General features: G+C 71.1%; 51 protein-coding genes, 1 pseudogene and 1 riboswitch (2 of these 53 running past the window's edge). Of the genes and pseudogenes, 33 read left to right on the forward strand and 19 right to left on the reverse strand.

Going from position 1 to position 56,828, the window contains the following annotated elements:
- Nucleotides 1-568, forward strand: partial view of a demethylmenaquinone methyltransferase gene (locus ACYQ8Q_RS27085; protein ID WP_460068465.1) — the 3' portion only. The gene continues 128 nt to the left of window position 1, outside the view; the window shows 568 of its 696 coding nt (coding positions 129-696); its start codon lies beyond the left edge, outside the window; it ends in the stop codon at nt 566-568.
- A 20-nt stretch (nt 569-588) separates the two neighbouring features.
- On the opposite strand, the gene ACYQ8Q_RS27090 is transcribed toward ACYQ8Q_RS27085, so the two are convergent.
- Together ACYQ8Q_RS27090 and ACYQ8Q_RS27095 are read right to left on the reverse strand one after the other, a co-directional pair.
- Nucleotides 589-903 (reverse strand): PASTA domain-containing protein, encoded by a 315-nt coding sequence (locus tag ACYQ8Q_RS27090; RefSeq protein ID WP_460068466.1) that lies wholly within the window; start codon nt 901-903, stop codon nt 589-591.
- 145 nt (nt 904-1,048) lie between these two features.
- Complete coding sequence (locus tag ACYQ8Q_RS27095) at nt 1,049-1,564, reverse strand: GNAT family N-acetyltransferase (RefSeq protein WP_460068468.1); 516 nt, start codon at nt 1,562-1,564, stop codon at nt 1,049-1,051.
- Between the two features lie 97 nt (nt 1,565-1,661).
- Between ACYQ8Q_RS27095 and ACYQ8Q_RS27100 the strand changes: the two genes are divergently transcribed.
- Entirely contained in the window at nt 1,662-2,972 is a 1,311-nt protein-coding gene (locus tag ACYQ8Q_RS27100; protein ID WP_460068470.1) for a geranylgeranyl reductase family protein, read from the forward strand.
- A gap of 83 nt (nt 2,973-3,055) precedes the next feature.
- Here ACYQ8Q_RS27100 and ACYQ8Q_RS27105 read toward each other — a convergent pair whose 3' ends face one another.
- Complete coding sequence (locus tag ACYQ8Q_RS27105; RefSeq protein WP_460068472.1) at nt 3,056-3,874, reverse strand: C40 family peptidase; 819 nt, start codon at nt 3,872-3,874, stop codon at nt 3,056-3,058.
- 713 nt (nt 3,875-4,587) lie between these two features.
- Here ACYQ8Q_RS27105 and ACYQ8Q_RS27110 point away from each other — a divergent pair.
- From ACYQ8Q_RS27110 to recQ, 15 genes are all read left to right on the forward strand, one after another.
- Complete coding sequence (locus ACYQ8Q_RS27110; protein ID WP_007383963.1) at nt 4,588-4,947, forward strand: NADH-quinone oxidoreductase subunit A; 360 nt, start codon at nt 4,588-4,590, stop codon at nt 4,945-4,947.
- 13 nt (nt 4,948-4,960) lie between these two features.
- Nucleotides 4,961-5,515 carry a NuoB/complex I 20 kDa subunit family protein gene (locus ACYQ8Q_RS27115; protein ID WP_055635348.1) on the forward strand — a complete coding sequence of 185 codons (555 nt, stop codon included), beginning with the start codon at nt 4,961-4,963 and terminating at the stop codon, nt 5,513-5,515.
- A complete protein-coding gene (locus ACYQ8Q_RS27120) occupies nt 5,512-6,267 on the forward strand; it encodes an NADH-quinone oxidoreductase subunit C (protein ID WP_460068474.1) in 756 nt (251 codons plus the stop codon). Before ACYQ8Q_RS27115 ends, ACYQ8Q_RS27120 begins: the two co-directional genes overlap by 4 nt.
- A complete protein-coding gene (locus ACYQ8Q_RS27125) occupies nt 6,264-7,586 on the forward strand; it encodes an NADH-quinone oxidoreductase subunit D (protein ID WP_460068476.1) in 1,323 nt (440 codons plus the stop codon). The genes ACYQ8Q_RS27120 and ACYQ8Q_RS27125 overlap by 4 nt, the downstream gene beginning before the upstream one ends.
- Nucleotides 7,583-8,365 carry an NADH-quinone oxidoreductase subunit NuoE gene (gene nuoE / locus ACYQ8Q_RS27130; protein ID WP_460068478.1) on the forward strand — a complete coding sequence of 261 codons (783 nt, stop codon included), beginning with the start codon at nt 7,583-7,585 and terminating at the stop codon, nt 8,363-8,365. The genes ACYQ8Q_RS27125 and nuoE overlap by 4 nt, the downstream gene beginning before the upstream one ends.
- The gene (nuoF, locus tag ACYQ8Q_RS27135; protein WP_460068480.1) at nt 8,362-9,708 is read left to right on the forward strand and encodes an NADH-quinone oxidoreductase subunit NuoF; all 1,347 of its coding nucleotides are present in this window, start codon (nt 8,362-8,364) and stop codon (nt 9,706-9,708) included. The genes nuoE and nuoF overlap by 4 nt, the downstream gene beginning before the upstream one ends.
- Nucleotides 9,705-12,209 (forward strand): NADH-quinone oxidoreductase subunit G, encoded by a 2,505-nt coding sequence (locus ACYQ8Q_RS27140; protein WP_460068481.1) that lies wholly within the window; start codon nt 9,705-9,707, stop codon nt 12,207-12,209. The genes nuoF and ACYQ8Q_RS27140 overlap by 4 nt, the downstream gene beginning before the upstream one ends.
- Nucleotides 12,206-13,567, forward strand: a complete 1,362-nt coding sequence (gene nuoH / locus ACYQ8Q_RS27145; RefSeq protein WP_460068483.1) for an NADH-quinone oxidoreductase subunit NuoH — start codon at nt 12,206-12,208, stop codon at nt 13,565-13,567. The genes ACYQ8Q_RS27140 and nuoH overlap by 4 nt, the downstream gene beginning before the upstream one ends.
- Nucleotides 13,560-14,171, forward strand: coding sequence for an NADH-quinone oxidoreductase subunit NuoI (gene nuoI / locus ACYQ8Q_RS27150; protein ID WP_460068485.1), 612 nt, complete (start codon nt 13,560-13,562; stop codon nt 14,169-14,171). Before nuoH ends, nuoI begins: the two co-directional genes overlap by 8 nt.
- Entirely contained in the window at nt 14,168-15,019 is an 852-nt protein-coding gene (locus tag ACYQ8Q_RS27155) for an NADH-quinone oxidoreductase subunit J (protein ID WP_460068486.1), read from the forward strand. Before nuoI ends, ACYQ8Q_RS27155 begins: the two co-directional genes overlap by 4 nt.
- Nucleotides 15,016-15,315 (forward strand): NADH-quinone oxidoreductase subunit NuoK, encoded by a 300-nt coding sequence (gene nuoK / locus ACYQ8Q_RS27160; RefSeq protein ID WP_067249406.1) that lies wholly within the window; start codon nt 15,016-15,018, stop codon nt 15,313-15,315. Before ACYQ8Q_RS27155 ends, nuoK (ACYQ8Q_RS27160) begins: the two co-directional genes overlap by 4 nt.
- Nucleotides 15,316-15,330: 15 nt before the next feature.
- Nucleotides 15,331-17,244: an NADH-quinone oxidoreductase subunit L gene (gene nuoL / locus ACYQ8Q_RS27165; RefSeq protein ID WP_460068488.1), complete on the forward strand. Its 1,914-nt coding sequence runs from the start codon at nt 15,331-15,333 to the stop codon at nt 17,242-17,244.
- Between the two features lie 5 nt (nt 17,245-17,249).
- Nucleotides 17,250-18,821, forward strand: a complete 1,572-nt coding sequence (locus tag ACYQ8Q_RS27170) for an NADH-quinone oxidoreductase subunit M (protein WP_460068489.1) — start codon at nt 17,250-17,252, stop codon at nt 18,819-18,821.
- Nucleotides 18,818-20,467, forward strand: coding sequence for an NADH-quinone oxidoreductase subunit NuoN (nuoN, locus tag ACYQ8Q_RS27175; RefSeq protein WP_460068491.1), 1,650 nt, complete (start codon nt 18,818-18,820; stop codon nt 20,465-20,467). The genes ACYQ8Q_RS27170 and nuoN overlap by 4 nt, the downstream gene beginning before the upstream one ends.
- 192 nt (nt 20,468-20,659) lie before the next feature.
- On the forward strand, nt 20,660-22,711 hold the full coding sequence (gene recQ / locus ACYQ8Q_RS27180; protein WP_460073500.1) for a DNA helicase RecQ: 2,052 nt from the start codon (nt 20,660-20,662) through the stop codon (nt 22,709-22,711).
- A gap of 34 nt (nt 22,712-22,745) precedes the next feature.
- Here recQ and ACYQ8Q_RS27185 read toward each other — a convergent pair.
- The 3 genes and pseudogenes from ACYQ8Q_RS27185 to fahA all read right to left on the reverse strand — a co-directional run.
- Nucleotides 22,746-23,079 (reverse strand): annotated as a pseudogene (locus ACYQ8Q_RS27185) (HEAT repeat domain-containing protein); the annotation flags it as partial.
- A 242-nt stretch (nt 23,080-23,321) separates the two neighbouring features.
- Entirely contained in the window at nt 23,322-24,260 is a 939-nt protein-coding gene (locus ACYQ8Q_RS27190) for a M56 family metallopeptidase (RefSeq protein ID WP_460073502.1), read from the reverse strand.
- A 199-nt stretch (nt 24,261-24,459) separates the two neighbouring features.
- Nucleotides 24,460-25,671: a fumarylacetoacetase gene (fahA, locus tag ACYQ8Q_RS27195; protein WP_460068492.1), complete on the reverse strand. Its 1,212-nt coding sequence runs from the start codon at nt 25,669-25,671 to the stop codon at nt 24,460-24,462.
- A 282-nt stretch (nt 25,672-25,953) separates the two neighbouring features.
- On the opposite strand from fahA, the gene ACYQ8Q_RS27200 reads away from it, so the two are divergent.
- Nucleotides 25,954-26,778 carry an HAD family hydrolase gene (locus tag ACYQ8Q_RS27200; RefSeq protein WP_460068493.1) on the forward strand — a complete coding sequence of 275 codons (825 nt, stop codon included), beginning with the start codon at nt 25,954-25,956 and terminating at the stop codon, nt 26,776-26,778.
- Between the two features lie 54 nt (nt 26,779-26,832).
- Here ACYQ8Q_RS27200 and ACYQ8Q_RS27205 read toward each other — a convergent pair whose 3' ends face one another.
- Nucleotides 26,833-27,303 carry a transglycosylase SLT domain-containing protein gene (locus ACYQ8Q_RS27205; protein WP_358992240.1) on the reverse strand — a complete coding sequence of 157 codons (471 nt, stop codon included), beginning with the start codon at nt 27,301-27,303 and terminating at the stop codon, nt 26,833-26,835.
- 3 nt (nt 27,304-27,306) lie between these two features.
- A riboswitch (cyclic di-AMP (ydaO/yuaA leader) is annotated at nt 27,307-27,505 on the reverse strand.
- A gap of 436 nt (nt 27,506-27,941) precedes the next feature.
- On the opposite strand from ACYQ8Q_RS27205, the gene ACYQ8Q_RS27210 reads away from it, so the two are divergent.
- From ACYQ8Q_RS27210 to ACYQ8Q_RS27225, 4 genes are all read left to right on the forward strand, one after another.
- Entirely contained in the window at nt 27,942-28,952 is a 1,011-nt protein-coding gene (locus ACYQ8Q_RS27210; protein WP_460068494.1) for a polyprenyl synthetase family protein, read from the forward strand.
- 260 nt (nt 28,953-29,212) lie between these two features.
- The gene (locus ACYQ8Q_RS27215; RefSeq protein ID WP_460068495.1) at nt 29,213-30,502 is read left to right on the forward strand and encodes a LolA family protein; all 1,290 of its coding nucleotides are present in this window, start codon (nt 29,213-29,215) and stop codon (nt 30,500-30,502) included.
- A 100-nt stretch (nt 30,503-30,602) separates the two neighbouring features.
- On the forward strand, nt 30,603-31,541 hold the full coding sequence (locus ACYQ8Q_RS27220) for an ABC transporter ATP-binding protein (protein WP_460068496.1): 939 nt from the start codon (nt 30,603-30,605) through the stop codon (nt 31,539-31,541).
- On the forward strand, nt 31,528-32,478 hold the full coding sequence (locus ACYQ8Q_RS27225) for an ABC transporter permease (protein ID WP_460068497.1): 951 nt from the start codon (nt 31,528-31,530) through the stop codon (nt 32,476-32,478). The genes ACYQ8Q_RS27220 and ACYQ8Q_RS27225 overlap by 14 nt, the downstream gene beginning before the upstream one ends.
- A gap of 16 nt (nt 32,479-32,494) precedes the next feature.
- Here the strand turns inward: ACYQ8Q_RS27225 and ACYQ8Q_RS27230 are convergent, their stop codons facing one another.
- The 3 genes from ACYQ8Q_RS27230 to ACYQ8Q_RS27240 form a co-directional block, all read right to left on the reverse strand.
- Complete coding sequence (locus ACYQ8Q_RS27230; protein WP_460068498.1) at nt 32,495-33,079, reverse strand: flavodoxin family protein; 585 nt, start codon at nt 33,077-33,079, stop codon at nt 32,495-32,497.
- Between the two features lie 44 nt (nt 33,080-33,123).
- A complete protein-coding gene (locus ACYQ8Q_RS27235) occupies nt 33,124-34,272 on the reverse strand; it encodes an amidase family protein (protein WP_460068499.1) in 1,149 nt (382 codons plus the stop codon).
- Nucleotides 34,273-34,343: 71 nt separating this feature from the next.
- Entirely contained in the window at nt 34,344-34,868 is a 525-nt protein-coding gene (locus ACYQ8Q_RS27240) for a DUF6668 family protein (protein ID WP_460068500.1), read from the reverse strand.
- A 179-nt stretch (nt 34,869-35,047) separates the two neighbouring features.
- Here ACYQ8Q_RS27240 and ACYQ8Q_RS27245 point away from each other — a divergent pair, with 179 nt between their 5' ends.
- Nucleotides 35,048-36,691 carry a tetratricopeptide repeat protein gene (locus ACYQ8Q_RS27245; RefSeq protein WP_460068501.1) on the forward strand — a complete coding sequence of 548 codons (1,644 nt, stop codon included), beginning with the start codon at nt 35,048-35,050 and terminating at the stop codon, nt 36,689-36,691.
- Between the two features lie 39 nt (nt 36,692-36,730).
- On the opposite strand, the gene ACYQ8Q_RS27250 is transcribed toward ACYQ8Q_RS27245, so the two are convergent.
- From ACYQ8Q_RS27250 to ACYQ8Q_RS27290, 9 genes are all read right to left on the reverse strand, one after another.
- Nucleotides 36,731-37,672 (reverse strand): M28 family metallopeptidase, encoded by a 942-nt coding sequence (locus ACYQ8Q_RS27250; protein WP_460068502.1) that lies wholly within the window; start codon nt 37,670-37,672, stop codon nt 36,731-36,733.
- Between the two features lie 132 nt (nt 37,673-37,804).
- Nucleotides 37,805-38,269, reverse strand: a complete 465-nt coding sequence (locus ACYQ8Q_RS27255) for a VOC family protein (protein WP_460068503.1) — start codon at nt 38,267-38,269, stop codon at nt 37,805-37,807.
- A gap of 131 nt (nt 38,270-38,400) precedes the next feature.
- Nucleotides 38,401-39,351 (reverse strand): EamA family transporter RarD, encoded by a 951-nt coding sequence (gene rarD / locus ACYQ8Q_RS27260; protein ID WP_460068504.1) that lies wholly within the window; start codon nt 39,349-39,351, stop codon nt 38,401-38,403.
- A 145-nt stretch (nt 39,352-39,496) separates the two neighbouring features.
- A complete protein-coding gene (locus ACYQ8Q_RS27265; RefSeq protein WP_460068505.1) occupies nt 39,497-40,351 on the reverse strand; it encodes an SDR family oxidoreductase in 855 nt (284 codons plus the stop codon).
- Nucleotides 40,352-40,491: 140 nt separating this feature from the next.
- Nucleotides 40,492-41,544 (reverse strand): 2-oxoacid:ferredoxin oxidoreductase subunit beta, encoded by a 1,053-nt coding sequence (locus ACYQ8Q_RS27270; RefSeq protein ID WP_460068506.1) that lies wholly within the window; start codon nt 41,542-41,544, stop codon nt 40,492-40,494.
- Nucleotides 41,534-43,486 carry a 2-oxoacid:acceptor oxidoreductase subunit alpha gene (locus ACYQ8Q_RS27275; protein ID WP_460068507.1) on the reverse strand — a complete coding sequence of 651 codons (1,953 nt, stop codon included), beginning with the start codon at nt 43,484-43,486 and terminating at the stop codon, nt 41,534-41,536. Before ACYQ8Q_RS27275 ends, ACYQ8Q_RS27270 begins: the two co-directional genes overlap by 11 nt.
- Before the next feature lie 274 nt (nt 43,487-43,760).
- A complete protein-coding gene (locus ACYQ8Q_RS27280) occupies nt 43,761-44,432 on the reverse strand; it encodes a response regulator transcription factor (RefSeq protein WP_358992212.1) in 672 nt (223 codons plus the stop codon).
- Nucleotides 44,433-44,630: 198 nt separating this feature from the next.
- Entirely contained in the window at nt 44,631-46,034 is a 1,404-nt protein-coding gene (locus ACYQ8Q_RS27285) for a sensor histidine kinase (protein ID WP_460068508.1), read from the reverse strand.
- A 111-nt stretch (nt 46,035-46,145) separates the two neighbouring features.
- Nucleotides 46,146-47,264, reverse strand: coding sequence for a sensor histidine kinase (locus tag ACYQ8Q_RS27290; protein WP_460073504.1), 1,119 nt, complete (start codon nt 47,262-47,264; stop codon nt 46,146-46,148).
- A gap of 311 nt (nt 47,265-47,575) precedes the next feature.
- Here ACYQ8Q_RS27290 and ACYQ8Q_RS27295 point away from each other — a divergent pair, with 311 nt between their 5' ends.
- The 10 genes in view from ACYQ8Q_RS27295 to ACYQ8Q_RS27340 are tightly spaced (at most 6 nt apart) and all read left to right on the forward strand, a layout consistent with a single transcriptional unit that may run on beyond the window.
- Nucleotides 47,576-47,971, forward strand: a complete 396-nt coding sequence (locus tag ACYQ8Q_RS27295) for an NADH-quinone oxidoreductase subunit A (RefSeq protein WP_055637671.1) — start codon at nt 47,576-47,578, stop codon at nt 47,969-47,971.
- Nucleotides 47,962-48,552 carry an NADH-quinone oxidoreductase subunit B gene (locus ACYQ8Q_RS27300; protein ID WP_460068509.1) on the forward strand — a complete coding sequence of 197 codons (591 nt, stop codon included), beginning with the start codon at nt 47,962-47,964 and terminating at the stop codon, nt 48,550-48,552. Before ACYQ8Q_RS27295 ends, ACYQ8Q_RS27300 begins: the two co-directional genes overlap by 10 nt.
- Nucleotides 48,549-49,727, forward strand: coding sequence for an NADH-quinone oxidoreductase subunit C (locus ACYQ8Q_RS27305; RefSeq protein WP_460068510.1), 1,179 nt, complete (start codon nt 48,549-48,551; stop codon nt 49,725-49,727). The genes ACYQ8Q_RS27300 and ACYQ8Q_RS27305 overlap by 4 nt, the downstream gene beginning before the upstream one ends.
- On the forward strand, nt 49,724-50,692 hold the full coding sequence (locus ACYQ8Q_RS27310) for a complex I subunit 1/NuoH family protein (RefSeq protein WP_460068511.1): 969 nt from the start codon (nt 49,724-49,726) through the stop codon (nt 50,690-50,692). The genes ACYQ8Q_RS27305 and ACYQ8Q_RS27310 overlap by 4 nt, the downstream gene beginning before the upstream one ends.
- Complete coding sequence (locus tag ACYQ8Q_RS27315) at nt 50,692-51,297, forward strand: NuoI/complex I 23 kDa subunit family protein (RefSeq protein WP_460068512.1); 606 nt, start codon at nt 50,692-50,694, stop codon at nt 51,295-51,297. The genes ACYQ8Q_RS27310 and ACYQ8Q_RS27315 overlap by 1 nt, the downstream gene beginning before the upstream one ends.
- A complete protein-coding gene (locus tag ACYQ8Q_RS27320) occupies nt 51,294-51,995 on the forward strand; it encodes an NADH-quinone oxidoreductase subunit J family protein (protein WP_460068513.1) in 702 nt (233 codons plus the stop codon). The genes ACYQ8Q_RS27315 and ACYQ8Q_RS27320 overlap by 4 nt, the downstream gene beginning before the upstream one ends.
- Nucleotides 51,995-52,387, forward strand: a complete 393-nt coding sequence (gene nuoK, locus ACYQ8Q_RS27325; protein ID WP_460068514.1) for an NADH-quinone oxidoreductase subunit NuoK — start codon at nt 51,995-51,997, stop codon at nt 52,385-52,387. The genes ACYQ8Q_RS27320 and nuoK (ACYQ8Q_RS27325) overlap by 1 nt, the downstream gene beginning before the upstream one ends.
- Nucleotides 52,384-54,378, forward strand: a complete 1,995-nt coding sequence (locus ACYQ8Q_RS27330; RefSeq protein ID WP_460068515.1) for an NADH-quinone oxidoreductase subunit 5 family protein — start codon at nt 52,384-52,386, stop codon at nt 54,376-54,378. Before nuoK (ACYQ8Q_RS27325) ends, ACYQ8Q_RS27330 begins: the two co-directional genes overlap by 4 nt.
- Nucleotides 54,379-54,384: 6 nt before the next feature.
- Complete coding sequence (locus ACYQ8Q_RS27335; protein ID WP_460068516.1) at nt 54,385-55,959, forward strand: complex I subunit 4 family protein; 1,575 nt, start codon at nt 54,385-54,387, stop codon at nt 55,957-55,959.
- On the forward strand, nt 55,956-56,828 hold the 5' portion of the coding sequence (locus ACYQ8Q_RS27340; protein WP_460068517.1) for an NADH-quinone oxidoreductase subunit N. 693 nt of this gene lie beyond the right edge of the window; only the first 873 of its 1,566 coding nucleotides appear in the window; it begins with the start codon at nt 55,956-55,958; its stop codon lies off the right edge, out of view. Before ACYQ8Q_RS27335 ends, ACYQ8Q_RS27340 begins: the two co-directional genes overlap by 4 nt.

The following is a 56,828-nucleotide window of genomic DNA, read 5'->3' on the forward strand; positions in this document are numbered from 1 at the left end:
CGCGAAGGCGGTCGACGCCCGCCCGGCGCAGAAGGTCCTGGACCTCGCCGCGGGCACGGCCACCTCCTCCCTGCCGTTCGCGGCGACGGGGGCGTACGTCGTCCCCTGCGACTTCTCCCTCGGCATGCTCCAGGTCGGCAAGAAGAAGCACACCTGGCTGCCGTTCACGGCCGGGGACGCGACCAGGCTGCCGTTCAAGGACGACACCTTCGACGCCGTCACCATCTCCTTCGGCCTGCGCAACGTGCAGGACACCGACGCGGCCCTGCGTGAGATGCACCGGGTGACCCGGCCCGGCGGACGGGTCGTGATCTGCGAGTTCTCGCACCCGACCTGGGCGCCCTTCCGCACCGTCTACACCGAGTACCTGATGCGCGCCCTGCCCCCGGTGGCCCGCGCGGTCTCCTCGAACCCGGACGCCTACGTCTATCTCGCCGAGTCCATCCGGGCCTGGCCCGACCAGCCCGCGCTCGCCGAGCTGCTGCGCAAGGCCGGCTGGTCCCGGGTGGCCTGGCGCAACCTCACGGGCGGCGTGGTGACCCTCCACCGGGGCTTCAAGCAGGCCTGAGCGCTCTCAGGACCGGGCCATCAGAGCGCGACGGGCTCGAAGGGGTCCCTGGGGCGGTCCAGTTCGCGCTCCAGACCGCCTCCGCCCGGTCTCGGCACGCGCGGCTCCCGTACGCCCGCGCCACCACCGCCCTCGCCCTCGGCGAAGTCGAACCACACGGTGACGACCGCCCCGCGCGGCACCTCCACCCCGGGCGGCGGGTACTGCCGTACGACGTAGTCGACGACGGCCCGGTGGAAGTCGGGCCGGTCCGGTGCGGCCAGCAGCACGCCTTGCGCCGTGGCCGTCTCGCGCGCGTCCACGGCCATCAGGCCGACGAACCGTGGCACACGCACTTCGGGTGTCTTGGGCGGTATGAGCACAGATGTCACCCCCAGCGATACTGGAAGGGTAACCGCACAGGTGTGCCGTCCGGAAGCGCTGAGTGTCCATCCGTGACTTCTCGCTACCCAGCGTCACCGGCGCCGGGGCGGCGGGGCGTCAGCGGGGCTGGAGGTCCAGCCGGTAGCAGTGCCCCTTCCGCTTCCCCTCCGGCGAGGTGAAGACCTCCGCGAGCCGCATCCCGAGGCGCTGGGTGACGGCGATCGAGCGGGCGTTCTGCGCGTCGACCATGGCCACCACCGTCGGCACGCCGGCCGCCCGCACCCGCTCCAGCGTCATCTGCGCGGCCGCCGTCACGTACCCCTGCCCCCAGTGCTCCCGCCCGAGCCGCCACCCGATCTCGATCTCGCCCCGGGGGCCCCAGTCCGCCGGCCACGGCTGCGCCCCCGTGAAGCCGATGACCCGGTCCTCGCGGTCCAGCATGGTCCACAGACAGAAGCCGTGCTCGGCGTCGTGCCGGCGCTGGCGGGCGGTGAGTTCCTCGTAGGCGGAGAGCTCGGCGGACCGGTGGCCCTGGAACTCCATGACGTCCGGATGATCGAAGATCCGGTGCCACGCGACCGCGTCCTCGTCCGTGGGGACACGCAGCCGTACTACGGGGAGAGCTCGGTTCACGGGGCAGCCCTTCAGCCGGGTGATCAATTCTGCTGAATAGACTGCCCATGTCCAGTGCCGGCCGGCACGCAGATTACGAACTTGGGGAGATCCCGCCGTGACCGAGCCCCACTCCGAGTCCGCCTCCGAGTCGCTCTCCGCGAACACCGCCGACGTCATCGTCGTCGGCGCGGGGCCGGCCGGCTCCACGACCGCGTACTACCTCGCCAAGGCCGGACTCGACGTACTCCTGCTGGAGAAGACCGAGTTCCCGCGCGAGAAGGTCTGCGGCGACGGTCTCACCCCGCGCGCCACCAAGCAGCTCGTGTCGATGGGCATCGACATCTCCGAGGAGGCCGGCTGGCTGCGCAACAAGGGCCTGCGCATCATCGGCGGCGGGGTGCGGCTCCAGCTCGACTGGCCGGATCTCGCCTCCTTCCCGGACTACGGACTCGTCCGCAAGCGCGACGACTTCGACGAGCAGCTCGCCCGCCAGGCCCAGAAGGCCGGGGCCCGGCTGTACGAGCGCTGCAACGTCGGCGCCCCGATCGTCGACGACCGCACCGGCCGGATCATCGGCGTGCACGCCAAGCTGGGCGAGGAGAAGCGCGAAGTCACCTTCCGCGCCCCGCTGGTGGTCGCCGCCGACGGCAACTCCACCCGGCTGTCGCTGGCGATGGGCCTGCACCGCCGCGAGGACCGCCCGATGGGCGTCGCGGTCCGCACCTACTTCACCTCCCCGCGCCACGACGACGACTACCTGGAGTCCTGGCTGGAGCTGTGGGACCGCCGCGGCCCCGGCGAGGACCGTCTCCTGCCCGGCTACGGCTGGATCTTCGGCATGGGCGACGGCACGTCGAACGTCGGTCTCGGCGTCCTGAACACCTCCGACTCCTTCAAGGAACTCGACTGGCGCGAGGTCCTCAAGGCCTGGTGCGCGTCGATGCCGCAGGACTGGGGCTACACCCCCGAAAACATGACCGGCCCGATCCGCGGCGCCGCCCTCCCCATGGCCTTCAACCGCAAGCCCCACTACACCAAGGGCCTGTTGCTCGTCGGCGACGCCGGCGGTCTGGTGAACCCCTTCAACGGGGAGGGCATCGCGTACGCCATGGAGTCCGGGCAGATCGCCGCCGAGGTCATCGTCCAGGCCCACGCCCGCGCCACCCCCGCCCAGCGCGAGCTCGCCCTGCGGCGGTACCCGCAGATCCTCGCCGACACCTACGGCGGCTACTACACGCTCGGCCGCGCCTTCGTGAAGCTCATCGGCAACCCGAAGGTCATGAAGATCGCCACGCAGCGCGGGCTGACCCACCCGATGCTGATGAAGTTCACGCTGAAGATGCTCGCCAACCTGACCGACCCCACGGGCGGCGACGCGATGGACCGCATCATCAACGGTCTGAGCAAGGTGGCCCCGAAGGCCTGACAGCTCCTACGGACGACGCGTAGGGCCGCAGCCCCCGAGCGGCTGCGGCCCTTACGTGTGTGTGGGTGCTGTGGTGGCGGGTCTCAGAGGACGCGCACCGCACCCGTCGCCGGGTATCCGGAGAGTTCCTGGATGACGACGCCCTTGGAGGGGTTCGCCGCGTCCAGGTACTGGCCGTTCCCGATGTAGACGCCCACGTGGTAGGCGGAACCCTTGGCGCCCCAGTAGAGGATGTCGCCGACCTGAAGGTTCGACAGGGAGACGTCGGTGCCGGACATCGACTGGTCCTGGGAGACGCGCGGCAGGTCGACGCCGACCTGCTTGAAGGCGGCCTGGACCAGGCCCGAGCAGTCCCACGCGTTGGGGCCGGTGCCGCCCAGGACGTAGGCGTCGCCCACCTGTGCCTTGAGGAAGGCGATGACCGTGGCCACACTGCCGCTGGCGGGCGCCGAGGCGGTCGTGGTGGACGTGGAGAGGGTGGAACGTCCCGCGGAGCGGGAGGCGGCCTCCGCGGCGGCCACACGGGCCTCCTCCGCCTTCTTCTTCGCCTCCGCCTTCTTGGCGGCGGCGAGGTCCTTCGCGGCCTCCTTGGCCGCGGCGGCGGCGGCCGCGTCGCGCTCGGCCTCGAGCTGGTAGTTCGCGGCGGCCTGCTGCGTCGCCTGGGCGGACTGCGCCACCTGGGCGGCCAGGTCGCCCGTGAACACGGGCAGTTCGAGCGTCTGGGTCACCGGCTCGGCGGCGCTGGCCGATCCGGCCGCCGTGGCGACCGCCAGCGTGCCGAGGACACCACTGGCGACTCCGGCCCGCATCGCGATGTTCGACGCGCTGCGGCGGGGCTTCCGGTGGCTGCGTATGTGAGCGGTGTGGGACATGAGTCCAACCGGTATCAGGGGCTCCTCCATACCTTCAAGAAACGTGTCCTGCGCCACATTTGTTCAACGCGAGCCCCAAATACCCTTCGCGCCACTCTTTATTGACGCCGTAACGGACATTGTGGACAAGGGTGTTCAGGCCTGTGATCATGGCCTTTCGCTGTTACGTCCGAATTGCCCTCGGCCTACCATCGGCGGGGATCGTTGGCCAAGCCCGGTTCTCATGGGCCTCTCATGGATGTGGCGGAGGTCACGGAACGGTCACCGGAATGACCGCGTCACGCGCGTAGATCACCTTCGTCCCGCTCGTGAACGCGTGCACGCGTCCACATCTCGCCCCGGGCCTCCCTCCGGGGTGTGAACGCGTCCCTCTATCAAGCCGGGATGTCCAACACCAATTTGCATGCAAGGGAAGCCTCTTGATATGGAGACGCCCCTCGCGGCCTGCGGTGACGAGCGCAAATGTCACTTCTTGTGATCACTCTGGCGCTTCCCGTACGAAGATCGCCGCCGATATGACTTCATGATCCTTCGTCAGGTGGTGGAGATCACAAAGCTTGTGCAATACCCCGTGTCGCAGATCACAGAGCGGCGGGCATAGGATGCGAGGCAGTTGGGCTTGTGACCTGCTTCACATGTTCGCGATCTTCGTTGGGACACGCGGGGTTCGTGGGATGCGTGGGGCGGATGTGAGCCCAGTGCCATCGCCAGCAGTCAGTGCCGACTGAGAGGAGCGAGGAGCGGTGAACGCCTATGCGCCCATCCTCGTACTGGGAGCCCTCGGGGCAGGCTTTGCGATCTTCTCCGTGGTCATGGCCACGCTGATCGGGCCGAAGCGGTACAACCGCGCCAAGCTCGAGGCCTACGAGTGCGGAATCGAGCCGACCCCCACGCCGGCCGGCGGCGGGCGCTTCCCCATCAAGTACTACCTGACGGCGATGCTCTTCATCGTCTTCGACATCGAGATCGTCTTCCTCTACCCCTGGGCCGTCACCTTCGACGCCCTGGGTGTCTTCGGGCTCGTGGAGATGCTGCTCTTCGTGCTCACCGTCTTCGTCGCCTACGCGTACGTCTGGCGGCGCGGCGGCCTGGAATGGGACTGAGGGGCCTTTAGCCATGGGACTCGAAGAAAAGCTGCCGAGCGGTTTTCTGCTGACCACCGTCGAACAGGCCGCGGGCTGGGTGCGCAAGGCATCCGTCTTCCCCGCCACCTTCGGCCTCGCCTGCTGTGCCATCGAGATGATGACCACCGGCGCGGGGCGCTACGACCTGGCCCGCTTCGGCATGGAGGTCTTCCGCGGCTCACCCCGCCAGGCGGACCTCATGATCGTCGCCGGCCGGGTGAGCCAGAAGATGGCGCCGGTGCTGCGACAGGTCTACGACCAGATGCCGAACCCGAAGTGGGTCATCTCCATGGGCGTGTGCGCGTCCTCGGGCGGCATGTTCAACAACTACGCGATCGTCCAGGGCGTCGACCACATCGTCCCCGTCGACATCTATCTCCCCGGCTGCCCGCCACGCCCCGAGATGCTGATGGACGCGATCCTCAAGCTCCATCACAAGATCCAGAACTCCAAGCTGGGCGTGAACGCGGAGGAAGCGGCCCGCGAGGCGGAGGAGGCGGCGCTCAAGGCCCTGCCCACGATCGAGATGAAGGGGCTGCTGCGGTGAGCGACGCGAACGGCACCGGCGGTGCGCCGAACGGCGTGAACCCCGAGAAGGACCTCTCCGCCTCCAACCTCCCCGGCCAGCGCGGCCAGGGCGGCGAGGAGATCCGCGTCCAGCGCGGAATGTTCGGCGCCAACAACGGCGGCGACACCTCCGGCTACGGCGGCCTGGTCCGCTCCGTCCGCCTGCCGGGCGCCGCCGCCCGGCCCTACGGCGGCTGGTTCGACGAGGTCGCCGACGAACTCGAGGGCGCCCTGGAGGAACAGGGACTGGTCCCCGAGAACGCGATCGAGAAGACGGTCGTCGACCGCGGCGAGCTCACCTTCCACATCGAGCGCGAACACCTGCTGCGCGTCGCCCGCACCCTGCGCGACGACCCGGCCCTGCGCTTCGAGCTCTGCACCGGGGTGAGCGGCGTCCACTACCCGAACGACAAGGGCCGCGAGCTGCACGCCGTCTACCACCTGCGCTCGATCACCCACAACCGGCTGATCCGCCTGGAGGTCAGCGCTCCCGACGCCGAGCCGCGCATCCCGTCCCTGGTCCCGGTCTATCCGACCAACGACTGGCACGAGCGCGAGACCTACGACTTCTTCGGGATCGTCTTCGACGGTCACCCGGCCCTGACGCGGATCATGATGCCGGACGACTGGCAGGGCCATCCGCAGCGCAAGGACTACCCCCTCGGCGGCATCCCCGTCGAGTACAAGGGCGCCCAGATCCCGGCTCCGGACCAGCGGAGGTCGTACTCGTGAGCACGTCACACGCTTCTCCCCGCGAGACCACCGAGGGCACCGTCTACACGGTCACCGGTGGCGACTGGGACGAGGTCGTCCAGTCCGCGGCCCGCGCCGACGACGAGCGCATCGTCGTCAACATGGGCCCCCAGCACCCCTCCACCCACGGAGTGCTCCGTCTGATCCTGGAGATCGAGGGCGAGACGGTCACCGAGGCCCGCTGCGGCATCGGCTACCTCCACACCGGCATCGAGAAGAACCTCGAGTACCGCACGTGGACCCAGGGCACCACGTTCGTGACGCGCATGGACTACCTGACGTCCTTCTTCAACGAGACCGCCTACTGTCTCGGCGTCGAGAAGCTCCTCGGCATCGAGGACCAGATCACCGAACGCGCCAAGATCATCCGGGTGCTCCTGATGGAGCTGAACCGGATGTCCTCCCACCTGGTGTGCATCGCCACCGGCGGCATGGAGCTCGGCGCCACCACGATCATGATCTACGGGTTCCGCGACCGGGAGATGATCCTCGACATCTACGAGCTCATCACCGGCCTCCGGATGAACCACGCGTACATCCGCCCCGGCGGACTCGCCCAGGACCTGCCGCCCGGCGCGGTGGACCAGATCCGCGAGTTCGTGAAGAAGATGAAGAAGAACCTCCCCGAGTACGACAAGCTCGCCACCGGGAACCCCATCTTCAAGGCCCGTATGCAGGACGTCGGCTACCTCGACCTGGCCGGCTGCATGGCCCTCGGCGCCACCGGCCCGATCCTGCGCTCCACCGGCCTGCCCCACGACCTGCGCAAGACCCAGCCGTACTGCGACTACGAGACGTACGACTTCGACGTCCCGACCGCGGACTCCTGCGACTCCTACGGCCGCTTCCTCATCCGCCTGGAGGAGATGCGCCAGTCGCTGAGGATCGTCGAGCAGTGCCTGGACCGGCTCCAGCCCGGCCCGGTCATGGTCGGCGACAAGAAGATCGCCTGGCCCGCCCAGCTCGCCCTGGGACCGGACGGCCTCGGTAACTCCCTCGACCACATCAAGAAGATCATGGGCACCTCCATGGAGGCCCTGATCCACCACTTCAAGCTGGTGACCGAGGGCTTCCGCGTCCCGCCCGGACAGGCGTACGCGGCGGTCGAGTCACCCAAGGGCGAACTCGGGGTGCACGTCGTCTCCGACGGAGGCACCCGCCCCTACCGGGTCCACTTCCGCGACCCGTCCTTCACCAATCTGCAGGCCATGGCGGCGATGTGCGAGGGCGGCCAGGTCGCCGACGTCATCGTCGCCGTCGCGTCCATCGACCCCGTGATGGGAGGCGTCGACCGGTGACCACCTCTTCTTCCGAGCGGGGCGTCAGCCTGGGCATGCCCGAACTGCCCGCGCCCGCCTACCCGGACGACGTCCGGGCCCGGCTGGAGGCGGACGCGCGCGAGATCGTCGCCCGCTACCCCGACTCCCGGTCCGCGCTCCTGCCGTTGCTGCATCTCGTGCAGTCGCAGGAGGGACACGTCACGCGTACCGGGATGCGGTTCTGCGCGGACGTCCTCGGCCTGACCACGGCCGAGGTCACCGCGGTCGCCACCTTCTACACCATGTACCGCCGCCGCGAGAGCGGCGACTACCAGGTGGGCGTGTGCACCAACACCCTCTGCGCGGTGATGGGCGGCGACGCGATCTTCGAGGCGCTCCAGGAGCACCTCGGCGTCGGCAACGGTGAGACCACCGGCGACGGAAAGATCACCCTGGAGCACATCGAGTGCAACGCGGCCTGCGACTTCGCGCCGGTCGTGATGGTCAACTGGGAGTTCTTCGACAACCAGACCGTGCAGAGCGCCAAGCGCCTGGTGGACGACCTGCGGGGCGGAGCCACCGTGTCGCCCACGCGCGGGGCGCCGCTGTGCACCTTCAAGGACACCGCGCGGATCCTGGCCGGCTTCCCCGACGAGCGGCCAGGGGCCGTCGAGGCGAGCGGCAGTGCGGGACCGGCGTCGCTGGTGGGCCTTCGCCTGGCAAGGGGAGAGGCCGCACCCGCACGCGTGGTCCATCCGCGCGACGAACCCGAGGACGCGCGCCCCACGGACACGGTCACCGAGGAGGGGGAGGGATGACCTTGGCACCCGAGCTGAAAGGCAGCAGCCCCGAGAAGCTGCTCGCACCCGTGCTGTCGGCCTTCTGGGACGAGGAGAGGTCCTGGTCACTGGACGTCTACGGAAGGCACGAGGGGTACGAGGGACTCCGCAAGGCGCTCGCCATGTCCCCCGACGAAGTGATCGCGTACGTCAAGGAATCCGGTCTGCGCGGCCGCGGCGGCGCGGGATTCCCGACGGGGATGAAATGGCAGTTCATTCCCCAGGGTGATGGAAAGCCGCACTATCTAGTTGTCAACGCCGACGAATCGGAGCCGGGTACCTGCAAGGACATCCCGCTCCTCTTCGCGAACCCGCATAGCCTCATCGAGGGCATGGTGATCGCGTGTTATGCCATTCGGTCTTCGCATGCCTTCATCTATCTGCGTGGTGAAGTCGTCCCCGTCCTGCGGCGGTTGCACGAGGCCGTGCGCGAGGCCTACGCGGCGGGTTACCTCGGCGAGAACATCCTGGGCAGCGGACTCGACCTCGACATCACCGTGCACGCCGGCGCCGGCGCGTACATCTGCGGTGAGGAGACCGCGCTGCTCGACTCGCTCGAAGGCCGCCGTGGTCAACCGCGGCTGCGTCCCCCTTTCCCTGCCGTCGCGGGCCTCTACGCGTGCCCGACTGTGGTGAACAACGTGGAGTCGATCGCGTCAGTTCCCGCGATCCTGAAAAACGGGAAAGAATGGTTCAGGTCGATGGGCAGCGAGAAGTCCCCGGGCTTCACGCTCTACTCGCTCAGCGGCCATGTCGCCCGCCCCGGCCAGTACGAGGCCCCGCTCGGCATCACCCTCCGTCAGCTCCTGGAGATGAGCGGCGGCATGCGACCGGGCCACCGCCTGAAGTTCTGGACGCCGGGCGGCTCCTCGACCCCGATGTTCACCGACGAGCACCTCGACGTCCCTCTGGACTACGAAGGAGTGGGTGCCGCGGGTTCCATGCTCGGCACGAAAGCACTCCAGTGCTTCGACGAGACGACGTGCGTGGTGCGCGCCGTCACCCGCTGGACCGAGTTCTACGCCCACGAGTCCTGCGGCAAGTGCACCCCCTGCCGCGAAGGCACGTACTGGCTCGTGCAGTTGCTCCGTGACATCGAGGCCGGCAAGGGCGCGCTCTCCGACCTCGACAAGCTCAACGACATCGCCGACAACATCAACGGCAAGTCGTTCTGCGCCCTCGGCGACGGCGCCGCCTCGCCGATCTTCTCCTCGCTCAAGTACTTCCGCGAGGAGTACGAGCAGCACATCACCGGCCGGGGCTGCCCCTTCGACCCGGCGAAGTCGACGGCCTGGGCCGACCGCCCGGAGGTGAACGCATGACCGTGACCACCAGCGCTCCCACGGGAGGGGGAGAGGCGGCGGTCCCGCCGGAGGATCTCGTCACGCTGACGATCGACGGAGCGGAGATCAGCGTGCCCAAGGGCACCCTGGTCATCCGGGCCGCCGAGGAACTCGGCATCGAGATCCCCCGCTTCTGCGACCACCCCCTCCTCGACCCGGCCGGCGCCTGCCGCCAGTGCATCGTCGAGGTCGAGGGCCAGCGCAAGCCGATGGCGTCCTGCACCATCACCTGCACGGACGGGATGGTGGTGAAGACCCACCTCACCTCGCCCGTGGCGGAGAAGGCGCAGCACGGCGTGATGGAGCTGCTCCTCATCAACCACCCGCTGGACTGCCCGGTCTGCGACAAGGGCGGCGAGTGCCCCCTGCAGAACCAGGCGATGTCCCACGGCCAGGCCGAGTCCCGGTTCGAGGGCCGCAAGCGGACGTACGAGAAGCCGGTCCCGATCTCGACCCAGGTGCTGCTCGACCGCGAGCGGTGCGTGCTGTGCGCCCGCTGCACCCGGTTCTCCAACCAGGTCGCGGGCGACCCGATGATCGAGCTGATCGAGCGGGGCGCGCTCCAGCAGGTCGGCACCGGCGAGGGCGACCCGTTCGAGTCGTACTTCTCCGGCAACACCATCCAGATCTGCCCGGTCGGCGCGCTGACCTCGGCGGCGTACCGATTCCGCTCCCGCCCCTTCGACCTGGTCTCCTCGCACTCGGTGTGCGAGCACTGCTCCGGCGGCTGCGCCACCCGCACCGACCACCGGCGCGGCAAGGTCATGCGGCGCCTCGCGGCCCCGGACCCCGAGGTCAACGAGGAGTGGATCTGCGACAAGGGGCGCTTCGGGTTCCGGTACGCGCAGCAGCGCGACCGCCTGGAGACGCCCCTGGTGCGCAACGCCGAGGGCGACCTGGAACCGGCGTCCTGGCCGGAGGCGCTCCAGATCGCCGCGCAGGGGCTGCTCGCCTCGCGCGGCAGGACCGGCGTCCTGACCGGCGGCCGGCTCACCGTCGAGGACGCGTACGCGTACAGCAAGTTCGCGCGCGTGGCGCTCGACACCAACGACATCGACTTCCGCGCGCGCGTGCACAGCGCCGAGGAGGCCGACTTCCTCGCGGCCCGGGTCGCCGGCCGTGGCCGTGACCTCGACGGTACGGGCGTCACGTACACCTCGCTGGAGAAGGCGCCCGCCGTCCTGCTGGTCGGCTTCGAGTCGGAGGAGGAGGCGCCCGGCGTCTTCCTGCGGCTGCGCAAGGCCTGGCGCAAGCACGGCCAGAAGGTGTTCTCGCTGGCCACGCACGCCACGCGCGGCCTGGAGAAGGCGGGCGGCACCCTGCTGCCGGCCGCTCCGGGCACCGAGACCGAGTGGCTGGACGCCCTGGCCGGCGGGGTCGGTCTGGACGAGGAGGGCGGCAGGGCCGCCGAGGCGCTCCGCGGCGAGGGCGCGGTGATCGTCGTGGGGGAGCGGCTGGCGAGTGTGGCCGGCGGTCTGACGGCCGCCGTACGCGCGGCCAACGCGACCGGGGCCTCGCTGGTGTGGATCCCGCGCAGGGCGGGGGAGCGGGGCGCGATCGAGGCGGGCGCGCTGCCCTCGCTGCTTCCGGGCGGTCGTCCGGCGACCGACCCGCGTGCGCGCGAGGAGGTCGCGGCGGCCTGGGGGCTTGCCGAACTCCCGCACCGGCACGGCCGGGACACCGGCCAGATCGTCGAGGACGCCGTGTCCGGCGCGCTGCAGGCGCTGCTCGTCGCGGGGGTGGAGGTCGCCGACCTGCCCGATCCGCCGCGCGCGCGTGAGGCGCTCGCCGAGGCCGGGTTCGTGGTGTCGCTGGAGCTGCGGCCCAGCGAGGTCACCCGGCTCGCGGACGTCGTGCTGCCGGTGGCCGCGGTTGCCGAGAAGCCGGGCGCGTTCCTCAACTGGGAGGGCCGGGTCCGCTTCTTCGAGGCCGCGCTCAAGCCCGACCAGATGACCCGGCGGTCGGCGCCGTCCGACGCGCGCGTGCTCCAGATGCTCGCCGACGCCATGGACGTCCATCTGGGCCTGCCGGACCTGCGCACCACGCGCGCGGAGCTGGACCGGCTCGGCGGCTGGGACGGGCCGCGCGCCACCGAACCCCTGGAGACCTCCGGCGTCCTGCCGAGGCCCGCCGCGGGCGAGGCCGTGCTCGCCGGACACCGGCTGCTGCTGGACCAGGGGCGGCTGCAGGACGGCGACGAGGCGCTCGCCGGCACGCGGCACGCGGCACGCGCACGCGTGTCGGCGGCGACCGCCGCCGAGGCCGGGGTGAAGGACGGCGACGTCCTCGCCGTGACCGGCCCGCAGGGTGTCGTCGAGCTGCCGCTCCAGGTCACCGAGATGCCCGACCGGGTGGTGTGGCTCCCGCTGAACTCCACGGGCGGCGGCGTCGCCTCCGACACCGGGGCCCGGCCCGGCTCCCTCGTCCGCATCGGTCCGGCGACGCCCGCCGCCGAGGCCCCCCAGGAGGTGGAGGCATGAGCCCGTACTTCGCCGCTGAAGACCTCTCGATGTTCGGCCGCGACCCCTGGTGGCTGGTCGTCGTCAAGGCGGTGTTCTGCTTCGCCTTCCTGATGGTGACGGTGCTGTTCTCCATCGTCTGGGAGCGCAAGGTCGTCGCCTGGATGCAGCTGCGCATCGGCCCCAACCGGCACGGCCCCTGGGGCATGCTCCAGTCGCTGGCCGACGGCATCAAGCTGATGCTGAAGGAAGACCTCATCGTCAAGCGCGCCGACAAGGTGGTCTACGTCCTCGCGCCGATCGTCGCGGCCATCCCGGCCTTCATGGCGATCGCGGTGATCCCCTTCGGCCCCGCCGACAACGAGATCTCGATCTTCGGCCAGCGCACCACGATGCAGCTCACCGACCTGCCGATCGCGATGCTGTACGTCCTCGCGGTCGCCTCGGTCGGCATCTACGGCATCGTCCTGGCGGGCTGGAGTTCCGGATCCACCTATCCGCTCCTGGGCGGCCTGCGTTCGTGCGCGCAGATGATCTCGTACGAGATCGCCATGGGCGCCGCGTTCGCCTCGGTGTTTCTCTACTCCGGGTCGATGTCGACGTCGACGATCGTGGAGCAGCAGACGGACCGCTGGTACATCATCCTGCTGCCCGTCTCGTTCATCCTCTACATCGTCACCATGGTCGGCGAGACGAACCGCGCCCCCTTCGACATGCCGGAGTCCGAGGGCGACCTGGTCGGCGGCTTCAACACCGAGTACTCGTCGATCAAGTTCGCGATGTTCATGCTCGCCGAGTACGTCAACATGGTGACCGTCTCGGCGGTGGCCACCACGCTCTTCCTGGGCGGCTGGCGGGCCCCCTGGCCGATCAGCGGCTTCTGGGAGGGCGCGAACCACGGCTGGTGGCCGATGCTCTGGTTCGTCGTCAAGGTCCAGCTGCTGCTGTTCTTCTTCATCTGGCTGCGCGGCACGCTCCCGCGCGTGCGCTACGACCAGCTGATGAAGCTCGGCTGGAAGGTCCTCATCCCGGTGTCGGTGACGTGGCTGATGCTCGTCGCGACCGTACGGACCCTGCGCAACGAGAACTACGACTTCGCCCAGATCGCCCTCTACGTCGGCGGCGGTGTCCTGGCCCTGCTGCTGCTCTCCTTCGTCGTGGACATGTTCCGCGGCGGCGCGAAGGCGGCCCAGGCTCCCGCCGAGCCCGCCGGCTTCGACCCGATGGCGGGCGGGTTCCCCGTACCGCCACTGCCCGGACAGGAGCTTCCCGCGGTGCCCAGGCGCCGTCCGCGCCGGGAGCGGGAGCTGATTGTCAGTGGTGGGTCGGACACTGTCAGTGACGGATCGCTGGATGGAAAGGAGGCGTCCGATGGCTGAGGAGCCGAAGGAGACCGGGCAGACCAATCCCGGCTTCCAGAACCCCGTGGCCGGCTTCGGCGTGACCTTCAAGGCCATGTTCAAGAAGCGGCTGACCGAGCAGTACCCGGAGCAGAAGAAGACCACCGCCCCGCGGTTCCACGGACGGCACCAGCTCAACCGCCATCCGGACGGCCTGGAGAAGTGCGTCGGCTGCGAGCTGTGCGCCTGGGCCTGCCCGGCCGACGCGATCTACGTCGAGGGCGCGGACAACACCGACGAGGAGCGCTACTCGCCGGGCGAGCGGTACGGGCGCGTGTACCAGATCAACTACGCCCGCTGCATCCTGTGCGGCCTGTGCATCGAGGCCTGCCCCACCCGCGCGCTCACGATGACGAACGAGTTCGAGCTCGCCGACTCCAGCCGCGCCAACCTGATCTACACCAAGGAGCAGCTGCTGGCCGGCCTCGAGGACGGCATGGTCGACTCCCCGCACGCGATCTACCCGGGGACCGACGAGCAGGACTACTACCGCGGCCTGGTGACCGAGGCCGCGCCCGGCACGGAGCGCCAGGTGGCCGTCTCCCAGGGCGAGCAGCCCTCCGCGGAGGAGGTGCAGGCATGAGCCAGCTCGCCGCCTACTCCACCTCCACCGGAGAGGCCTTCCAGTTCTGGGTCCTCGGCACCGTCGCGGTGATCGGCGCCCTGTGCACCGTCTTCATGAGGAGGGCCGTCCACAGCGCGCTCTGCCTCGCCGGCACCATGATCATCCTGGCGATCTTCTACCTCGCCAACGGCGCCTACTTCCTGGGCATCGTGCAGATCGTCGTCTACACCGGCGCGATCATGATGCTGTTCCTGTTCGTGGTGATGCTCGTCGGCGTCACCGCGGCGGACTCCCTGAAGGAGACCATCAAGGGCCAGCGCTGGCTGGCCCTGGTGTGCGGCCTCGGCTTCGGCGTCCTGCTGGTCGCCGGCATCGGCAACGCCTCCCTGACGGAGTTCGCCGGCCTCTCCCAGGCCAACGCGAACGGCAATGTGGAGGGCCTCGCCGCCCTCATCTTCACCAAGTACGTCTTCGCCTTCGAGATCACCGGCGCCCTGCTGATCACGGCAGCCGTCGGTGCCATGGTGCTCACCCACCGCGAGCGCACCGAGCGCGCGAAGACCCAGCGCGAGCTGGCCGAACAGCGCGTGCGCGAAGGCAAGCACGTCCCGCCGCTGCCCGCGCCCGGTGTGTACGCCCGGCACAACGCCGTGGACGTCGCGGGCCTGCTGCCCGACGGCACGCCGTCGGAGCTCACGGTCAGCAGCACCCTGCGTGAACGCGGCCAGATCCGTGATGTGTCCACCCAGGCGCTGAGCGACCTCAAGGCGCTGGAACAGCGCGCGGAGGACCGTCTGGAGCGCGGCGGGAGCGAGCCGCCGCACCGGGAGCACAACTCCCGGCGGACCGAGGAGGCGTCGAAGTGAACCCCGTCAACTACCTCTACCTCGCCGCTCTGTTGTTCACGATCGGCGCGACCGGCGTGCTGATCAGGCGCAACGCGATCGTCGTGTTCATGTGCATCGAGCTGATGCTCAACGCCTGCAACCTCGCGTTCGTCACCTTCTCCCGGATGCACGGCAACCTCGACGGCCAGATCATCGCCTTCTTCACGATGGTCGTCGCCGCAGCGGAGGTCGTGGTGGGACTCGCGATCATCGTGTCGCTGTTCCGTTCCCGCCACACGGCCTCGGTCGACGACGCCAGCCTGATGAAGCTGTAAGGGGTCGGAAGAATCGTGGAGAACCTGATCGCGCTGCTGATCGCGGCGCCCCTGCTCGGAGCGGCCGTCCTCCTGGTCGGCGGCCGCCGGCTCGACGCCGTCGGCCACTGGATCGGCACGCTCCTCGCGGCCGTCTCCTTCGTGTTCGGCCTCGTCCTCTTCGGCGACCTGCTCAGCAGGAGCGCCGACGACCGGACGCTCACCCAGCACCTGTTCACCTGGATCCCGGTCGAGGGCTTCCAGGCGGACGTCGCCTTCCGCCTCGACCAGCTGTCGATGACGTTCGTGCTGCTGATCACGGGCGTCGGCTCGCTGATCCACCTGTACTCGGTCGGGTACATGGAGCACGACGAGCGGCGCCGCCGCTTCTTCGGCTACCTCAACCTGTTCCTCGCGGCGATGCTGCTGCTCGTCCTCGCCGACAACTACCTGCTGCTGTACGTCGGCTGGGAGGGCGTCGGTCTCGCCTCCTACCTGCTCATCGGCTTCTGGCAGCACAAGCCCAGCGCGGCCACCGCGGCGAAGAAGGCCTTCCTGGTCAACCGCGTCGGCGACATGGGCCTGTCGATCGCCATCATGCTGATGTTCACCACCTTCGGCACCTTCGCCTTCGGCCCGCTGCTCGGCAGTGAGGGAGAGCCGGGGATCGCGGGCGACGCGAGCGAGGGCAGGCTGACCGCCATCGCCCTGATGCTGCTCCTCGCGGCCTGCGGCAAGTCGGCCCAGGTACCGCTGCAGTCCTGGCTCGGGGACGCCATGGAGGGCCCGACCCCGGTCTCCGCCCTCATCCACGCGGCGACGATGGTGACCGCGGGCGTCTATCTGATCGTCCGCTCCGCCGCCATCTTCAACGGCGCTCCCGACGCCCAGCTCGTCGTCACCGTCGTCGGAGCGGTCACGCTCCTGTTCGGTGCGATCGTCGGTTGCGCGAAGGACGACATCAAGAAGGCCCTGGCCGGCTCCACCATGTCGCAGATCGGCTACATGGTGCTGGCCGCCGGCCTCGGCCCGATCGGCTATGTCTTCGCGATCATGCACCTGGTGACGCACGGCTTCTTCAAGGCCGGGCTGTTCCTCGGCGCCGGCTCCGTGATGCACGGCATGAACGACGAGGTCGACATGCGCAGGTACGGCGGCCTGAGGAAGTACATGCCGGTCACCTTCATCACCTTCGGCCTCGGCTACCTCGCCATCATCGGCTTCCCGGGCCTGTCCGGCTTCTTCTCCAAGGACAAGATCATCGAGGCGGCCTTCGCCAAGGGCGGCACCGAGGGCTGGATCCTCGGCGGCTGCGCCCTGCTCGGCGCGGCCCTCACGGCGTTCTACATGACGCGCGTGATGCTGATGACGTTCTTCGGCGAGAAGCGCTGGCAGCCCGACGCGGACGGCCACGAGCCGCACCCGCACGAGTCGCCCAGGATCATGACGATCCCCATGATCGTCCTGGCCTTCGGATCGGTCTTCGCGGGCGGGTTCTTCAGCATCGGCGACCGCTTCCTGCACTGGCTCGAACCCGTCACCGGGCACAGCGAGGGCGACTCCCCGCTCAGCGCGGCGACGGTCACCGGCGCGACCATGGTCTGCCTGGTCATCGGCGTCGCCATCGCCTGGGCCCAGTACGGCCGCCGCCCGGTCCCGGCCGTCGCCCCGCGCGGGTCGCTGCTCACCCGGGCCGCCCGCCGCGACCTGCTGCAGGACGACTTCAACCACGTCGTCCTGGTCCGCGGCGGCGAGCACCTCACCCGCTCCCTGGTCTACGTCGACCACACCCTGGTCGACGGAGTCGTCAACGGCACGGCGGCCTCGGTCGGCGGCCTCTCCGGACGGCTGCGCCGGCTGCAGAACGGCTTCGCGCGGTCGTACGCGGTCTCGATGTTCGGCGGTGCGGCGCTCCTCGTCGCCGCGACCCTGCTGATGAGGGCGGTCTGATACCGATGTCCTTTCCTCTGCTGACAGCGACGGCCGCGCTCCCGGCGATCGGGGCGGTGGCCACGGCCGCCGTCCCGGCCGCCCGGCGCAACGCCGCCAAAACGCTGGCCCTGCTCGTCTCCCTCGGCACCCTCGCCCTGGCGATCGCCGTCCTGGTGCGCTTCGACCCGGACGGCAGCCGCTACCAGCTCACCGAGTCCCACGCCTGGATCGCGGACTTCGGGGTCCGCTACGAACTGGGCGTGGACGGCATCGCGGTCGTGCTCATCGCACTCACCGCCCTGCTGATCCCGTTCATCATCCTGGCGGGCTGGCACGACGCGGACCCGCTGGAGACCGGCAGCAAGCGCTGGCGGCCCACCCAGGGCTTCTTCGCCCTGATGCTGGCCGTCGAGGCGATGGTGATCCTCTCCTTCGAGGCCACCGACGTCTTCCTCTTCTACATCTTCTTCGAAGCCATGCTGATCCCGATGTACTTCCTCATCGGCGGCTTCGGCGACCGCGCCCATGAGCACGGCGAGCAGGCGGCGTCCACCCAACGGTCGTACGCGGCCGTGAAGTTCCTGCTCTACAACCTGGTCGGCGGTCTGATCATGCTGGCCGCGGTGATCGGGCTGTACGTGGTCGCCGGGAGCTTCTCGCTCACCGAGATCGTCGACGCCCGCGCGAGCGGCTCGCTGCACATGGCGACCAGCACCGAACGCTGGCTGTTCCTCGGCTTCTTCTTCGCCTTCGCGGTGAAGGCGCCCCTGTGGCCGCTGCACACCTGGCTGCCCAACGCCATGCAGGAGTCCACCGCCCCGGTCGCCGTCCTCATCACCGCGGTCGTCGACAAGGTGGGCACCTTCGCGATGCTCCGCTTCTGCCTCCAGCTCTTCCCGGAGGCCAGCAAGTGGGCGACGCCCGCCATCCTCGTCCTCGCGCTGATCAGCATCGTCTACGGCGCGCTGCTCGCCGTCGGCCAGCGTGACATCAAGCGGCTGGTGGCGTACGCGTCGATCTCGCACTTCGGCTTCATCATCATGGGCATCTTCGCGATGACCAGCCAGGGCCAGTCCGGCGCCACGCTCTACATGGTCAACCACGGCATCTCGACGGCCGCCCTGATGCTGGTCGCCGGCTTCCTGATCTCCCGGCGCGGCTCGCGGCTCATCGCGGACTACGGCGGGGTGCAGAAAGTCGCCCCGGTGCTCGCCGGCACCTTCCTGATCGGCGGTCTGGCGACACTGTCGCTGCCCGGGCTCGCACCGTTCGTGAGCGAGTTCCTGGTCCTCGTCGGCACGTTCTCGCGGTACCCGGCGATCGGCATCATCGCCACCTTCGGCATCGTGCTCGCCGCGCTGTACACCCTCGTCCTCTATCAGCGGACGATGACGGGCCCGGTGAAGGCCGAGGTCTCCGCGATGCCCGACCTCCGCGCGCGTGAGCTCGTGGTCGTCGCCCCGCTGATCGTGCTGCTGATCTTCCTGGGCGTCTATCCGAAGCCCCTCACGGACATCGTCAACCCGGCGGTCCAGCAGACACTCTCCGACGTACATCAGAAGGACCCCCGGCCCGAGGTGGAGGCGGCCAAGTGAGCGCATCAGCCGTCCACAGCCTGTGGACAACGGCGGCCGAGCCGATCGCCAAGATCGACGCGCCGAAGATCGAATACGGGCAATTGTCGCCCACCCTGATCGTCGTTGGCGCGGCGATCGTCGGGGTGCTCGTCGAGGCGTTCGTGCCGCGCAAGCACCGCTACTACGCACAGCTGTTCGTGTCCGTCGTGGCGCTGGCCGCCGCGTTCGCCGCGGTCGTCGCCCTCGCGGCCGACGGGTACGGCACGACGAAGGCGCGCATCGCCGCCATGGGCGCGATCGCGGTCGACGGACCGGCCCTCTTCCTCCAGGGCACGATCCTGCTGGCCGCCCTGGTCGGCCTGTTCACCTTCGCCGAACGCCGCCTCGACCCCGAGGCACACGGCAACCGGGTCGACTCCTTCGCCGCCCAGGCGGCCTCCGTGCCCGGCAGCGACAGCGAGAAAGCCGCGGTCAAGGCCGGTTTCACCACCACCGAGGTCTTCCCGCTGCTGCTCTTCGCGGTCGCCGGCATGCTGGTCTTCCCGTCGGCCAACGACCTGCTGACCCTCTTCATCGCCCTGGAAGTCTTCTCGCTGCCGCTCTACCTCCTGTGCGCCCTGGCCCGCCGCAAGCGGCTCATGTCCCAGGAGGCCGCGGTCAAGTACTTCCTGCTCGGCGCCTTCGCCTCCGCGTTCACCCTCTTCGGCATCGCCCTGCTCTACGGCTACGCCGGCTCGGTGTCGTACGGGACGATCTCCCAGGTCGTCGACGGCACCGTCAAGAACGTGAACCCGGCGCTCGCCGACACCATGGGCAACGACGCGCTGCTGCTCATCGGCACCGCGCTGATCGTCATGGGCCTGCTGTTCAAGGTCGGCGCCGTGCCGTTCCACATGTGGACGCCGGACGTCTACCAGGGCGCCCCCACCCCGGTCACCGGCTTCATGGCCGCGGCGACCAAGGTGGCGGCCTTCGGCGCGCTGCTGCGGATCCTGTACGTCGTGCTGCCCGGCCTGCGCTGGGACTGGCGGCCGGTCATGTGGGGCGTCGCGGTCATCACCATGCTGGGCGGCGCGATCGTCGCGATCACCCAGACCGACATCAAGCGGCTGCTGGCGTACTCGTCCATCGCGCACGCCGGATTCATCCTCGCGGGTGTCATCGCGACCACCCCCGACGGTGTCTCGTCCGTGCTGTTCTACCTCGCCGCGTACTCCTTCGTGACGATCGGCGCGTTCGCCGTGGTGACGCTGGTGCGCGACGCGGGCGGCGAGGCCACGCACCTGTCCAAGTGGGCGGGTCTGGGCCGGCGGTCGCCGCTGGTCGCGGCCGTGTTCGCGGTGTTCCTGCTGGCCTTCGCCGGTATCCCGCTGACCTCCGGGTTCGCCGGGAAGTTCGCCGTGTTCAAGGCGGCCGCCGAGGGCGGCGCCGGGCCGCTGGTCGTGGTCGGTGTGATCTCGTCGGCGATCGCCGCGTTCTTCTACATCCGGGTGATCGTGCTGATGTTCTTCAGCGAGCCGAAGCCCGAGGGCCCGACCGTCGCGGTCCCGTCGCCGCTGACGATGACGGCCATCGGCGTCGGTGTCGCGGTCACGCTGGTGCTCGGCGTGGCGCCGCAGTACTTCCTGGACCTGGCGAACCAGGCCTCGGTGTTCGTGCGCTGACCCTCGGGACGTGCGTGCGTACGGCGGGCCCGGCTCCCTCGGTTTCCGAGGGGCCGGGCCCGTCCGTGCGTTCGAGTGAGGCGCGGTGTGTGCAGAGTGACGTGATCGAGCCTGTGGATAACTCCGGCCGTGTCAGTCCGGACCCCTATCGTGGAGGCAGTGGTCGAGGGACGACGTACGGGGGACGAGACGATGGGCGGGACGGGCGGGATCGGCGAGATGACAGGGATCACCGGGACACCGGGGCGGACCGAGAGCGAGGCCCTGGCCGCGCTGCACCGGGTCTTCGGGTACGAGTCCTTCCGCGGCGAGCAGGAAGAGGTCATCGAGCATGTGGTGGCCGGCGGGGACGCGGTCGTCCTCATGCCGACGGGCGGCGGAAAGTCGCTCTGCTACCAGATTCCGGCCCTGGTCAGACCGGGCACGGGTGTGGTCGTGTCGCCGCTGATCGCCCTCATGCAGGACCAGGTGGACGCACTGCGCGCGCTCGGTGTGCGCGCCGGGTTCGTCAACTCCACGCAGGACTTCGACGAGCGGCGTGTGGTCGAGGCCGAGTTCCTCGCGGGCGAACTGGACCTGCTGTACCTGGCACCGGAGCGGCTGCGGCTGGACTCCACGCAGGACCTGCTCTCGCGCGGCAAGATCTCGGTCTTCGCGATCGACGAGGCGCACTGCGTGTCCCAGTGGGGCCACGACTTCCGCCCCGACTATCTGTCCCTCTCCCTGCTCGGCGAGCGCTGGCCGGACGTCCCGCGCATCGCGCTCACCGCGACGGCCACCCACGCGACGCACCAGGAGATCACCCAGCGGCTGAACATGCCGGGCGCCCGGCACTTCGTGGCGAGCTTCGACCGTCCCAACATCCAGTACCGGATCGTGCCCAAGGCCGACCCCAAGAAGCAGCTCCTGGGCTTCCTGCGCGAGGAGCACGCGGGTGACGCGGGCATCGTGTACTGCCTCTCGCGCAACTCCGTGGAGAAGACCGCCGAGTTCCTCTCGAAGAACGGCGTCGAGGCGGTCCCGTACCACGCGGGGCTGGACGCCGGCACCCGCGCCGCGCACCAGGCGCGGTTCCTGCGCGAGGAGGGCCTGGTCGTGTGCGCGACCATCGCCTTCGGCATGGGCATCGACAAGCCGGACGTCCGCTTCGTCGCCCACCTCGACCTGCCCAAGTCGATCGAGGGCTACTACCAGGAGACCGGCCGCGCGGGCCGTGACGGCCTCCCCTCGACGGCCTGGATGGCCTACGGCCTCAACGACGTCATCCAGCAGCGCAAGCTGATCCAGTCTGGCGAGGGCGACGAGGGGTTCCGCCGACGGGCCACCTCCCACCTTGACTCCATGCTGGCGCTGTGCGAGACCGCCCGGTGCCGTCGGGGCCAGCTCCTCGCCTACTTCGGGCAGGAGCCCGCGCCCGCGGGCTGCGGCAACTGCGACACCTGCGTCGCCCCGCCGGAGACCTGGGACGGCACGATCGCCGCCCAGAAGGTGCTGTCGACGGTGGTGCGGCTCCAGCGGGAGCGCGGGCAGAAGTTCGGTGCGGTGCAGATCGTCGACATCCTGCTGGGCAAGCGCACGGCCAAGGTCATCCAGTTCGACCACGACCAGCTGTCCGTGTTCGGCATCGGCGAGGATCTCGCCGAGGGCGAATGGCGAGGCGTCATCCGGCAGTTGCTGGCGCAGGGCCTCCTCTCGGTCGAGGGGGAGTACGGCACCCTGGTGCTGACCGAGTCCAGCGGTGAGGTCCTGCGGCGCGAGCGGGAGGTGCCGCTGCGCAAGGAGCCCAAGAAGCCGGCGACGGCGAAGGCGTCCGGGTCGTCGGCCTCGTCGTCCGGAGGGAAGGGCAAGGCCAAGGCAGCCGCGGCCGAGCTGCCCGAGCAGCTGCAACCCGCCTTCGAGGCATTGCGCGCCTGGCGTGCCGAACAGGCCCGCGAGCAGGGCGTCCCGGCGTATGTCATCTTCCACGACGCCACCCTCCGGGAGATCGTCACCGTGTGGCCGACGTCGGTGCGGGAGCTGGGCGGCATCAGCGGGGTCGGTGAGAAGAAGCTCGCGACGTACGGGGAAGGCGTCATCGGGGTGCTGGCGGAGCTGGGCGATGCGCCGGGCGCGTCCGCGGGGGACGACGAGGGCGGCGCGGCAGCTTCACGGTCCGGTTCCGGTGTCGGGACCGGTGTCGGGACCGGGGCCGACGACGACTGGCCCGAGATGGACATGGAGCCCGAGCCGGACGACTGGATATAGCCGCCGGGCCGACCCGGCCATCCCGCGTGCGCCCTCACAACGCCCGTCCCGCGTACGCCCTGACGTCCGCGTCCGAGTCGGCCGTGGCCGTGGCCAGGGCCGCGCGGGCGCCTCGGAGTGGCGGTGCCGGGTGAGGGCCAGGACGGCGGCCTTGCGCACGTCGGCGTTCGGGTCGGCAAGGGCCTTGGCGAGCGGGGGCACCGCGGCCTCCGGTCCGGCCGCGGACAGGGCCGTCGCGGCACCGGACCGCACCGCACCTGCCAGGCCGGGGCGGCCAGCGCGGCCACGGCGCGGGCGGTGAGCGGTGCCGGGCAGCCGACAGCGCCCAGCGTGCCGTAGGCGGCGCCGCGCACCAGGACGTCCGGGTCCCGGTGAGCCGGTCCAGGGTGGTGCCCAGCAGGCGGGAGGCGTCGTCGGCCGCCCGTGCCAAGGGCGCCACGGCATCGATGAGGGAGCGTGCCCGTCGGGCGGCGACGGTGGTCGCGCCTGGTCCGGCGTGGTCGCGGATGCGGTCGTGGGGCGGCATGGACGGACCGTGTCCATCCGGTATGGCGTGCTGACCTGGGGTTTCTTTGGATGGGCGGCAAGATCTGCCACTCCCGGGCCGGTGTCACGCCAGGGCGTTGAGGCCCGGTGCGAAGGCGATCAGCAGGGGGAGCAGAGGCACCAGCCCGGCCACCGCCGTCGTCAGCGCCCGGTGTCTGCGGCCCAGCCGGGGCGGCGGCTCCAGCAGACGGTCGACGCGCTCGCCGAGGAGACGGTGGCTGGAGGCGCAGGACAGGACGCCCCGGTGCTGGTTCAGCTCGATCAGTGCCAGGGCGGTGGTCAGGTGACCGCAGCGACGGGAGGCGGTGTCGTCGGCGGCGAGTTCGACCAGGCGATGGGTCTGGTCGCAGAAATGAGAGAAGAGCGGAATGCGGGGGAATCCGGTGGCCAGGGCGGTCGAGAGGTGCAGCAGCCAGTCGTGGTGGGCGCGGGCGTGGTCGCGCTCATGGGTCAGGACGGCGTCCAGCTGGTGGGAGGTGAGGCGGTGCAGGGCCCCGGTGGTGACGATCAGCTGGGGCGGGTTGCCGGGCATCCACCAGGCGTCGGGGTACTCGTCCTCCAGCACGAGCAGCGGGCCCCGGGCGGACGGCAGGCCCGCGGGCAGCTCGGGGGCGCGTTCCCGCAGATGGGCGCGGGCCTGGCCGCGGCGTCGGCGTGCCTCGACGAGCTCCCGGGCCAGCATCGCGGTGGTCCAGGCCGCCCCGCAGGCCAGCAGCACGGTGAGCGCGGCGGCCCAGGGCGGGGCGGCGGAGAGGTCGTACGCCTCGGTGACCGCGGGCGGCGCGGGCGCGAAGACCTGGGCGCGGACGGTGTGGAAGACGGCGGCGGCACCGAGCACCAGCGCCGTCAGGCAGCACAGCAGCACCGTGGCGACCAGGCACTGCCACACCCACAGCGCCACCACCGGCTCCCGCTCCGGCCACTTGGCCCGGGTCAGCGCACGCGGCACCGGTACGGCGGCCGTCACCGCGACGGCGCTCAGCAGGAGCAGGCAGACACTCATGCCATCGGTCATGCCAGGGGCTCCGGATCCTGGTCGGAGAGGACGGGCGGAGGACGCACAGGGTGCGGCGGGGCCGTGCTCCGGAAGCGGAGGTCCGGCCGGGGGTGCGACAGACGTGCGGCGGGAGCGGCACGAGCACCGCGCCCGCCGCCAGTATGACGGCGGCGACCGTCCGCGTCAGCCTGCTGGAAGCAGGCCGTCATCCCGCCACGATCCGCCCGCTCACCTCCCCGAGCGCCACCCGCAGGCCGCCGGGACCCGGGGCCCACGCCGACAGGGTCACCTCGTCGCCGTCCTCAAGGAAGGTGCGCTTGCCGTCGGGGAGTTCCAGGGCGTCGCGGCCGTTCCAGGTCAGCTCCAGCAGGGAGCCGCGCTGCTCCGGGTCCGGGCCGCTGACCGTGCCCGAGCCGTAGAGGTCGCCGGTGCGCAGGGAGGCGCCGTTCACGGTCATGTGGGCGAGCTGCTGGGCGCCGGTCCAATACATCGAGGCGAAGGGGGGCTCGGACACGACATGGCCGTTGATCGCGATCGAGATGCGCAGGTCGTAGCCGGCGGGTTCGGCGTCGGTGTCGTCCAGGTAGGGCAGCAGCGGGTGGGTGCGGCCGGGCGGCGCCACCCGGGCCTCCTCCAGCGCCTGGAGCGGGGTGATCCAGGCCGACACCGAGGTGGCGAAGGACTTGCCGAGGAAGGGGCCGAGGGGGACGTACTCCCAGGCCTGGACGTCCCGGGCGGACCAGTCGTTGAGCAGGCACAGACCGAACACATGGTCCCGGAAGGAACCCGCGGCCACCGGCGTCCCCATCGCCGACGGCACGCCCACCACGAAGCCGACCTCGGCCTCGATGTCGAGGCGGACGGACGGGCCGAACACCGGGGCGGGATCGGCCGGGCCCTTGCGCTGGCCCGACGGGCGGACGACGTCCGTCCCGGAGACGATCACCGTGCCGGAGCGCCCGTGGTAACCGATCGGCAGATGCTTCCAGTTCGGGGTGAGGGAGTCGGGTGCGTCGGGGCGGAAGATCCGGCCGACGTTCCGGGCGTGGTTCTCGGAGGCGTAGAAGTCGACGTAGTCCGCGACCTCGAACGGCAGATGCAGGGTCACCGAGGACAGGGGGTGCAGGTGCGCTTCGAGGGTGGCGCGGTGCGCGGGGTCGGTGACGGCCGCCGTGAGGGTGCGCCGGACCTCCGACCAGGTGGCGCGGCCCGCCGCCAGCAGGGGGTTGAGGGTCGGCCGGGCGAGCAGGGCGGCGTGCGGCGAGCCGAGCGCACGGGCCGCGGCGCCCGCGTCCAGGACATGGTCGCCGAACCGGACGCCGACGGTCCGCTCCGCCGGGGCGGGGAGCGAGAAGACGCCGTAGGGGAGGTTGTGCGGGCCGAAGGGGTCGCCCTCGGGGACGTCGAAGGGGGGCATCGGGTACTGCCTCTCTTTCGTGCTCACCGTGTCGTGCTCGCGTCCGCTCCGCGGGTGCGGGCGGCCGGGCCACACGTTACGTCGAGCCTCCGGCGAGCGGCACGGGTCGTTGCCCGGCGATGTGTCGGAAAGGCGTCCTTCGGACCCGTGGTCACCCGTGTTCACCCGCGATCGGTGAGTGATCGGTCAACAAAAGAAGGGGAGTTGACAGAAGGGGGCCGGACTCCGTCCTGGTCCGGTGCACGTCGAGTCCGGGGGGTGCGGGATCCGTATTCTCTGATCATGGCCGCACCCACCGCATATGCCGAGCGCACCACGTACTCCCTCGTCGCCACCGACCTGGACGGAACGCTGCTGCGCGGCGACGACACGTTCTCCGACCGGTCGCTGGACGCGCTCGCGCGGGTGACGGCGGCCGGCGCTCGCCATCTGGTGGTGACCGGCCGGCCCGCGCCCCGCGTACGACCGCTCCTGGACCGTCTGCACAGCAGAGGACTCGCGGTGTGCGGTCAGGGCGCGCAGCTGTACGACGCCGGCGGGAACCGTCTGCTGTGGTCGGTCACCCTGGACCGGGAACTCGCGGAGACCGCGCTCGGCAAGATCGAGGCCGAGGTCGGGCAGGTGTACGCGGCCGTCGACCAGGACGGCGTCGACGGGCTCACGCTGATCGAGCCGGGCTATCTGATGCCGCACCCGACCCTGCCCGCCCTGCGCGTGGAGCGCCGCGACGACCTGTGGTGCGAGCCGATCAGCAAGGTGCTGCTGCGCCATCCGACGCTCTCCGACGACGAACTGGCCTCCACGGCCCGCGCGGTGGTCGGCTCGCTCGCCACCGTCACCATGTCCGGGCCGGGCACGGTGGAGCTGCAGCCGTGCGGGATCACCAAGGCGACCGGGCTGGCCCTGGCCGCCGGGCATCTGGGGCTCAGGCCCGAGGACACCATCGCCTTCGGGGACATGCCCAACGACATCCCGATGTTCGACTGGGCCGCCCGCGGGGTCGCGATGGCCAACGCCCATCCGGAGCTGAAGGCGGTGGCCGACGAGGTGACGACGTCGAACGAGGACGACGGCGTGGCCGTCGTCCTCGAACGTCTCTACCGGTAGCCGGTGGCTGGTGGCTGGTGGCCGGTGGCTGGTGGCCGGTAGTCGCGGGTCGGCTCAGTACGCGCCGAACACGTTGTCGATCGAGCCGTACCGCGCGGCCGCGTAGTTGCAGGACGCGGTGATGTTCGCGACCGGGTCGTACGGGTCCCAGGACGTGCCGGAGACGTGGTACGCGTTGAAGGTCGGGTCGATGATCTGCAGCAGCCCCTTGGAGGGGGTGCCGGCGGCCGCGTTGGAGTCCCAGAGGTTGACGGCGGACGGGTTGCCCGAGGACTCCCGGATCACATTGCGGTAGATGCCGTTGTAGGTGCCGGGGATCCCGTGCTGCGCCATGACCTGGAGCGAGGCGCGGATCCAGCCGTCGAGGTTGTTGGCGTAGCCGAGGCTGGTGGCGGTGGCCACGGTCGGCGTGGCCGCGGAGGCGGTGGTCGCGCCGAGGATCGGCAGGGCGAGCACGGTGACGCCGGTGGCGGCGACGGCGAGCGTGCGGGCGAGACGGCGGGCGCGTCGGGGCTGAGCAGGCATGGCGAAGTTCCTCTCCGTCGCCTGCGAGGTGAGCTGTCGGGTTCGGGCGGGAGCTGCCCGGCCGTGCCCTCACGGACACGACTTCACCCCAAGCCGTATCGGTCTGTCCGGAGCATGCCCAAAGGCACGGCCCGGTTCGACCGGTGCGGCGACTTACCTGGTTCCCCCGCTCCTGCCGTGGTGTTCTCGGTGGGTGTCCGGGCGGCGGCAGGATTAGGCGTCCGCCCGACAGGCCGGGAACGTATGCGAGAGCACATGTCCGGAACAAGTGGCGAATTCATGGTTAACCCCTATTGACCTTGATCCGCGGTCTATGAGGTGCTTGATCCTTTGTGGCTGCAAAGCATCAACTCGCCCGTGCGGACCGAGGTGTCGGGGTGGAACGGAGGGGGGCCGGAAGGGGGGCGGTTCGGCTGGGCGAGTGAGGCAACTCACCGGAGTCCACAAGAGGGGTGAATCGGGCAATAAACCCAGATGGCGGCTTAAGGGGTGCCCCTTCTCATAGGGCCTGTCCGGGCTGTAACCGTGGGGGCTGGCGGTGATCGAAACCTGACCGGATACGCTGACTTGAGTGAGCGCAGAGACCTATCGACAAACCGCGTAGCCGCCGATAGACACCAGCAGACAGGAGACTCCTCGTGACCGTCGTCGAGCCGTTTGGGCTGAGCGTGCGGGACCAGGCTCTGGAAGCCGATGTCCAGGCCGGATTGGCGGCTGTCGAGGAAGGCTTGCTCGAGGCCACCAAGAGCGAGGTCCCGTTCATCACGGAGGCGGCCCAGCATCTGCTGCGGGCCGGCGGGAAGCGGTTCCGGCCGCTGCTCGTGATGCTCGCCGCGCGCTTCGGCGACCCGTACGCGCCGGGGGTCGTCCCCTCAGCGGTCGTCGTGGAGCTCACCCATCTGGCGACCCTGTACCACGACGACGTGATGGACGAGGCCGCGGTGCGGCGCGGTGTGCCCAGCGCGAACGCCCGCTGGGGCAACTCGCTCGCCGTCCTCACCGGCGACTTCCTCTTCGCGCGCGCCTCGCACATCCTGGCCGACCTCGGCCCGGAGGCGGTGCGGGTGCAGGCGGAGGCGTTCGAGCGGCTGGTCACCGGCCAGATCCTGGAGACCGCCGGCCCGGTCGACGGCCGCGACCCGGTCGACCACTACCTCGACGTCCTCGGCGGCAAGACCGGCTCCCTGGTGGCGGTGTCCTGCCGCTTCGGCGCGATGATGTCGGGCGCCGATGAGACGGTGGTGGACGTGCTCACCCAGTACGGGGAGCGGCTCGGGGTCGCCTTCCAGCTCGCCGACGACGTCCTGGACATCGCCTCCGACTCCCACGAGTCGGGCAAGACCCCGGGCACCGACCTGCGCGAGGGCGTCCCCACCCTGCCGGTGCTGCGGCTGCGCGAGCGGGCGGCCCAGCAGGCGCTGCCCGAGGACCTCGCGCTGTGCGAGCTCCTCGACTCCGACCTGAGTGACGACGCCAGGCTCGCCGAGGCGGTCGCGGCCCTGCGCGCCCACCCGGCGCTGGAGCAGGCCCGCCGCGACACCGTGCGCTACGCGGAGGAGGCCCGCGCCGCCCTGGCCCCCCTCACGGAGTGCGATGCGAAGGCGGCCCTCATGGCGCTCTGCGACGCCGTCGTCCACCGCGCCGGCTGACGCCCCCGGACATCCCCGAAAGCCCTGCGCGCTCGTCGTCCCCGACCCCTAAGGGGAGAAGGGCCCCGGCGTCCCTCGTGTCATACCCCAGGTGTACGCGGAGTTGAGTCCGTGGGGTGACGCCTCCTCATGTGGGATTTGGTCAGATGGGAACCACGGAGAACACCACTCCTCACCGATTCGGGTGAGAATGGCGGCACGGGGCGGGGACGCTCTCCGTGAGATGACCAGCCGCCGCCGACGACGGAGGTAAGGCACACATGGCACCGAACGCAACCGACGACAGCACGACCGCCGGGGAGACGGACGACCTGCGCGTCGGGCGGCGCAAGGCCGTGCGCTACGTCGTCCCGGTCACCGTGATCGGCGTCGCCGCGGCGACGATCGGCCTGGTCCCGGCGCTCGCCGACTCCGGCGACCCCGACCTGCCGAAGATCACCGCCCAGCAGCTCCTCGACAAGATCGCGGCCTCGGACGTGCAGCAGCTGTCCGGCACCGTGAAGATCACCACCGACCTCGGCCTGCCCGACCTCGGCGGCCTGGAGAGCGGTCTGCTCTCCGGCGTCGCGGGCAACGGCGGTGACGGATCGTCGGCCGACCCCTCGGCCAAGCTCACCGAACTCGCCTCCGGCACCCACACGCTGCGGGTGGCCTCCGACGGCCCCGACCGGCAGAAGCTCTCCCTGGTCGAGGACGCCGCCGAGTACAGCGTCATCCACAACGGCAAGGACGTGTGGGGCTACGACAGCGCCACCAACGAGGTCTACCACGCGACCACCGACGAGAGCGCCGGCAAGGGCGCCGAGGAAGCGGAGCCGCCGGCCACCCCCAAGGACCTCACCGAGGACGCCCTCAAGGCGGTCGACGACACCACCTCGGTCACCGTCGACGGCACGGTCCATGTCGCGGGCCGTGACGCCTACAAGCTGCTGATCAAGCCGAAGCAGTCCGGCTCCACGGTCGGCGCGATCAGTGTGGCGGTGGACGCGAAGACCGGGCTGCCGCTCAAGTTCACGCTGACCCCGTCGAGCGGCGGCGCCGCCGTCGTGGACGCCGGCTTCACCCAGGTCACCTTCGCCAAGCCCGCCGCCTCCACCTTCGACTTCACCCCGCCCAAGGGCGCCAAGGTCACCGAGGCCGACGAGGCGGCGAAGGACTCCGGCAAGCCGGGCGCGTCCGGCGAGGACCTGCCCGAGGACCTCCCCAAGGGCCTCGAAGGCCTCGGCGGAGCGGACGGCCGCACCGGCGCCGGCGAGGAGCCCGAGGGCTTCGACGTCCTCGGCAAGGGCTGGACCTCCGTCGCCGTCGTCGAGACCGGCGGCAAGGGCGTCCCCTCCGACTCCGAGCTCAACTCCGAACTCGGCTCCGACGCCGGCGGCGCCCTCAGCGGCTTCCTCGGCTCCTTCGGCGACAAGGTCAGCGGCAAGTTCGGCTCCGGCACCGTCTTCTCCACCCGGCTGATCAACGCCCTGGTCACGGACGACGGCAGGATCTACGTCGGCGCCGTCACCAAGGACGCCCTGGTGAAGGCGGCGGACTCCGCGAAGTAACGCGAAGCAGGAGGCCTCGGAGCCCGCAGACCCGGGGGAAGCGCACGAAGGGGGAGCCCATGGACGAAGGGGGAGCCCATGGATAGGGAAGGGAGAGCCCATGGATGACGAACCCGTCATCCACACCCACGCCCTCACCAAGCGCTACCACGGCGGCCAGCTCGCCGTGGACCGCCTCGACCTCACGGTCCCGGCGGGCAGCGTCTTCGGCTTCCTCGGTCCCAACGGCTCCGGCAAGACCACCACGATCCGCATGCTGATGGGCCTGATCGAACCCACGTCCGGCGCGGCGCGCGTCCTGGGGCGGCCCGTGCCCCGGGCCGCGCGCACCGTGCTGCCCCAGGTCGGCGCACTGATCGAGGGCCCCGCGCTGTACGGCTTCCTCTCGGGCCGGGACAACCTGCTGCGCTACGACGCCGCCGACCCGACCGCCGACCCCCGCACCCGGCGGACCCGTGCCGCCGCGGCGCTGGAGCGGGTCGGGCTGACGGCGGCGGCCGGGAAGAAGGCGAAGGCGTACTCGCTCGGCATGAAACAGCGGCTCGGCCTGGCCGCCGCCCTGCTCCAGCCGCGCCGGCTCCTCGTCCTCGACGAGCCGACCAACGGCCTCGACCCGCAGGGCATGCGGGAGATCCGTTCCCTGGTGCGGGAACTGGCCTCGGACGGCACGACCGTGTTCCTCTCCTCCCACCTCCTCGACGAGATCGAGCAGGTGTGCACCCATGTGGCGGTGATGGCACAGGGCCGGCTGATCACCCAGGGCCCGGTGGCCGAACTGGCGGCGGGTGCGCGCGGCCGGCTGGTGGTGATCACGCCCGACCCCGCGGAGGCGGCGCGGGTGCTGAAGGAGCAGGGCGCGGCGGACGTGACCGCCGAGGAGGACCGAGTCGCCGCCGAGCCCCCGGACCGCGATCTCGCCGAGGTCAACGCCGCGCTGGTGACGGCCGGTGTCCGGGTCCGCGGCTTCACCGTCGAACGTGCCTCCCTGGAGGACGCGTTCGTGGCACTCACGGGGGAGGGCTTCGATGTCGCGGGCTGAGCCGAGGGAGGCGGAACCGGCGGACAAGGAGAGCGCCGAAGGCCCGCGCGAGCCGGAGGCCGGCCCCGTCCGCCGCCCGAGCCCCTGGTGGTCGCTCGGTCTGCTCCGCAGCGAGCTGCTGATCACCTTCCGCCGCTGGCGCACCCTCGCGCTGCTCGGCGTCCTGGCGGCCGTACCGGTGCTGATCGGGATCGCCGTGAAGATGGAGACCGGTGACGGGTCCTCCGGCGGACCGGGGGGACCCGGCGGTGGCGGCGGGGGCGGCGGTCCGGCCTTCATCGCCCAGGTCACCAACAACGGTCTGTTCCTGGTGTTCACCGCGCTGGCCGCGACGCTGCCATTCTTCCTGCCGATGGCCATCGGCGTCATCGCGGGCGACGCGATCGCCGGCGAGTCGAACGCCGGGACCCTGCGCTACCTCCTCGTCGCCCCGGCCGGCCGCACCCGCCTGCTCCTCACCAAGTACGCGACCGTGCTGGCCTTCTGTCTGGTGGCCACCCTCGTGGTCGCGCTCTCGGCGCTGACGGTGGGCGCGCTGCTGTTCCCGCTGGGAGACGTCACCACCATCTCCGGTACGACGATCGGTTTCGCCGACGGACTGGGCCGGGCCCTGCTGATCGCCCTGGTCGTGGCCGCCTCGCTGACCGGCGTGGCCGCGCTCGGTTTGTTCGTCTCCACGCTGACCGGCAGCGGTATCGCCGCGATGGCGACCACCGTCGGTCTGCTGATCACGATCCAGATCCTGGACCAGATCCCCCAGCTCCACGCGATCCAGCCGTATCTCTTCTCCCACTACTGGCTGTCCTTCGCCGACCTGGTCCGCGACCCCGTCTACTGGGACGACCTGGTGAAGAACCTCGGCCTCCAGGGCCTGTACGTGGCGGTGTTCGGCTCGGCGGCCTGGGCCCGGTTCACCACGAAGGACGTCACGTCATAGGGCCACGGCAGAGCCCTCAGCGCGTCTGGTGAGGGAAGCGCGCGAGTGGGGCCCCGCCCCCGAAGAACGACTTCGCGCGCGCCAGCGCCCCGGTGTCGGCGAGCACGTCACCGGGCTTGCTGCCGTTGCCGAGCAGCACACCGCCGAACCGCATCCCCAGATACGCGGCGGAGTTGTTGAGCGTGCCGACCAGGGGATCGGCGACCGAGGCCTCCGTGTCGGCGAGCACGGTCACCCCCCAGAGCGTGCGCCCGGCCATGGTGGTCCCGAAGTCGACGCCGGGTGTGCGCAGCCAGCCCGACCAGTGGTCCAGATAGCGCTTGACCTGGGTGGACACCGAGTACCAGTACAGCGGCGAGGCGATCACGACATCCGTCGCGGCCAGGGTCGCGTCGAGCAGCGCCGCGAGGTTCCCCTCGGTCGGCCGGACGTGGTCGCTGTCGTGCCGCAGATCCTCGAAGTCGGGCAGCGGACGCTCGGCGAGGCTGAACCAGGTCTGCTCGACGGAGGGGTCGAGCTGCTCGGCGGCCCTGCGGGCCAGCGTCTCCGTGTTGCCGTCGGTACGGCTGCTGCCCAGGACGAAGAGAAAACGTCGGCCCATGACTCCCCCAGGTGATCGGCGTACGATAATAATCCGCGCCTGCATCATATGCGCATGCAAGTATCCTGCGGAAGAGCCCCGGCGCTCTCCGCCGCCCGGATCACCGCCAGCAGCGTCTCCTCCCGCCCCCGCGCGGCGACGAGCTGCACCCCCACCGGACAGCCGTCGGCCCCGATCCCCGCCGGAAGGCTGGCCGCAGGATGCCCACTCAGATTGAACGCCCAGGTCAGCGCGGTGGAGTACCGCTCACCCGGGCCTTCGTGACCATGCGCGGCGTTCGGTGTGGCCGGCGTCAGCAGCAGGTCGGCCCGGGCGAAGAGAGCGGCCAGCCGCCGATCGTTGACCTCCCGGATCCGCCCGGCCTCACCCGGGTCGCCGCCCCCCGCCCCGCGCAACGCGAGCCAGGCGGGCGCGGGATCCTCCAGCCGTACGGCCGACTCGCCCGGCAGCAGTCGTACGGCACCGGCGGCAGCGAGACGCCCGACGGCGGCCCGGGCGAGGGCCAGCGGCTCGGGGTCGGGGGAGGCGGAGGCGAACCCCAGATCGGGCGAGAACACGGCGGTGACCGGCGCGAGCCCGCCGGTGCCCTCGGACAGCGCGGCGGTGACCTGCGAGGACAGCGCCTCCTCGGCCGCCGCCCCCGTCATCGCCCGCCAGTACGCCACCGCGTCCGCCGCGCACCGCACCAGCACGCCCGGGGCCGCGAGACCCGTGGGGTCCGGGGACGGCAGCCGGCCGTTCGTCGTCTTCAGGCCGATCACCCCGCACCAGGCCGCCGGGATCCGCACCGAGCCCGCCCCGTCGCTGCCCGTCGCCAGCGGTACCAGCCCGGCCGCCACCGCCGCCGCCGACCCGGCGGAGGACCCGCCCGGCGTACGGTCCGCCCGCCAGGGGTTGACGGTACGGCCGTACGCGCCGACGCCCCAGGTCTGCCACGGCGTACCGGGACCGGGCACCGCCGTCGCCCCCACCGGCACACAGCCCGCGGCGAGCAACGGCCCCGCCGCCCGCAGCCCGTGCCGCCCTTTGACCCCGATCGGCACCCCGGCCAGCGGCAGCCGCTCACCAGCCGCCACCCGCGCGTCCACCGCGCGCGCCCGCTCGACGGCCGCCCCCTCCCACACCTCGGCGAAGGAACTCAATGAGGGGTCCACCCGGGCGATCCGTGCCAGCGCCTCCGTGACCGCGTCCACGGCCCGCAGCCGCCCGTCCCGTACGGCCGAGGCGATCCCGACCGCCGACGGCGCCCGGTGGGTCCCCCCGTTCAGCGCCTGACTCCCGTGAGCCGGGCCAGCGCCTCCGTCTCCCGGGGCGGCACGCCCCCCAGGTCACCGAGGCGCCACTCGGTCACCCACGGCACCCGGTGGACGTCGACGGCCGACTCGATGACCCGGATCCGCTGCGCCAGCGGCCGCGGCAGCCGCCCCGGCGCGTCCGCGACCAGCACCACCGCGTCCAGGTCGAGCCCCTGCGGGACCTCTCCGCGCCGGAAGACCTCCAGGGCGCGCAGGGCCGACTCCAGCCCGGTCGCGTGCGTCCGCGCCACGAGCAGGACGGACGGGGGATCACCGGGGGCGGGCCAGTCCCGTCCGCAGTCGTGGCCGCCGTAGACCGCCGCGAGCGTGGAGGCGCCGGCCCCGCCGTGCGCGGCCAGCCAGGAGAAGCGGCGGGGAGCGGCGGTTGAGTGGTACGGTCCCGGTGGCGGCTCCGGTACGGCAACCGGACCGCGCAGCCAGATCTCCGGCCCCGGCCGCTCCGCCGGTGCCTGAGTCGTCCCGGTCGTCCCCATGGCCGTACCCCCTCCTTCTGGTGGGCGCTCCCGGCAAGCCCGGCGTGGGTCCTTGGAACGAGGCTGTGACGTCGTGGTGACGCACCGGCCGGGAGCGAACAGAGAGACTCAACAGTACGTGCACGCGTACGCGCACCTGGACGACCCGGAGCGTGACGACGCATCCGAGTGAGGAACCGATGTCTCGACTCAGTCGTGAGAAGAAGCGGGAACAGAGCCGCGCCGGATGGTCCGCCGCCGTGGTCGCGCCGCTCGACGTCCACGTCCGCGCGGGCGGCCCGGCGACCATAGGGGGAGTGCCGGTCGCGGCGACCGACGGCGAGGAGATCCAGCACGCCGTCCTGGGCCAGCTGCACCGCATCGCCCTCGCCACCGGGCACCCCGTCCTCGCCACGGTTCACGACGAGCGCATCGGTTACGTCGTCCCCCTCCGCATCGAGACGGACGGCTCCAGCCACTTCACCGCGGAACCCCTGCGGGCCCCGGCGGTGTCCGCAGCCCAGCCGCCGTCCTCGCCCCCGGCGCCCCTCACCCCACCGACGACCCCGAACACCCCGACCGCCCAGACGGCCCCGCCCGCCCCGGCGACCCCAGGTGCTCCGACCGCTCCGACGGCCCCGGACGCCCCGATCGCTCCGACGACCCCGGACGCCCCGATCGCTCCGGCGGGCCCGGGCGCTCCGATCGCCTCGGCGCACTCGGCGCACTCGGCGCACTCGGCGACCACGGCGGCCCCGGTCGGCCCAATCGCCCCGGCCGCGCCCACGGTGGCGCTTCCGGTCCTGGGCGGTCCGACGGCTCTGGCGACCCCGGCTGCCCAGGCGACCCCGGCGACACCGGCGGCCCCGACCGCCCCGACGGCCCCGGCTGCTCCGGTCGCCCCGGTGATCGCGGGTGCGGAAGCTCGTGGGCTCGGTGACGAGGGAGTTCGGTCGGACAAGCCCACGCACGTTCTGCGGCAGGTGCAGGCGCCGGAAGAGCCGGAGGGGGGTGGCCCGGTCTTTCCCCCGGCGCAGGCCCCGGGCACGGTCGCGGCTCCCACGGGAGTCTTCGGTCCGCCCCCGGCCATGGACCTCCAGTCGGCCGGCGCGGTGCCCGCCTCGCCGGAGCACGCGCCGTCCCCTTTCCCGGAGCCCGGGGTGCCCGCCACCCCGGACCGCGCCTCGGAGCATGCCCCGCACCGCTTTCCGGAAGCCGCCTTCACCACCCCCGAGCCGGAGCTGAAGCCACTCCTCGCCTTCACCCCCGACCGCGAGTCGGCCGCCGTGCTCGACCCCGACCCCAAGCCGACCCCCGCCCGTGGCTTCGACGCCGTGGCGGAAGCGGTTCTCGGTGACGACCCCCGCACCCTCCCCGGCACCGACGGCGCCCCCGCGTTGCTCGGGGAGCCGATGGCGCAGATCAACGAGGCCGTGCGGGCGGGCCGTATCGACGTGGCCGCCGGGCTCGCCGAGCGGACCGTGCTGGAGGCCTCGGGAACGCTGGGACCGGAGCACCCCGAGGTGCTCCGGCTCCGTGAACTCAGCGCCTACATCGCCTACCTGGCGGGCGACCCGCTGCGTGCCTTCCATGTCTCCCTGGACCTGGCCCGGATCCGCCGCCGGGCCCGGGACGGCGAGGCCGCGTACGGCAACGTCCAGAGCGCGGCGGCGGCCTGGCGTGCCGTGCGCGACCCCTTGCAGGGCCTGAACCTGGGCACCGAACTCCTCGGCCTGTGGACGGAGCTGACGACCGAGGAGGGTCCGGCCGCCGAGGACGTCGAGCAGCTGGAGTCGGCCCGTGCCCGGATGCTCCGGCTGGCGGAACGCGCCCGCAGGTCCTGAGTACCGGGTCGGCAGGCCGGGCGGGTCAGGACGGGCGGGTCAGGACGACAAGGTCCACACCGCGTACGCGAGCGCGTCCGCGTTGCGGTTCAGCGCGGTGTCGTTGATGTTCGAAGTGGTGTCGCAGGAGGAGTGGTAGCAGCGGTCGAAGGCCTGCCCGGCCGTACCGCCCCACTTGGCCGCCTGCGCCGCCGTCTTGATGTAGTCGGCGCCGCTGAACAGCCCGCCCACCGGAACGCCCGCGTTCTTGAAGGGCGCGTGGTCGGAGCGGCCGTCGCCCTCGGTCTCGATCTCCGTCGCCACGCCGAGGCCGGCGAAGTAGTCCTTGAAGGTCTTCTCGATGGTCGGGTCGTCGTCGTAGACGAAGTAGCCGGGGTTCGGCGAGCCGACCATGTCGAAGTTGAGGTAGCCGCTGATACGGGCGCGGTTCGCGGAGGAGAGGTTGTTGACGTAGTACCGCGAGCCGACCATGCCCAGTTCCTCGGCGCCCCACCAGGCGAACCGCAGATGCCTGGTGGGCTGGTAGCCGGCCCGGGACACCGCGAGGGCGGTCTCCAGGACGGCCGCCGAACCGGAGCCGTTGTCGTTGATGCCCGCCCCCGCGGTGACGCTGTCGAGGTGGGAGCCGGCCATGACGACCTGGTCGGTGTTGCCGCCGGGCCAGTCGGCGACCAGGTTGTAGCCGGTGCGGCCGGAGGAGGTGAACTGCTGGATGACGGTGGTGTACCCGGCGGCGTCCAGCTTGGCCTTCACATAGTCGAGCGAGGCCTTGTAGCCGGCCCGGCCGTGGGCGCGGTTGCCGCCGTTGGCGGTGGCGATGGACTGCAGCTGCGTGAGGTGGGCCTTGACGTTCGCCACGGGGATGTCGGGGGCGGCGGCCAGGGGTGCGGGCGCCGCGTCGGCTATCGCTCCGCCAGTCAGGAGCATGACAATCGAGCAGGCGCAGGCGGCCGCCGTACGCCCGGGAACCGAGAGCTTCATGTGGGGGGCTCCGAATTCCGCGGGAATCACAGGGATTCCACAGTGGATGGGGTCACAGGATGGTGAACGCTCCACCAACGGCACGTCAAGAGCGCTATCAGGACATGAGGTTCACATTCCGGACGGACGTACTCACTGCACGCAGAACTCGTTCCCCTCCGGGTCGGCCATCACGGTCCACTCCCCGGACGGCTCCTTCACCTCGCGCAGCACACGCGCCCCCAGCGCCCGCAGCCGCTCCACCTCGTCGGCCCGACGCCCCGCACCGGGGTGCAGATCGAGATGCAGCCGGTTCTTCACCGTCTTCGCCTCCGGCACCCGCTGGAACAGCAGCCGCCGCCCCAGCCCGGTCCCGCTGTCCGCGTCGAAGGGGTCCTCCGGATGCCGTACGGCGATCAGGTCCCGGAAGGCCGGACGGCCATGGAACTCCACGGTCGCCGCCCCCGGCAGCGCACCGGCCGCCAGCAACCGCTCGACGAGCGCGCTGTTGTCCTCCACCGCGTAGTGCAGCGCCCCGGCCCAGAAATCGGCCTGGGCGTGCGGATCGGCGGCGTCGACGACGAGCTTCCAGTGGACGGGCGAGGGCGTCTCAGTCATGTGCCCCACTTAACCAGCCGCCACTGACACTCGGTCCGACCTTCAGGCCGAGTCCGGCATCACCAGCCCGTCCGGCGCTTGAGGCGAGGTTCCTTCAGGGCCGAACGGGGGCCTGGGGGCAGAGCCCCCAGTCACACGTCCACCGCGGCAGACGGCACCTGAGAAGCCGACGCCACCTCACCCAACCCCTTCGGCCGCCGCGCGGAGCGCCAAGCGTCGGCGGTCAGCAGCACCAGCGCCAGCCACACCAGCCCGAACCCGGCCCACCGCTCCGCCGGCATCTCCTCGCCGAAGTAGACGACCCCGAGCAGGAACTGGAACACCGGCGCCAGATACTGCAGCAGCCCCAGCGTGGACAGCGGCACCCGGATGGCGGCGGCCCCGAAGCACACCAGGGGCAGCGCGGTGACCACACCGGTCGAGGCCAGCAGGGCCGCGTGACCGGCGCCCTCGGAGGCGAACGTGGCGCCGCCGTGCGCCGACAGCCACAGCAGATAGCCCAGCGCGGGCAGGAACTGGATCGCGGTCTCCGCGGCCAGCGACTCCACCCCGCCGAGGTTGACCTTCTTCTTCACGAGGCCGTATGTGGCGAAGGAGAACGCCAGACACAGCGAGATCCACGGCGGACGGCCGTACCCGACGGTCAGCACGAGCACCGCGGCCAGACCGACGCCGACCGCCGCCCACTGCACCGGCCGCAGCCGCTCCTTCAGGATCAGCACGCCCATCGCGATGGTGACCAGCGGATTGATGAAGTACCCGAGGGAGGCCTCCACCACGTGCCCGGAGTTCACGGCCCAGATGTAGACACCCCAGTTCACCGTGATCACGGCCGCGGCGATCACCACCAGCCCGAGCCGGCGCGGCTGCCGCAGCAGCTCCCCGGCCCACGCCCAGCGCCGTACGACCAGCAGGGCCGCGGCCACGAAGGCGAGGGACCACACCATGCGGTGGGCGAGGATCTCCACCGCCCCGGCGGGCTTGAGCAGGGGCCAGAACAGGGGGACCAGCCCCCACATCCCGTACGCCGCGAAGCCGTTCAGCAGACCTATCCGGCCCTCACCCTTCGACGACCCGGCCACGGGCGCCCCTCCCTCTCGCTTCCTCGCGTGCCTTCACGCACGCGTGCTCGAAGGTAACGCCGAAGACCCCCGTCCGTCATGCCCGTATCGCCATACGGTCATGACAGGCGGGGGCGGGGAGGTCCGCAGGCCGTACGGGGGCGGGTCAGCCCTTGAGCGCGGCCGTGATCGCCTCGGCGAGCGGGGTGGTCGGGCGGCCCGCCAGACGCGAGAGGTCGCCGCTGTCGACCACCAGCTCGCCCTTCTCTATCGACGCGTCCACGCCGACCAGGATCGTGGCGAACTGCTCGGGCAGTCCGGCGCCGGTCAGGATGCCGACGAGCGCCTCGGCGGGCACCGCGTTGTAGACGATCTCCTTGCCGGTCTGCCGGCTCAGCTCGGCCGCGTACTCGGCGAAGCTCCACGCCTCGTCGCCGCCCAGCTCGTACGTCTTGTTCTCGTGACCCTCGCCGGTCAGCACGGCGACGGCGGCGGCCGCGTAGTCCGCGCGGGAGGCGGAGGACACCCGGCCCTCACCGGCGGACGCGACGACCGCGTTGTGCTCCAGGACCGGGGCGAGCTGCTCGGTGTAGTTCTCGTGGTACCAGCCGTTGCGCAGCAGCGCGTACGGCACGCCCGAGGAGGTCAGCGCCGCCTCGGTGGCGCGGTGGTCGTCGGCGAGCGCGGCGCTCAGCGTGCCCGGCGCGCTGGTGTACGCCAGCAGCGCGACCCCGGCGGCCTTCGCCCGGTCGATGACGACCTGGTGCTGTGCGGGGCGGCCCTTGTCGAACTCGTTGCCCGAGATCAGCAGCACCTTGTCGCCGGCCGCGAACAGGCCGTCGAAGGTCTCGGGGGTGTTGTAGTCGGCGATCACGAGCTTCACGCCGCGTGCGGCGAAGTCCGCGGCCTTGGCCTCGTCACGCACGACGGCTGTGATCTGCTCCGCCGGGACCTTCTCGAGCAGCTGCTCGACGACATGGCGGCCGAGCTTTCCGGTGGCTCCGGTGACGACGATGCTCATGGCTCAGAACTCCTAGGGGGGTAGCGGGTCTGCCACCCACCCTAGGGGGAGCGCTAACTAAGCGAAAGTACCCACTTCAAGGTAAGGTACTGATATCAAGGTAAGTGCCTCTGAGCTGCGGTGATCTTTCCTGGGGAGGCTCAGCCGACGACCGTCCAGGTGTCCCCGCCCGCCAGCAGCGCGGCCAGATCGCCCTTCCCGTGCTGCTCGACGGCCGTGTCGAGCTGGTCGGCCATCTGGGTGTCGTAGACCGGCCGCTCGACGGAGCGCAGGACACCGATCGGGGTGTTGTGCAGGGTGTCGGGGTCGGCGAGCCGGGAGAGCGCGAAGGCGGTGGTCGGGGACGCCGCGTGCGCGTCGTGGACCAGGATGTCCCCCTCGTTCTCCGCGGTCACGGCGACGACCCGCAGATCACCGGTCGCCGCGTCCCGGACGACGCCCTTGCCGCCCTCGGCCCCGAACCGGATCGGCTGCCCGTGCTCCAGCCGGATCACGGCCTCCTCGGCCTGCTGCTTGTCCTTGACCGCGTCGAAGGCGCCGTCGTTGAAGATGTTGCAGTTCTGGTAGATCTCGATCAGCGCCGTGCCCGGGTGCGCGGCGGCCTGCCGGAGCACCTCCGTCAGATGCTTGCGGTCGGAGTCGATGGTCCGGGCGACGAAGGAGGCCTCGGCGCCGAGGGCCAGGGAGACCGGGTTGAAGGGGGCGTCCAGCGACCCCATCGGCGTCGACTTGGTGATCTTGCCGACCTCGGAGGTGGGGGAGTACTGGCCCTTCGTGAGTCCGTAGATCCGGTTGTTGAAGAGGAGGATCTTGAGGTTGACGTTGCGGCGCAGGGCGTGGATGAGGTGGTTGCCGCCGATGGACAGCGCGTCCCCGTCACCCGTGACCACCCAGACGCTCAGGTCGCGGCGGCTGGTGGCGAGCCCGGTCGCGATCGCCGGGGCCCGGCCGTGGATCGAGTGCATGCCGTACGTGTTCATGTAGTACGGGAAGCGCGAGGAGCAGCCGATGCCGGAGACGAAGACGATGTTCTCCCTGGCCAGCCCCAGTTCCGGCATGAACCCCTGGACGGCGGCGAGGATCGCGTAGTCGCCGCAGCCCGGGCACCAGCGCACCTCCTGGTCCGACTTGAAGTCCTTCATGGACTGCCGGCCTTCGGCCTTGGGCACGAGGTGGAGTGGCTCAGTGGTCATGGATGGCCTCCTTGAGCGCCGTGGCGAGCTGCTCCGCCTTGAACGGCATGCCGTTCACCTGGTTGTAGGAGTGGGCGTCGACCAGATACCTCGCCCGGATGAGGGTGGCGAGCTGGCCGAGGTTCATCTCGGGGACGACGACCCGGTCGTAGGCCCTGAGTACCTCGCCCAGGTTGCGCGGGAAGGGGTTCAGATGCCGCAGATGGGCCTGCGCGACCGCTTCCCCGGCCGCCCGCAGCCGTCGTACGGCGGCCGTGATCGGCCCGTACGTCGACCCCCAGCCCAGCACCAGGGTTCCCGCCCCGTCCGGGTCGTCGACCCGCAGGTCGGGGACCTCGATACCGTCGATCTTGGCCTGGCGGGTGCGGACCATCAGGTCGTGGTTGGCCGGGTCGTAGGAGATGTTCCCGGTGCCGTCCTGCTTCTCGATGCCGCCGATGCGGTGTTCGAGGCCCGGGGTGCCCGGGATCGCCCACGGCCGGGCGAGGGTCTGCGGATCCCGCTTGTACGGCCAGAAGACCTCGGAGCCGTCGTCCAGGGTGTGGTTCGGCCCCGAGGCGAACTGCACCCGAAGATCGGGCAGCTCGTCCGGTTCGGGGATGCGCCAGGGCTCGGAGCCGTTGGCGAGATAGCCGTCGGACAGGAGGAAGACGGGGGTGCGGTACGTCAGGGCGATCCGCGCGGCCTCCAGGGCGGCGTCGAAGCAGTCGGCGGGCGTGCAGGGGGCGACGACCGGCACCGGGGCCTCGCCGTTGCGCCCGTACATCGCCTGGAGCAGGTCGGCCTGCTCGGTCTTGGTCGGCAGCCCCGTCGAGGGACCCCCGCGCTGGATGTCGACGACCAGCAGCGGCAGCTCCAGCGAGACCGCGAGCCCGATGGTCTCCGACTTCAGCGCCACACCCGGCCCGGACGTGGTGGTGACGGCGAGGGATCCCCCGAAGGCCGCCCCCAGCGCGGCACCGATGCCGGCGATCTCGTCCTCGGCCTGGAAGGTGCGCACACCGAAGTTCTTGTGCCGGCTCAGCTCGTGCAGGATGTCCGAGGCCGGGGTGATCGGGTACGACCCCAGGAACAGCGGCAGATCGGCCTGCCGGGAGGCGGTGACCAGCCCGTAGGCGAGGGCCAGGTTCCCGGAGATGTTCCGGTAGGTCCCGACGGGAAAGGCCTTCGCCGCCGGGGCGACCTCGTAGGAGACGGCGAAGTCCTCGGTCGTCTCGCCGAAGTTCCAGCCGGCCCGGAAGGCGGCGATATTGGCGGCCGCGATGTCCGGTTTCCTGGCGAACTTCGACTTGAGGAACTTCTCGGTGCCCTCGGTGGGCCGGTGGTACATCCACGACAGGAGGCCGAGCGCGAACATGTTCTTGCTGCGCTCGGCCTCCTTGCGGGTGAGGTCGAATTCCTTGAGGGCCTCGACGGTCAGCGTGGTCAGGGGGACCGGGTGGAGCTGGTAACCGTCGAGGGAACCGTCCTCCAGCGGCGAGGCCGCGTACCCCACCTTCTGCATGGCGCGTTTGGTGAACTCATCGGTGTTGACGATGATCTCCGCGCCGCGCGGCACGTCCCCGATGTTCGCCTTCAGGGCCGCCGGATTCATCGCGACCAGCACATTGGGCGCGTCGCCCGGGGTCAGGATGTCGTGGTCGGCGAAGTGCAGCTGGAACGAGGAGACGCCGGGGAGAGTGCCTGCGGGCGCGCGGATCTCGGCCGGGAAGTTCGGCAGGGTGGACAGATCGTTGCCGAACGAGGCCGTCTCGGAGGTGAAGCGGTCACCGGTGAGCTGCATACCGTCACCCGAGTCACCCGCGAACCTGATGATCACCCGGTCGAGACGGCGTACGTCCTTCGCCGTCCCGTCCGGTCTGCGCTGTTCTCCCACGACGGTCCCGTCGGCCTGCTCGGCCTGCCCGGTCTGTCCCGTTGCGCTGCTGACCCGACTGGTCACTGAACTGGACCTCCCTCGAGGTGGCTGTCCCGGAGGGGTCTTCGCGAAGGCCCTCCCTGGATCAACCCTACGTCTGTAAGGGTCGCCTTCCCTCGGCCGTTCGTATGACGGTCACTGCCCTGAGACGGCCCGGCACCCCGACTTGTCATGATTTCCCGCCCCACGGTGTCGCCCCGGAAGACGCACCGACCGAGTTCCCCGGTTCACGCGAGGAACGACGTCGAGCGCGGCTCTGATCACCTTCGAGTCATCGTCGAGCCACAGTCCCACTCGGTCATGAATTGAGATAGGTGAGAACTGCTAGAACCCGACGGTGATCCCCGTCACTGGGCGAGAGTCCGAGCTTCAGGAAGATATTGCTGACGTGCTTCTCGACGGCCCCGTCGCTGACGACCAGCTGACGCGCGATGGCGGAGTTGGTCCGCCCCTCGGCCATCAGCCCCAGCACCTCCCGCTCACGCGGAGTGAGACCCGCGAGCACATCCTGCTGACGACTGCGCCCCAGCAACTGCGCGACGACCTCCGGATCGAGCGCGGTCCCCCCGGACGCCACCCGCACCACGGCGTCCACGAACTCCCGCACCTCGGCGACCCGGTCCTTGAGCAGATATCCCACGCCGCGGCTGGAACCGGCCAGCAGTTCGGTGGCGTACCTCTCCTCCACATACTGTGACAGCACCAGCACCCCGAGCCCCGGATGCTCCTTGCGCAGCTGTACGGCGGCCCGCACCCCCTCGTCGGTGTGCGTGGGCGGCATCCGCACATCGGCCACGACGACGTCGGGCAGCGCACCCTCGTCGTGCAGCTCGGTGACCGTCTTGAGCAGCGCCTCGGCGTCCCCGACTCCGGCCACGACCTCATGCCCCCGGTCGGTGAGCAACCGGGTCAGCCCCTCCCGCAACAGCACCGAATCCTCGGCGATGACCACCCGCACCCTGTCCTCCACGCTCCCGGCCCCCCAGCCGTCCACCCGTCAAGTCGAACACCTCCAGCATTCCAGCAAAGAGGCGTCCCGCACCTGCCAATGGACCGACGGCGCGGGAGGACGGCGAGAAGGGGATGAGGGGCGGCGAGAAAAGGGTGGGCCGGGGGCCCTCACGGGGGCCTTCACCGTGCGGAGCCGGCCGGGTGTCGCGGAGAACGCTCACGTCCGCCAGGGCAGCTCAGCCACCACCCGGGTGGGCCCCCCGGCCGGCGAATCCACCACCAGTACGCCGTCCACCGCGTCCAACCGCTCCGCCAGCCCCGCCAACCCCGACCCCCCGGAGATCTGCGCACCGCCCACCCCGTCATCCACCACCTGCACCATCAACCGGTCCTCCACCCGCCAGACCTCCACCGAAGCCGACCCGGCCCCGCTGTGCTTGCTCACGTTCTGCAGCAGCTCCGACACGGTGAAGTAGGCGATGCCCTCGATCGCGGCCACCGGCCGGGCCGCCCCCAGATCCACCTCCACCCGCACCGGCACCGTGCACCGCGACGCCACCGCCGACAGCGCCGCGTCCAGCCCCCGGTCCGTCAGCACCGCCGGATGAATCCCGCGCGCCAGATCCCGCAGCTCCTGAAGCGCCGTCTTCACCTCACCGTGCGCCTCGTCCACCATCCGCGCCGCCGCCTGCGGATCCTCCTGGAGCTTCTCCTTCGCCAGCCCCAGATCCATCGCCAGCGCCACCAGCCGCGCCTGCGCCCCGTCGTGCAGATCGCGCTCGATCCGCCGCAGATCCGCCGCCGCCGTGTCCACCACGACCCCCCGGTCCGACTCCAGCTCCACCACCCGCGACGCCAGCCGCGACGGCCCGAGCAGCCCGTGCACCAGCAGCCGGTCCACCGTCGTCAGCGCCCGCACGATCCACGGCGTGGCCAGCGTGACCAGCAGCCCCACCGACGCCGTGACGGTGATCTCGAAGGGGTTGTCCAGATACACCTGGTGATGCTCGTCGCCGTACAGCTGGAGCCCGTCCTGCCCGCCGTACAGCGGGAACAGCCAGAACCACAGCGGATACGTCAGCATCGTCCAGCCGAACGCCCACACCGTGACCGTCACACAGAACGAGAACACCGCCCACGGGAACCGCACCAGCACGAACAGCGCGTGCCGCCACGAGCTCCCGCTCTTCAGCACCGCCCCCATCCACGCCATCGGCCCGTCCCGCCCGTCCCGCCCCCGCACCCGCAACGGCTCCGGATCCCGCACCTGAAGCCCCAGCAGTCCCCGCGCCCGCGCCCGCTCCAGCGCCCCGAAGCCCCGGCACGCCGCCAGCCCCGCGGCCAGCACCGGGATGCCGAGGAACGTCACCAGCAGCCCCGCCCCGACGGACAGCATGGTCACGGTGAAGACGAACAGCAGGACGCTCAGCGGAAAACCGAGCAGCACATAGGCCAGCTCCCGCCAGTGCCGCCCGCTGACCGGCTCGAGCAGCACGGCCGGCAGCCGACGCCGCCGCATCCCATGCCCCCCGTACGCCCCCTCGCGCCCGGCGCCGTACTCATCGCCGTACTCGTCACCGTACGACTCGTAAGGCTCGTACTGCCCATACCGCGTGGCCATCGGCGCCGTCCGTTCTGCTCGTCGCGGAGCTGCTGTCCCCTACCTCCACCCTCCTCGGCGCGGCCCTTGGGAGCCATGGAGTCCGTCGGTCTATGGAACGGGGGGTTTTCCCTACCCCTCCGGCCGCCGCTCCCGCCACGGCAGCTCCGCCGTCACCGTCGTCGGCCCGCCGGCTGGCGACTCCACCACGAACACCCCGTCCACGGCGTCCAGCCGCTCCGCGAGCCCCCGCATCCCCGTCCCCGCGTCGAGCCGCGCACCGCCCCGGCCGTCGTCCCCGACCTGGATGAGCAGCCGCTCGTCCGTCCGCCACACATCCACCGAAGCCGACCGGGCCCCGCTGTGCTTGCTGATGTTCTGCAGCAACTCCGAGACCGTGAAGTAGGCGATCCCCTCGATGGCCTGCGCCGGTCGGGACGCCAGATCGACGGTCACCTTCACCGGCACCGTGCACCGCGAGGCCACCGCCGACAGCGCCGCGTCCAGCCCCCGGTCCGTCAGTACGGCCGGATGGATGCCCCGCGCCAGATCCCGCAGCTCCTGCAGCGCGAGCTTCACCTCGCCGTGCGCCTCCTCGACCATCGCCGCGACCACGTCGTCGGCCCGCCCCTCCTGGAGCTTCTCCTTCGCCAGCCCCAGCCCCATCGCCAGATTGACCAGCCGCGCCTGCGCCCCGTCGTGCAGATCCCGCTCGATCCGCCGCAGATCCGCCGCCGCCGTGTCCACCACGACCCCCCGGTCCGACTCCAGCTCCGCGATCCGCCGCTCCAGCTCGTCGGACGGCGACAGCAGCGCCCGCACCATCGCCCGGTCCACATTGGTCAGCCCGCGCGCGAGGTAGGGGAGCACCGGCCACAGCACGAACAGGGCGGGCAGGACTACGGTGAAGGTGAGGATGCCCCAGGGCAGCCGGACGAAGTCGTAGAGCACCGTGCGCCAGGCCACCGGATCCTTCAGCGCCAGCCACATCCGTGCGAGCGGCCCGCCCGCCCTGCGCAACGGCAGCGGGCTCGGCTCGTCGACCCGCACCCCCAGCAGCAGCCGCGCCCGCGCCCGCTCGAACCGGCCCGCCAGCCGCGCCCCCGCCAGTCCGAGCGCCAGCAGCGGCAACCCGACCACGGTGAGGGTCAGCGAGGCGCCCGTGAACAACACCGTCATCACATAGACGAACCCGAACAACGACATCGGCAGGTTCGCCAGAAGATGCGCGATCTCCTTCCACGTCTGCATGTCGAGCGCGGGCTTCACCGGCGGCAGCTCGTCATCGGGCTGGTGGACGCCGGGCCGGCGGTCGCCAGGCTGGTGGTCGCCGAGCTGGTGGGAAGTGGTCATATGCGTTAGCGTGCCGCGCCGCGCGCCCCGGCGCCATGAGGTTCCCCGCCCCGGTCCCCTGGGGAAAACCCCCGTCCCACGGTCCAAGGCGTGACGGGCTGCTTACCGTCCCTTTATCAGGGCCTAGACTCCGTGCGTACAGATCGTCGAAGTGGCCCGAGTGGCCGAAGAAGCCGAAGAGGCTGAGGTCAGGGAGCGAGGGGACGGACGTGCGGGAACCGACCGTCGAGATCGCGGCGGACTACTTCCGGTCCTATTCGGTCGTCGGACTGCTCGCCGTGGTCGGCGTGCTGTTCGTGGCCGTCGCCTTCGGCGCCGGACGCCTGCTGCGCCCGGTGGTCCCGACCCCCGAGAAGCTCCTGACGTACGAGTGCGGCGTCGACCCCGTCGGCGAGGGCTGGGCCCACACCCAGGTCCGCTACTACGTCTACGCCTTCCTCTACGTCATCTTCGCCGTCGACTCGATCTTCCTGTTCCCCTGGGCGACGGTCTTCGCCGCCCCCGGCTACGGCGCCACGACCCTCGTGGAGATGTTCATCTTCCTCGGCTTCCTCGCCGTAGGCCTGCTGTACGCATACAAGAAGGGCGTCCTGACATGGACGTGACTCCGGAGCCCGTTCTGCTGCCCGAGCCGAAGCGCCTGGGCGCCCTCGCGCGCCTGGCCCCCGAGCCGATGAAGGTCGTCCTCAACTGGGGCCGCCGCTACTCGCTCTGGGTCTTCAACTTCGGCCTCGCCTGCTGCGCCATCGAGTTCATCGCCGCGTCGATGGCCCGCCACGACTTCATCCGCCTCGGCGTCATCCCCTTCGCCCCGGGGCCCCGCCAGGCCGACCTGATGGTCGTCTCCGGCACGGTCACCGACAAGATGGCCCCCGCGGTGAAGCGCCTGTACGAGCAGATGCCCGAGCCGAAGTACGTCATCTCCTTCGGCGCGTGCAGCAACTGCGGCGGCCCCTACTGGGACTCGTACTCCGTGACGAAGGGCGTCGACCAGATCATCCCCGTCGACGTCTACGTCCCCGGCTGCCCGCCCCGCCCCGAGGCCCTCCTCCAGGGCATCCTCAAGCTCCAGGAGAAGATCGCCCGGGAGTCCCTGCACGAGCGCTACGGCACCTCCCGTCCGTCCGCCGCCGCCCTCCAGAGCGGCCTCGTGAAGCCGCCCACCGCAGAGGGGAACGCGGGATGACCACCATCGGCTGGCTGCCCGCCCCCGTCGAGGACCTCTTCGGCCCGGACGCCACGGCCGAGGAGTCCTACGACGTCCTGACCGTCGACGTCCCGCCGGCCTCCTGGACCGCCGCCCTGCGCACCGCCCGCGACGACCTCTCCTGCACCTACTTCGACTGGCTGAGCGCCGTCGACGAACCGGGCACCGGCTTCCGCGTCGCCGCCCATGTCGTCGCCCTCGCCCCGGTCCGCCGCCTGCTCCTGCGCACGACCGTCCCGCACGAGGCCCCGGTCCTCGCCTCCGCCGTCGACGTCTACGCGGGCGCCGGCTGGCACGAGCGCGAGACCCGGGAGATGTTCGGCGTCGCCTTCGAGGGCCACCCCTTCCCGCACCACCTCCTCCTCCCCGAGAACTTCGAGGGCCACCCCCTCCGCAAGGACTTCGTCCTCGCGGCCCGCGTCGCCAAGGCCTGGCCCGGCGCCAAGGAACCGGGGGAGTCCGCGGCAGGTGCGGCGCACGGCGGCCCCAAGCGCCGCCAGATGCTGCCCCCCGGCGTCCCCGACCCGAACGACTGGGGCCCCCTCAAGGGCCAGCTCCCGCCCGCCCCGGCCCGCCCGGCCCGGGCGGCGGCCGGCCGCGCCGCAGGCGACCGCCCGACCCGTCCCGCCCCTGGCGAACGCCCGCCCCGCCGCACCCGCACCGCGGCCGAGGGCTCCGCCAGCCAGACGGCCCCGCAGGCACCCGCCACGGCAGCCGCCCCGGAAACCGGCACGCCCTCCGCGACGACGCCGCCTCCGTCCACGGCCCGCCGCACGAGAACCGCCGGCGCAGGCTCGGCCTCCCAGCGCACCGAGGCCACGAAGCCGGCCGAGGCCCCGAAGGCCACCGAGGAGCCCACCGGCCCGGCCACCACGGCCGGAGCGGCCCCTGAAGGAACGGCCGCTCCGGACGGCGCGGCCCCCGCACCGACCGCGAGCCCCGCCCGGCCCTCCCACAGCTCCGACGCCCCCTGGCACCACGCCCGCCCGGCCTTCGACGAGCAACAGCCGGAGCCGGAGCCGGAGCCGGAGCAGAGGCCGCAGCCGGAGCAGCAGCCGGAGCCGCAGCAGCCGGAGCCGGGGCAGGTGTCCGAGGAACGCGGTGCCGCCCCCGAAGACACCGACCCCGAATCCCCGTCAGGAGGCCCGCAGTGAACGACGCTCTCGACGTCACCCTGCGACTCCTGATCGTCTTCGTCGTCTTCCTCACCTTCCCCCTGATCGTCGGTCAGACCGAGCACAAGGTGATGGCCCATATGCAGGGCCGCCTCGGCCCGATGTACGCGGGCGGCTTCCACGGCTGGGCCCAGCTCATCGCGGACGGGGTGAAGTTCGCGCAGAAGGAGGACGTGGTCCCCGCGGGCGCGGACCGCCGTATCTTCCAGCTCGCCCCCGCCGTCGCCCTCCTGCCCTACCTCCTCGTCCTCCTCGCCATCCCGATCGGCCCCGGCGAGGGCGCCGTCGGCCAGGTCCTGGACGCGGGCGTGTTCTTCGTCCTCGCCGTGATGGGCGTCGGCGTGCTCGGCTCCCTCATGGCGGGCTGGGCCAGCGCCAACAAGTTCTCCCTCCTCGGCGGCCTGCGCACCGCCGCCCAGCTCCTCGCCTACGAACTCCCGATGCTGCTCACCGCCGCCTCGGTGGCGATGGCGGCCGGCACGGTCTCCCTGCCCGGCATCGTCGACGCCTTCGAGTGGTGGTGGCTGCCCTGGCAGATCGTCGGCGCGATCGTCTTCTTCGTCGCCGGCCTCGCCGAACTCCAGCGCCCTCCCTTCGACATGCCCGTCGCCGACTCCGAGATCATCTTCGGCGCGTACACCGAGTACACCGGTCTGCGGTTCGCCCTGTTCCTCCTCGCCGAGTACGCCGGGATCGTCGTCCTGTGCGGCCTGACCACCGTCCTCTTCCTGGGCGGCTGGCACGGCCCCTGGGGCGCCGACGGCCTCGGCTGGGTCTGGACCCTGCTGAAGACGGCCGTCCTCGCCTTCGTCGTCATCTGGCTGCGGGTCACCTATCCCCGGCTGCGCGAGGACCAGCTCCAGAAGCTGTCCTGGACCCTCCTCGTCCCCCTCTCCCTCGCCCAGATCGCCCTCACCGGCGTCGTCAAGGTGGTGATCTCCTAGTGGCCCCCATCCCTGGCTCCGGCCTCGCCAAGGGCCTGGCCGTCACCCTGCGCACGATGACGAGGAAGACCGTCACCGAGCAGTACCCGGACGCCCAGCCGGAGCTCCCGCCCCGCACCCGGGGCGTGATCGGTCTGTTCGAGGAGAACTGCACGGTCTGCATGCTCTGCGCCCGTGAGTGCCCCGACTGGTGCATCTACATCGACTCCCACAAGGAGACGGTCCCGCCCGCCGCCCCGGGCGGCCGCGAGCGCAGCCGCAACGTCCTCGACCGCTTCGCCATCGACTTCTCGCTGTGCATGTACTGCGGTATCTGCATCGAGGTCTGTCCTTTCGACGCCCTGTTCTGGTCCCCGGAGTTCGAGTACGCCGAGACCGACATCCGCGAACTCACCCACGAGCGGGACAAGCTCCGCGAGTGGATGTGGACGGTCCCGGCCCCGCCCGCCCTCGACCCCGCCGCCGAGGAGCCGAAGGAGATCGCCGCCGCCCGCAAGACGGCCGAGAAGCTGGCCGCCGCCCAGGCCCAGCCCACGGAGGCCACCGAGGCCACGGAGGCCACCGCGTCCGGCGAGCCCACCGAGCCCCAGGGAGGGGAGTCGTGACCCCCGCCTCCTCCGCCGCCACGGCCGCCCTGGCCGCGGCGCCGCACGGTTTCCTGTCCCCGACCGGTGTCGAGATCGCGTTCGTCCTCGTCGGCCTGGCCACCTTCGGTGCCGCCCTGGTCACCGTCACCACCCGGCAGCTGGTCCACGCCGCCCTGTGGCTGGTGGTCGCCCTCGGCGGCCTCGCCGTCGAGTACCTCCTGCTCACCGCGGAGTTCATCGCCTGGGTGCAGGTCCTCATCTATGTCGGTTCCGTCGTCGTCCTCCTTCTCTTCGGTCTGATGCTCACCAAGGCCCCCATCGGCCGCTCCCCGGACGCCGACTCCGGCAACCGCTGGGCCGCCCTGACGGTCGCCGTCGCCGCGGCCGCCGCGCTCGTCTGGGTGGTCGTCGACGCCTTCCGCACCACCTGGATCGACCTGGACGGCCCGGCCGCCGGCTCCACCGAGGTCACCGGCGCGAGCCTCTTCCAGAACTGGGTCCTTCCCTTCGAGGCCCTCTCCGTCCTCCTCCTCGCGGCCCTGGTCGGCGCGATCGTCCTGTCCCGCAAGGCGAGGACGGAGCCCGATGCGAGCTCTCCCCCCGTGAACGCCCGGGGTGTCACCAGGAGTTCCCCTCCGGCCACGGAAAGTGACGAAGAATTTTCCGGCTCCCCGGCCGCATCCGGCTCCCCGGCCGAACAGGAAGGCGCCCGCTGATGCACCTCGCCTACCCGGCCGTCCTCGCCGCGCTCCTCTTCTGCACCGGCCTGTACGGCGTCCTCGCCCGCCGGAACGCGATCCTGGTCCTGATGTCGGTCGAGCTGATGCTCAACGCCGTCAACCTCAACCTCGTCGCCTTCGACGTCTGGCTCAGCCGGGCCGCCGAGGAGACCCTGCACTCCGGACAGGCCCTGACCCTGTTCACCATCGCCATCGCCGCCGCCGAGATCGGCATCGGCCTGGCCATCGTCCTCGCCGTGTACCGGGCCCGCGGCACCTCGGACATCGACCGGCTCCGCGACACCGCCGAGGGCCACGAGAGCGACACCCCCGAGACCGGCACCGCCGGGACCGGGCCGGGCACCGAGAAGGCTGAGGCCACCGCGTGACCACGACCACCCTCGCCGTCCTCGTCCCCCTCCTGCCCTTCCTGGGCGCGGTCGCCGGACTGCTCCTCGGGCGCAACGCCCCCGGGTTCGTCCGCCCCCTCGCCGTCCTGCCGACCCTCACCGCCCTCGTCCTGGCCGTCGTCGTCGCCGTACGCCAGGGCGGCGACGCCGCCCTCACCGCGGCCACCGAACTCACCCCGACCGGCTCGGTCCCGATCGAGCTCTCCCTGTACATCGACGGCTTCGCCGCCCTGGTGGCCGTCCTGGTCGGCACCGTCGCCACCTGTGTGCAGATCTACTCCACCGGCTACCTCCGAGAGGACCCGCGCTACCCCTCGTACGCCGCGCTCGTCTCCTTGTTCACCTCCGCGATGTTCCTGGTCGTCTACACCGGCGACCTGATCGTGCTGCTGGTCGGCTGGGAAGTCATGGGCATCTGCTCCTACTTCCTCGTCGGCCACTACTGGGAGACCTCCGAGGCCCGCGCCGCCTCCCTCAAGGCCTTCCTGGTCACCAAGCTCGGCGACGTCCCGTTCCTCATCGGTCTGTTCGCCCTCGCCACCGACGCCGGCTCCTTCGAGATCACGAAGGTCCTCGACACCGTCGCCGACGGCGGCCTCGGCCACCCGACCGTCATCGCCCTGCTGCTCCTCGCGGGTGTGGCCGGCAAGTCGGCGCAGTTCCCGCTGCACACCTGGCTCCCCGACGCGATGGCCGGCCCCACCCCCGTCTCCGCGCTGATCCACGCCGCGACGATGGTCGCCGCCGGTGTCTACTTCATCGCCCGGCTCCTGCCGGTCTTCGAGGCCTCCCAGGCCGCGATGGTCGTCCTCGCCGTGATGGCCGCCGTCACCATGGTCGGCTCCGGCCTCGCGGCGCTCGCGCAGGACGACATCAAACGCGTCCTCGCCTACTCGACGATCGGCCAGCTCGGCTACATGACCGGCGCCCTCGCCGTCGGCGACCGCTCGGCCGCCGTCTTCCACCTCCTCTCGCACGGCGCGTTCAAGGCCCTGCTGTTCCTCGCGGCCGGCGTGATCATCCACGCCGCCGGCACCAACTCGCTCGCCGCCATGTCCCGGATGAGCCGGCTGCGCGAGCGCGTCCCGGACGCCTACTGGACGATGACCGTGGCGCTCCTCGCGCTCGCCGCGATCCCGCCGTTCAGCGGTTTCTTCTCCAAGGAGTCCGTCCTCGGCGCCGCCGAGCACGTCACCACCGGCCACACCGAGCACGCCCCCGGCGCCGCCGGCTGGCTCGTCCTGATCGCCGGACTGCTCACCGCCCTCCTCACCGCCGCCTACGCCACCCGGCTGTGGCTGCTCGCCTTCCACGGCCGGGGCGCCGAGGCCCCCGACCACGGTCGCCAGCCGCTGTCCATGACCGTCGTGCTCTGGGTGCTCGCCGTCCCGTCCCTCGGCCTCGGCGCGCTCGCCTACCGCACGCTCCCCGGCTGGTTCGACGGCAACGACCTCGCCCCGACCGTCACCACCTCCGTGCTCGGCACGGGCGTGGCCCTGGCCGGCGCGCTCATCGCGTACGCCGCCTGGCGCCACCTCAGGCCCCTGGCGGTCGTCGCCCCCCTGGGCGCGGTCGCCGCGCACCCCGAGGGCGACGCGGGCCGGGTCGAGGCCGAGGCCATCGCGACCCACGCCCCCGCCTACGGCGACCTGGCCTCCGCACCCGACCCGGCGGACCCCGGGCGGCTCCTGCTCGGCCCGCTGTACCGCCACGCGGCCGTCGGCTTCCACCTCGACGCCGTGTACTCGGCGCTGTTCGTCCGCCCCGTGCAGGGCGGCGCGAGCCTCGTCCGGTTCCTCGACCGCGAGGTCGTCGACACCTACGTACGCGGCGCGGGCGCCCTGCCCCGCTGGCTCGGCGCGGCCGTACGGCGCGCCCAGACCGGCAACGTCCAGACCTATGTGAGCGCGCTGCTCGCCGGCACCGTCGTCCTGGCGGTCGCCGTCCTCCTCGTCGCCTCGGGAGCGTGAGCAGGCGTGATCGATATCAACGAGTCCGTGATGCGGTTCCTTCTGGCGTTCGTCGTCGTCGGCCCGCTCCTCGGCGCGGCCGCCGCTCTGCTGCCCGCCCCGCCCGGACTGAAGGGGAAGTCACCCGAGCAGGCCGTGCTCCGGCACGGCGTCACGGTCACCGGCGTGATCCTCGTCGCCGCGATCGTCCTCGCGCTCGGCTTCGACCACGACCACCCGTCGAAGATGCAGGCGAGCACGGACATCAGCTGGATCCCCGCACTCGACGTGCGCATCCACCTCGGCATCGACGGCATCTCCCTCCCCCTCGTGGTCCTGACCGCGCTGCTGACCTTCCTCTGCGCGCTCTACTCGTACTTCAAGATGCCCTCGGGACCGACCCCGAAGGCCTTCGTCGCGCTGATGCTCGTCCTCGAGTCAGGCACCCTCGCGACCTTCGCCGTCCTCGACCTGCTGCTGTTCTTCCTCGCCTTCGAGACGGTCCTCATCCCGATGTACTTCCTCATCGCCCGCTGGGGCGGCGAGGGCCGGGGCCGGGCGGCGATGAAGTTCATCCTGTTCACCCTGCTCGGATCCGTGGTCATGCTGCTCGGCCTGCTCCTGATCGGCATCAAGGCGGGCACCTTCGACATGGTGGCACTCGCCACTGACAACGGCCGGTCGCTGAGCACAACCGTGCAGGTCATCGCGGTTCTGACGATCGGGATCGGGCTCGCCGTCAAGACCCCGATGTGGCCGCTGCACAGCTGGCTGCCCGACGCGCACACCGCCGCCCCGACGGTCGGCTCGGTCCTGCTGGCCGGTGTCCTGCTGAAAATGGGTACGTACGGGTTCGTCCGGATCCTCCTGCCGATCGCGCCCGACGGCTTCCACACCTTCGCGCCCTACCTCGCGGCCTTCGCCGTCGTCGGGATCGTCTACGGCTCCCTGGCCTGCCTCGCCCTCGCCAAACAGGGCGCCAAGGGCGACCTCAAGCGCCTCATCGCCTACTCCTCCGTCGGCCACATGGGCTTCGTCCTGCTCGGCATCGCCTCGACCACCCCGACCGGCGTGAACGGCGCCCTGTTCGCCAACATCGCCCACGGCCTCATCACCGGCCTGCTCTTCTTCCTGGTCGGCGCCCTGAAGGACCGCACCGGCACCACCGACCTGGACGCCCTCGCCGAACAGACCGGCGCCGCGCTCTACGGCAAGGCCCCCCGCCTCGGCGGACTGCTCGCCTTCGCCGCCGTCGCCTCCCTGGGCCTGCCCGGCCTCGCCGGGTTCTGGGGCGAGATGCTCGCCATGTTCGGCGCGTTCGACCCGGCGGCCGACCTCAGCCGCCCCGCCTTCCTCACCTTCACGGCGATCGCCGCGTTCGGCACCCTGCTCACGGCCGCCTACCTGCTCGTCGTGGTCCGCCGCGTCTGCATGGGCGCCCACCCGCAGGACGCGCCGCAGCTCGCCGACGTCCAGTCGTACGAGTTCGCGGCCTGGACCCCGCTCGTCGTCCTCACCGTCGTAGCCGGCCTGTGGCCGAAGGCCCTCCTCGGCCTGACCGACCCGGCCGTGCAGCAGCTCCTCGCAGGAGGCACCCGATGAGCTCCCCGGCCCAGCACCTCGCCCGGCCCCTGGCCGAGTCGCTGGTCCAGTCCGTCGACTGGCTCGCGATCGCCCCGCCCACCCTCGCGGCGGTCGTCGCCCTGGTCGTCCTGGTCGCCGACCTGTTCGTGGCCGACGCCCGCAAGCCGCTCCTCGGCTGGCTCTCCGTCGCCGGACTCGCCGCCTCCACGGCCCTCCTGCTGCCCCTCCTGGACGGCGACCGCGCCACGTTCTGCCTCACCGGTGACCCGAGCGCGTGCAGCTATGTCGCCGACCGCTTCACCCTCGTCATCCAGTTCCTGGTCCTCGGCGGAGCCCTGCTGGCCGCCCTCCTGTCGGTCACCGCCCTGAAGGACGCGCGCGGCAGGCTCCCCGAAGGGGAGTTCTGGTTCCTGCTGCTCTCCTCCGCCGCCGGCGCCGCCCTGCTGCCCGCCTCCCGCGACCTCGCCACCCTGGTGGTCGCCCTGGAGGTCGCCTCCCTGCCCGCGTTCGCCCTCGTCGGCATCCGGCAGGGCGACCGCAGGTCCGCGGAGGCGGCCCTGAAGTTCTTCCTGTCGTCGGTCACCGCGACCGCCGTCAGCCTGATGGGCATCAGCTTCCTCTACGCCACGACCGGCACCCTGTACCTCACCCAGATCGCCGAACGCATCCAGCACGTCGACGGCCAGCTCCACACCCTCGCCCAGACCGGCGTCGTCCTCACCCTGGTCGGCTTCGCCTTCAAGACGGCCGCCGTCCCCTTCCACTTCTGGGTCCCCGACACCTACATCGGCGCCCCCCTGCCGATCGCCGCCTATCTGTCCGTCGTCGGCAAGGCCGTCGGCTTCTCCGGCCTCATCCTCGTCACCGTCGTCGGCCTGCCCTCCTAC

This window comes from Streptomyces sp. YKOK-I1 (assembly GCF_054660435.1).

Bases quoted from the DNA above. Each gene is read 5' to 3' on its own strand.
- ACYQ8Q_RS27305 (WP_460068510.1), top strand. From the start codon at position 48,549: ATGACCACCATCGGCTGGCTGCCCGCCCCCGTCGAGGACCTCTTCGGC.
- ACYQ8Q_RS27285 (WP_460068508.1), bottom strand. From the start codon at position 46,034: ATGGCCACGCGGTATGGGCAGTACGAGCCTTACGAGTCGTACGGTGAC.
- ACYQ8Q_RS27250 (WP_460068502.1), bottom strand. From the start codon at position 37,672: ATGAAGCTCTCGGTTCCCGGGCGTACGGCGGCCGCCTGCGCCTGCTCG.
- ACYQ8Q_RS27245 (WP_460068501.1), top strand. From the start codon at position 35,048: ATGTCTCGACTCAGTCGTGAGAAGAAGCGGGAACAGAGCCGCGCCGGA.
- ACYQ8Q_RS27230 (WP_460068498.1), bottom strand. From the start codon at position 33,079: ATGGGCCGACGTTTTCTCTTCGTCCTGGGCAGCAGCCGTACCGACGGC.
- nuoH (WP_460068483.1), top strand. From the start codon at position 12,206: ATGAGCCCGTACTTCGCCGCTGAAGACCTCTCGATGTTCGGCCGCGAC.
- ACYQ8Q_RS27105 (WP_460068472.1), bottom strand. From the start codon at position 3,874: ATGGAGGAGCCCCTGATACCGGTTGGACTCATGTCCCACACCGCTCAC.
- ACYQ8Q_RS27265 (WP_460068505.1), bottom strand. From the start codon at position 40,351: ATGAGCATCGTCGTCACCGGAGCCACCGGAAAGCTCGGCCGCCATGTC.
- ACYQ8Q_RS27240 (WP_460068500.1), bottom strand. From the start codon at position 34,868: ATGGGGACGACCGGGACGACTCAGGCACCGGCGGAGCGGCCGGGGCCG.
- nuoI (WP_460068485.1), top strand. From the start codon at position 13,560: ATGGCTGAGGAGCCGAAGGAGACCGGGCAGACCAATCCCGGCTTCCAG.
- ACYQ8Q_RS27290 (WP_460073504.1), bottom strand. From the start codon at position 47,264: ATGCAGACGTGGAAGGAGATCGCGCATCTTCTGGCGAACCTGCCGATG.
- ACYQ8Q_RS27155 (WP_460068486.1), top strand. From the start codon at position 14,168: ATGAGCCAGCTCGCCGCCTACTCCACCTCCACCGGAGAGGCCTTCCAG.
- ACYQ8Q_RS27300 (WP_460068509.1), top strand. From the start codon at position 47,962: ATGGACGTGACTCCGGAGCCCGTTCTGCTGCCCGAGCCGAAGCGCCTG.
- ACYQ8Q_RS27200 (WP_460068493.1), top strand. From the start codon at position 25,954: ATGGCCGCACCCACCGCATATGCCGAGCGCACCACGTACTCCCTCGTC.
- ACYQ8Q_RS27190 (WP_460073502.1), bottom strand. From the start codon at position 24,260: ATGAGTGTCTGCCTGCTCCTGCTGAGCGCCGTCGCGGTGACGGCCGCC.
- fahA (WP_460068492.1), bottom strand. From the start codon at position 25,671: ATGCCCCCCTTCGACGTCCCCGAGGGCGACCCCTTCGGCCCGCACAAC.
- nuoK (WP_460068514.1), top strand. From the start codon at position 51,995: ATGCACCTCGCCTACCCGGCCGTCCTCGCCGCGCTCCTCTTCTGCACC.
- ACYQ8Q_RS27255 (WP_460068503.1), bottom strand. From the start codon at position 38,269: ATGACTGAGACGCCCTCGCCCGTCCACTGGAAGCTCGTCGTCGACGCC.
- ACYQ8Q_RS27140 (WP_460068481.1), top strand. From the start codon at position 9,705: ATGACCGTGACCACCAGCGCTCCCACGGGAGGGGGAGAGGCGGCGGTC.
- nuoF (WP_460068480.1), top strand. From the start codon at position 8,362: ATGACCTTGGCACCCGAGCTGAAAGGCAGCAGCCCCGAGAAGCTGCTC.
- ACYQ8Q_RS27115 (WP_055635348.1), top strand. From the start codon at position 4,961: ATGGGACTCGAAGAAAAGCTGCCGAGCGGTTTTCTGCTGACCACCGTC.
- ACYQ8Q_RS27205 (WP_358992240.1), bottom strand. From the start codon at position 27,303: ATGCCTGCTCAGCCCCGACGCGCCCGCCGTCTCGCCCGCACGCTCGCC.
- ACYQ8Q_RS27270 (WP_460068506.1), bottom strand. From the start codon at position 41,544: ATGACCACTGAGCCACTCCACCTCGTGCCCAAGGCCGAAGGCCGGCAG.
- ACYQ8Q_RS27170 (WP_460068489.1), top strand. From the start codon at position 17,250: ATGTCCTTTCCTCTGCTGACAGCGACGGCCGCGCTCCCGGCGATCGGG.
- recQ (WP_460073500.1), top strand. From the start codon at position 20,660: ATGGGCGGGACGGGCGGGATCGGCGAGATGACAGGGATCACCGGGACA.
- ACYQ8Q_RS27215 (WP_460068495.1), top strand. From the start codon at position 29,213: ATGGCACCGAACGCAACCGACGACAGCACGACCGCCGGGGAGACGGAC.
- ACYQ8Q_RS27220 (WP_460068496.1), top strand. From the start codon at position 30,603: ATGGATGACGAACCCGTCATCCACACCCACGCCCTCACCAAGCGCTAC.
- ACYQ8Q_RS27225 (WP_460068497.1), top strand. From the start codon at position 31,528: ATGTCGCGGGCTGAGCCGAGGGAGGCGGAACCGGCGGACAAGGAGAGC.